The sequence below is a fragment of the Ornithinibacillus liuyingii genome (genome assembly GCF_055550225.1).
This window is the reverse complement of the sequence record NZ_JBPWOS010000007.1, coordinates 173,015-230,685: the sequence shown is the minus strand read 5'-3', so window position 1 is coordinate 230,685 and position 57,671 is coordinate 173,015. Positions and strand designations below refer to the sequence as shown.

Here is a 57,671-nt window from a genome sequence, read left to right as displayed (position 1 = left end):
AAAAGGGAATAAAGAGCAATATGTATATTTCAGTGAACAAGCAAGCATAGATTTAAAGGAAGATTTAACTGTTCGGAAAGATAAATACCTGGTTGGCAAAAAGTACAAAGCTCTATTCATTGCAGCAACGATGGGACCAAAAGGCACCACAAGAAGACTAACGGGACGGTCTATTGAAAAATATGCAAAAGCTTTTGGTAAACCAGCCTTATCCGTTCATAATTTTATCTAGTTTACATAATACTTATTATGGGAAGTTATTAAGAAATCACTAAAACTCATCTCATAAATAAAGTATACTCATGATAGTGAGACAAAATTAAAAAAACGCTATTTTACATATTAAATTTTATTTTATAACACGCTTAAAATTATTTAACCATACAATGTGTTTTATCTAAAAATCGTTTGGCTATCGAATTATTCTAATGGGTACGCCGGCCAATCATTCTACTTAGACTAAATAACACTTGTCTAAATCTGTATCTATAGCTCATAATTACTGTTACATAATATTTAAAGTTTATTTTGTGGCTTTACTCGATTAAATATTTTAATATGTTAGTTTCTAATGCTCACATTATATACTTTGATAACTTGTCCATTTCTAAACTTATACATTTCCATGCATCAATTCGTAGATCATGCCGTTAAATTCGACGACCAAAGCCATTTTTTTCTTAATCCCTAGTGATATTTTCACAAATAATATCTTTTGCTTCTATTTCTTCTAACAACACAATAACTCCGGCTTGCTTAATTTACACAATAATCCCTTTTTATCCATTGTCATGGTTCTAGATCACTCCTTCACTGCTTAAATGTTCTTTAATTGAGCAAAAAATATGACAAATATAATATATTTATAACAATATTACACCCATTTTCTACCATCTAACCGCACATAATTGTTATTATGTGCGGTTAGAATGAAATTACAGTATAATAAGGTCATCGATTATCTATCAAAGGAGTGACATACACTGAAAATAGCCGAAAATATTACTACAGATCAAAAACAAGAAATTCTTTCGTACTATGATGAAGAGTTAGAAATATTCCAAACTTACTTAGAGGATTTAGGATATTCCGATTTTACGATCCACTCTTACTTTTATGATGTAAAGCTATTCCTGGAGTATATAAATCTTGGTAAAAGCGAATGTGTTGGGCTGAACATCGTATCTAAAAGAGATATAGCATCGTTTTTAAGAAAGCAGCATCAAAACGCAGCAAAATCTAGCCGAAATAGACGGTTAATGACCCTTCGTACTTTTTTAAAATCCCTAGTGAAGGCAGAATATCTATCATATAATCCGGCTTTAGAAGTAGATATGGCCAAACAAGAAAATGGTCGCCTGCCTACATATCTAAGTGACAAAGAGCTAGAACAATTTCTTTTATCCATTGCACCAGGACAATATCACATCCGAAATAGATGTATTCTTATGTTAATGAGTTTGGCTGGATTACGAGTAGTAGAAGTTTATAATCTAAACTTATCGGATTTAATTCGTGATGAAGACGAACCTGGTATCGAGGTATTGGGAAAGGGAAACAAAACACGTTATATCCCCCTCCCCATTCCATTGTATCAACTGTTGTTAGAATACGAGAAAATGTATCGAGGAGTTCCGAAGCCCGATCATGCAAATGCCTTTTTTCTTTCAAAGCGTGGAACTCGTATTTCCAGAAGGAGAATTCAAGAAATAACGGAAGAAACCTTTGAACGGTTAACCCAACAACCAGGCTTTCATTATTTAAAGCAAAAGAAATTATCTTCTCATAAATTACGGCATTCTTTTGGAACCGGGATGGTTCGTGAAGGTATAGATTTAGTGACAATTCAGCAACTGATGGGGCATACCAATCTTAATACAACTCAGATTTATACGCATGTTAACAATGAACAGAAGAAAAGAGCGATGAAGAACAAAGATGTATCCCGATTCTTTCATTAAAACACTCGAAAACCTCTAATTACTTATGTTTTTCAGTGCATAAAAACAGTCGTAAAACCTTGATATTATTGGGTTTTGGGACTGTTTTTTTTAATTCCACTTCGTTCTCAGGGGAATTTACTTTGTATTTATGTACAACCACCCAGATAATTCTCTTAGAATTCTCTTCTTACAGCATACGATTTTTTACAAACTTAATGAATGATTTTATAAGTTTACATAAATAAATTATGGTTAACTATAGTGATGATCAACAATTTATTTATCACCTCTTGAAATTCCAAAAGCAATGTTCGTATAAAATGACACTCGTGATTTTTTGCAAATATTAATTTATACTATGCTCTATACTATTTTCTACTTATTGATATATTTCCGAATTAAACAAACCACTTTCCCCATACACTTCTACAGCATGCATGCCATATACGAGCCCATTATTCCTTCCTTTCTATTTAATTAGTAAACAAAAATGGTAATTATTATAGTAAACTATAAATAGATTGCTAGATTCTTCAAGCGAGGTGGAAGTGCGTGCTACATAAAAAAAAACCTATTTTATCCATACTTCTATTGATTCTGATAATAACCGCTTGCTCGAACCATTCCGTAAACCAATCAAATAAAGTTGATCTCACCGTATCAGCTGCAGTCAGTCTGAAAGATGCTCTAGAAGATATTAAACAATTATACGAGGATGAAAATCCTCATGTGAATATTCGATTTAACTTTGGTGGATCAGGATCCTTACAGCAACAAATTGCGCAAGGTGCTCCTGCTGATATCTTTTTTTCAGCGGCAGAGGATAAATTTAATAGTCTAGTTGAAGATGGATTCATTAAGAAGGAAGATAGTACCCAATTGCTGAAAAATGAGCTCGTACTAGTTGCTCCGATTGAACATAATGGAAGTTCCGAATTTGAGGACTTACTTCAAGATGATGTACAGCGTATTTCAATCGGTACACCAGATACGGTTCCAGCTGGTAAATATGCTAAAGAAGCACTTGAATTTTACAATCTATGGAGTGATCTTCAATCCAAGTTTGTTTATGCGAAGGATGTTAGACAAGTACTAGCTTATGTAGAAACCGGTAATGTAGAAGCTGGTATCGTATATAAAACAGATGCATTGCTGTCTGAGAAAGTGGCCATTATCGCTACCGCAGACCCATCATCGCATTCACCTATTTCCTATCCAGTCGGGATTATTCACGATACGAAGAACTATGAAGCTGCTAGAGATTTCTATCAATATTTACAAAACCAAAATTCATTAGAGGTATTCGAACATTATGGATTCATTACTCACTAGTTTAGTATCAGAAGAATTTCTAAATCCGATATGGTTGTCTCTAAAAGTTGCTACAATCTCTGGTATTCTGGTCATTCTAATCGGTACGTTAATCGGACGACTTTTCGCTAGAATATCTTTTAAAGGAAAAGCAATAATCGAAACTATCATGATGTTACCAATCGTCCTCCCTCCTACTGTTGTTGGATTTTTTCTTATTGTCGTATTTGGAAGAAATAGTTTTATTGGTAAAATAATGGAATGGTTATTTCATCAACCTATTATGTTTACTTGGTACGCTGCTGTTGTTGCAGCTTCAATCGTTGCCTTTCCACTCATGTATCAATCAGCAAAATCAGCCTTCCAAGGTGTGGATAAAGATATTGAAGCTGCGGCTAGGTTGGATGGTGCAAGTGAATGCAAGCTATTATTATTTGTTTCGATTCCTCTGGCATCAAAGGTGCTCATCACTGGATGCATATTAAGTTTCGCACGTGCATTAGGTGAATTCGGCGCTACCTTAATGTTCGCGGGGAATATACCCGGTGTAACCCAAACTATACCTACCGCAATCTATGTTGCAATGGAGTCTGGTAACCTTACGTTGGCATGGCTATGGGTTTTTTCGATAGTTTTACTATCATTTATCATGTTGCTATTTGTGCGAGTTAGAGAAGAATAAAAATAAGCCATACAGCGAACTAGAAGCTGTACGGCTTATTTTTGTTCGAGCAACTATCTTTATCCTACTCCAAATCAATTCGTTCTAATGGCCGCTTCGCTGGTCCCTCTACTACCTCACCAGTGTAAGAAAATCTAGAACCATGACATGGACAATCCCAGGTTCTTTCTCCAGAATTCCACTCTACTTCACACCCCATATGGGTACATGTCGTATCCACACAATGGTATTTATCTTCTGGATCCTTATAGACACCTGCCCTTTTTCCATTGATTCGTGTAACGGTGGCGTCATCCTTGGAAAGTGATTTAATACTATTATCCGTAAACTCTAACTTTCCTTTAATTAAATGCTTGGCTACATCGGCATTAATTCGCGCAAACTTACGTAAGGAAGGGTCTGTTTGGAATCGAGAAGGTGAGAATAATTCAGTATATGGATTTTCATGACCTAAAATCTTGTCCGAGATAATTTTAGCGGCCAGAATACCATTTGACATTCCCCATTTCCGAAATCCTGTAGCAACGAAAATCTTATCTTCTTCCTCCGAAATTCTACCTATATATGGAAGTTTATCTAGTGTTGTTAAATCTTGTGCGGACCAGCGATATAAAATTTCTTCCACACCGATATGGGCTTCTGCAAAATCCTGTAATGCTTTGTAATGTTCGATTGTGGACTTACCTTGACCTGTTTTATGATTATCCCCTATAACAAGCCAAGCTTCCTCACCATTTATCGTAATAGATCGTAGAGAACGAGTAGGCTCCTCAGCTGTAATATACATTCCACCAGGATAGTTCTTCTTCGATTTAATTGCTAAAACATATGCTCTCTCTGCATACATTCTAGCAGGGTAGAAACCTTGCCCATCATAAAATGGAAAATGGGAAGCGACAAATATATTCCCACAAATAACTCGATGTCCCTCTCTCGTAATGATTGCGGGATGCTTATTATACTCTACATCAACTGCAGTAGTATTCTCAAAAATTTGTGCACCATGTTTTACCGCTTCTTTAGCCAGTACACTTAAGAATTTCAATGGGTGGAATTGCGCTTGATTTTTCATTATCAATGCTAATTTATGCTGCACCTTTAGCGGTATCGAATCCGTTAATTCACTATCAATCCCTAATGTATCATACGCTTTTTTCTCCGTTTCTAGCTGATTAACATAGTCATCCGAATTTGTATAAATAATCGCATCCTGTTCTTCCAAGTCACAATTAATGTCCAATTCCTTCGCTGTAGCTTCTACAAATTCTTTCGCTTCCATTTGTGCTTCATAATATAATTTCGCCTTTTCTTCCCCAAAATGTTGGATAAACTCATCATAAATGAGGCCATGTTGGGCTGTGATTTTTGCAGTAGTATGCCCGGTAGTTCCATTTAAAATTCTACCTGCATCAAGTAGAGCTACCGTTACATTTTGCTTAGCAAGTAAATAAGCTGTCGTTATACCAACAATGCCTCCCCCTACAATTCCAACATCGACTTTCATACCTTCTACTAATTTCGGATAATTTGGTATATCTATTTCCCGCCAAAATGGCTCTGGAAACTGAGGTAATTCTTTTGATTGCGCCATGTATAAACCACTCCTTCTTACCATGCATGATTTAGTTTGATATGTCATAATGAAAATATCTATAATCAGTATCCCCAATAATCGATGGATTTATATGGTATTCTTGTTAAATCAAGGAGGATTAAGATGAATGTTCATATTATCGTTAGTGGACGCGTTCAAGGTGTTGGATTTCGGTTTGCAGCAAAACAGAAGGCTATTGACTATGATTTAAAGGGATGGGTGAGAAATCTAGAAGATGGTAGAGTCGAATTGGAAATCGAAGGTACAAAAGCACATACCACAGCTTATATAAAACAATTAAAAGAAGGCTTTCATCCATTGATACGAATTGATGATGTACAAGTAACTGTAAATGAAACGCATCAACACTATAAAGCATTTGATATAAAATAAGAAACCGCTATTCCAAACGGATAGCGGTTTTACAATTAACGATCTTCAAAAAATTTACGATTTAATAGGATATATTCACTTTCCTCTTCTGGAACTTCATCTTCCATATAGATAGCTTCTACTGGACAAACTGCTTCACAAGCTCCACAATCAATACAAATATCTGGATCAATAAAAAACATATCTTTGCCTTCTTCTATACAATCAACAGGACAAACTTCAACACATTCCCCTGCTTTTTCTGTTTTACAAGGCGACGTAATAACAAATGCCATGTAAGAACCTCCTTTTACAAAATATAAACCTCAATAAATGCCATATTATAGTAATTATACTACAGAAGTTCAATTTTTTGTTCAAGCAATTACTAATAGAATCACCTTTTTCATTTTTTTCATACGATTTCTTTAGGGAGAGGTAATAAGGAGATAGATGTACAAGACGGACTATTATATCTTTCATGTCCTACTTCCTTTAAATACGCAAGCAGATCCAAATGTCACATTCACTCAACTTCTGATTAGTCTTACAATATGGCTAGATTTATCAGTTGTATTTATAATAAAAAAGAAGCTTACTGCAAGAGTAAGCTTCTTCCCCTTTATGAATTAAGAATTAATAAATTCAATAAACGTATCAATTTTGCTATCCAAAAATTCGATAGTTGTTTGATCAGTTAACATATCCGTCTCTACATCTACTTTTTGTCCTGCTAAATTGATTAACACTTCATTTCCTCCTGGTGGAAGTATTCTTGCTTGAATACCTGTAGAGGATAAAATATCTCGTAAATGAAGTTGTGCCCGAATTGTTCCAAGTACTCCTTGTGAAGCCCCTAGAGGAAATACAGGTTTATTTACTAATACTTTTTCCACACGTGAAGCCCAATCTAGAGCATTCTTTAATACCCCTGGAATCGACCAATTATACTCAGGCGTTACAATGATTACAGCATCAGCATTCGCTATCTCTCTTTTAAAGTCCTTCACTACTTGTGGGGGATTATTTTCGTCATCCTGATTATAAAATGGTAGTATATCAATATTTAAAATCTGCATATCAAATTTATCTTTGTAACGATCCTGCATGAATTTCGCAATTTTCATGTTCAATGACTCTTTTCGAATACTTCCTACTAACGTAACAACGTTCATTTTATTACCTCCATTAGTTGTGATTCCATTCCTGATTGTATTAAACTACTTATGTAGGAATGGCAGCAATTCTGCCATTATCGTACAGACTCTATTAAATTTCTTTAAAGTAATCTTTACGAAATCCTGCAATACGATTACTATCATCAAAAATGAAATAGAACTCTTCTGTCTCGTTTTTGACATCGTATACTTTTCCAGGTGTTAACTTATTATCTACAATGAATTTCTTTGCGTTAGCATGTACACATTCTATTTGTTTGATTGTTGGGTTATTCTCCCATTTTAGATGCATCATAAGTCATTTTCCTCCTTCAGTTAACATAATGCAATTATGGTAAACTCAGTTTTCTAATTAAATAATTTCAATAAATGTCCATATCCTTCTTCTTCCATCTTCTCTTTCGGAACGAAGCGCATTGCAGCAGAGTTCATACAATAACGCAATCCTCCATGTTCGGTAGGCCCATCTTCAAATACATGTCCCAAATGAGAATCAGCAGTTTTACTGCGAATTTCAGTTCGAATCATTCCATGTGACGTATCGAGTTCCTCTACGATTTCATAGCTATCGATTGGCTTCGTAAAGCTTGGCCAACCACATCCGGCATCATATTGGTCTCTTGAAGAAAATAACGGTTTACCGGAAATAATATCTACATATATTCCCTCTTCTTGATTATCCCAATACTCATTTTCAAACGGACGCTCAGTCCCTTTTTCTTGTGTGACGTGATATTGAAGTGGCGTAAGCTTTTCCTTTAGGTTAGATTTATCTATTTTCCACGTATTCTTTAGAAAATCCTCTCTGCCAGAGCCTTTTTTATACAGCCGGTAATGGAAGGACTGCTTCTTATAGTAATCTTGGTGACTTTCTTCTGCTTCATAAAAAGGCTTGGCAGGAAGAATCTTCGTAACGATAGGTTTGGAGAACTTACCGCTTTCAGCTAATGCTTGCTTCGATTTCTCCGCCATTTTTTTTTGTTCATCATTGTGATAGAAAATCGCAGTCTGATAAGATTCTCCTCGATCATTAAATTGGCCTCCAGGATCGGTTGGATCAATTTGTTGCCAAAAAGTCTGGAGTAATTGTTCATATGGCATTATTTCTGGATCAAAGGTAATTTGTACCGCTTCTACATGTCCAGTAGTATTGGAACAAACTTGTTCATAGGTTGGATATTCAACATGTCCTCCCGTATATCCTGAAACAACCCGTTTAATTCCAGGACGAGTGTCAAAAGGTTCTACCATACACCAAAAGCATCCACCTGCAAAAGTGGCTTTTTCAAATTGAACTGTCATATTTACTACCTCCATAAACTGCTACTATAATTCATTTTTTCCTTTTTTCATCGAAAAATCAAGTTTACTGCCTTATTAGATAAATAATTTTGGTGTGGATTGCCCTTCTCTCGATCGTCTTACAGGAGACTCCTCGTCAATGGTATTAGTAGTAATAGACTCCTGTTCTAGACTTTCAAGCTCATTACTTTCTTCTGCTGCATCCGAACTTTCCATCGAGTTAAATGCTTTCATCATCCGATACATAGCAGGCAAATTTCGAACAAGTGGTCCATATTGTTTTACTAATGGTGTAGCAGTATCTACTACACGTAATACTTGCTGCACACCATTTAATGTCTTCGATAAACCCTCTACGCCCCTAGAAGCCATTTGGCCAACGTTCTGTGTTTGCCCAACATTTGGCCCACTCCTACCTAAAAATTGCTGAACTAAGCCTGCTAACGGGTTATTTCTTGGTGGCATTTGACGATAACCAGAGTTCGGAAATGGAAAATCGTTTCTAGGGAAATTGCCTCTTGATTGTCTCTGCGGTGGGAATACCATATTGCCATCCCTCATTTCAATAGTTGTATCTAGTTCATTGTACGTACTGAATCGTAAAGCGTGTAGGCAAACAATATGAATAATAAAAAAAGAGCCTGTATTTCCCGGGGAACCGCAGGAAACTACATGTATCATGCGATATAGAGCGATTCTTGACGAAAGAGCGCATTTTTTGAATAGGATCCGGTTAATTTCCAAAACGGAAAGCTAATTTAGACCCTCTATGAGAAGGCTCGATAACTAGTTTCGTATGAATTTCACTCTTTAGAGCTGGTACATGAGAAATAATTCCGAGTAATCGATTGCTTTCTTGGAGATCCTTTAAGCAGTCAATTGCTTGTTGTAGGGAAATCTCATCTAACGTGCCAAATCCTTCATCGATAAATAATGTATCAAGTTGAACACCACCAGCATGGGCTTGGACGACATCTGCTAATCCTAGTGCTAAGCTTAGTGCCGCTTTAAATCCTTCCCCACCTGATAAGGTTTTGACTGATCGTGTAATCCCAGTATGATGATCCATGACTTCTAAGTCGAGCCCACTCTGTGCACCTCGCTTCGCCACTTCCCCACTTCGGACTAGTTGATAGCGATGATCTGTCATACGATCCAATCGCACATTTGCTTGTAGTAAAATTTCATCTAAGAAAGAAGCTAATACGTACCGTTCAAAAGATAAACGTAAGGCATTATTTCCACTCGATAAATCTGCTAATGATCCGACTATATAATAATCGGTTTCTAACTCCTTATTATTTTGCATAATAGTCTTTAGTCGTTGTCTACTTTCCTCATCATGCTTTTGTTTTGATTGAATGGTTAATAATCTTTCCTGCATTTGTTGTAGCTCTTCCTTACATAGATTAGCCTCTGCTTCCAACGCTTCTAAATTTACTCTTTCTACCTTTTCTAGCTGTTCGTTTAGTTCCTCTAATCGAAATTGAATTCTCTTTACTGTTGCTTCGTATGTCTCTATTTCTGTCTCTAGTTGTTTTTGTTGTTCAAGTGATAATTTTACTTTATGGTATTCTTCTATATTCGCGAATCCATTTTCGGCAATTGCAGTAAGAAACTTCTGCTTTTGCAGTTGATAGCTATCGTTTGTTTCTTGTTCAAATCCTTGAACTTGTTCTAAAACGGTCGTTTGTTTTTGTCGTAGCTCATTTATTTTCTCATAAGAAGACTTTAATTGCTCCCATTCGACCATCATTTGTTCATACTGTTTTTCTTTCTCGATTACGAGGTTAGTAAATGTTGTCGGATCTTCCACTTCGGTTGGTAATTGTTTTGCTAATGCTTCCGCTTTTGCAGAGGTTTTTAGTAATTCATCATTAAGCTCTTGCACATGTTTGGATATTAAATCAAACGTTTGTTTTAATTCTGTTTCTTTATTCTGATAGGTGACTTTTTTGTCTTGGATACTTTTTATTTCCTTTAGTTTAGTGGTTATTCCTTCTAATTTTCGTTTGATACTGTCTACCTCATTCGTTACATTGGCTTCCACAGTTTGAACTTGTTCATTCGTGAAGCCAGGGAAAATCGTTTCTAATTCAGCTTGTAGCTTATCAACGAAAGAACGCTGTGTTTGCCCATTCGTTTTATGGTTAACAAAATCCTGTTGCACAGCATCAAACTCTAGCTCCTGCTTCTGGATTAATGCTTTTAATTCTTCTAGTTCTTCCATGTTATGTTCGAATGTATCTTGTACAGCTTTATTCGGATGATGTGTAGACCCACAAACCGGACAAGGTTCACCTGGTACTAACTCATGGGCAAGCCATCCAGCAAATTGCTCATTTTGAGCTAGTAGTAGCTTATCGTACTTGTCCTTTAAATGCTTAATATGCTCTTGTTTTTCTTGATATTTTCGCTTAGCGGTTGCATATTGTTGCCTTAAACCAATTAGCTTGTGACTTTCTATTTGATATTCCGTTAATTTTTTCTTCCTATCCTCTTGTTCTATTAACGCATCTCTTGTTTCATAATACGCTTTAGTTAATGTCGTCTCTTCTGCTAATTGTGTTTCTAACTCTTTCATTTTAGCTTCTAATTTTTGTAAGTTTATTTGCGTTTGCGTTAGTTGATCATTGGCTTGGGTTTTCTTCTGCTCCAGCTCATCCATTGTCTTCGTTAATTCAAGATAAGTATTCACAAGCTGCAGCTGTTCTTTGCCACGTTTAATTTCTTCTTTTAATGTTTCGCGTTCCGATTCCTTACTTATCGCCACTTCATATTTCTGTTTCACGCTCTCATACTCTTTATTTAGCTGAGCTAGATTGGCTTCTTGCTCCTGTAGACGTTTAGCTTGTCTTTGCCACTCTACCTGTCGTGAAGCGGCTTGTTCTTCAAGTGGGACAAGTTGCTGAGCGGTTCTAGCAAGGTGAAGCCTTGCTTTCTGTTCTGCCATTGAAGATTTCTGCTGATCAAGCCGATGCTGTTGTACTAAGAGGGCTTGTTGTTCCTTAAACTTCTCTTCAATGATACTCGCTTTTCTGAGCTTATCCTCTACAAGTTTTAACTTTTCCCGCTGCTTCCCTATTGCTTCGTTTTGCTCAGTCGCTCTATTCTCTGTTTCTTCAATTTCTAGACGGAGTTTATCTAGTTTAACCTCATTAGTATCCGACTCTTCTATTTCAACATGTTGCCAGTCAATTTTAGATAGTTCATATTCCATATCCGCTTCTAGCTTTTTCATTTGAGTTTCTAATTCTTTCGCTTGAATTTTTAATTCATCCGTCATTTTTTCATAAAAATGGGTACGGAATATCTTCTGAAGAATGGCTTCACGTTCTCTACTATTTTCTGAGATGAGCTTACGAAATTCTCCTTGAGGAATTAGTACCATTTTACGAAATTGCTCATAATCAAATCCAAGCTTCTCTTCAATTGTTTCATTGACATCCTTAATACGAGAGGATAGCAATTGTTTTTCTCCATTGACAATCTCATACAGGATTGCCTTAGCTGGCTCTTCGGTGTAACCATCGCCACGTTCTTTTTTCTTTTGTTGCTTAGGATTACGTATAATCTCATACACGCGGTTATTTAGGGCAAATTGGAATACTACTTCAGTAGGCTCATCTATTGCTGCAAAATGGCTGCGTAGCGAGTCTTGGTCACGATCAGAGCCACTTGCTCTCCCATATAAAGCATAACAAATCGCATCAAACACAGTTGTCTTTCCAGCACCAGTGGGGCCAGTTATTAGAAAAATAGATTCATCACCTAACAACTCAAAGTCAATAACTTGCTTTTCTAAATAGGGACCGAAAGCAGTCACACTTAGCTTGATTGCACGCATTTTATTCCCCTCTTTCCTTTGCCATTACAGTCGAAATCGTACTTTCGATATACGCCATTCGTTTCTCATCGATCGCTTCACCAGTAATCTCTTCATAAAAGGAAGCAAATAGCTCTGTATGAGATTGTGTTTGCTTTTGGCGAATTTGTTGTAAATCTAGTAAGCTCTTGGTTGTAGAAAATCCAACCCGCTCTAATCGTAAAATATTCGGATACACTTTCCTTAGCTTGTACATCGGATCCATTATCTGTCCCTTGTCGAGAAGGCGGATGTGCAAGTAATCCTCATTGTTTTCTAGTGGATTGGTAAGAAGATCCTCAAAATATCCTTCCACAATACGCATATCATGCTTCGGTACTAACGGAATAGCTTTTAACTCACACGTTCCATCAGCGTCTAGTTCAATAATGGTGACAGACTTCTTATGAGTAGCTTCAGAAAAGGAGTATTTTAAAATCGAACCACTATACCTTACCTCATCTCGCTTAATACGCTGTGGTTGATGCAAATGTCCTAACGCAACATAAACAAAGTCTTGAAACAAATTCGCATCAACATATGGAGTTCCACCAATCATCGATAATCGCTCCTCTGATTCAGACTCCATTCCCCCAGCTACAAAAGCATGTCCTACAAATAGGTGACGTTCCTTCATGTCATGATGCTCTCTAATATAGTTCGTTACGGCTTCCATTGCTGTTTGATGGGAATGAATCGTATCATCGTTAAATAGTTCCCTAGCCTCGGCAGGCTCAATGTATGGAACTAAATGAAAGTAAACAGGACCATGCTCGTCTTCTATAACAACAGGCTCAAGACTTCTACTTAGCCTGGTTTCAATATAAAGCCCTTGTGAGCGGAATAATTCCGTGCCAAATTCTAAACGTTCTGGACTATCATGATTACCAGAAATCGCTAATACTGGGATCTTTATGTCTGTTACAAGGGTTGTTAATACGCGATTTAATAAATCTACAGCTTCCTTTGGTGGAATAGCTCTATCATACAAATCGCCTGCAATTACTAACACATCCGGGTTCTCTGTTCGAATGATGTCTACTAACTGATCAAGAATATACGCTTGTTCCTCTGTCATATGAACGCTATTCACAATCTTTCCAAGATGCCAATCAGCGGTGTGTACTATTTTCATACTACTTTCCCCCTTGTGATTTCTTCTTCTATTTTATCATGTTTCGTTACTCTACAGTATATTGCTTTCTTGATAAACAAACAAATGTTCGTATATAATAAGGATGAGGTGATAAAATCGTGAATGATAGAGGATCCATCAAATGGACTTCATTAATGCTCCCTGAGCATGTAGAACTCCTAAAATCTATATGGAGTGAGGATAAACGTATCCAACGGCCTCTACTAGATGAGCAGGAGCTTGAGCTAATAAACAATCAAATGATCGAGGCGTATCAGGACAATCAGCTTATTACATTAACGTATTACCAAAGCGGGAAAATGTTAGCGATTAGTGGGACGATTCAAAGGTTCGATCAACTAAAGCAAAAGGTTCTCTTGAAGAATCTAAACGAAGAAATACTAGCTATTCCATTTAACGATATATATCGTATTCAATCATAGTAATGGGTCTGTCTAATCGACAGACCCTAGTTTAATCTTTTTCTTTTATTACATATATTTCCCACAGCGAGTCAAATACAGATATCGCATTGGTGAATGGACTATTCCATTCTAAATACTCGCTAATTTCGTCATAGTTATCAGAGTGCCTCGGAAAATTATGATCCTGAAACATCCAATCTGCCAGTTTACTTTCCTCATCTGGCTTCTTTTTTCCACGATAGCTCATCATAAAATGATAGAACGAGCGCATATAAAACACCTCAAAAATATAAATTAGCCTTCCATAAATTCACGATGCTTCTTCTCTTTCTTTCTATATACCGTAGTAGAAAGGTAAATACTGATTTCATATAATAGAAAGAACGGAATTGCAACGATTAATGGTAAAATAAAGTCTGGTGGTGTAACCATCGCAGCAACGATAATCAAAATAAAATAAGCATATTTTCTCATTTTTCGCATCGCGTTTGGCGATAAAATGCCAATACTAGTTAAAAACATCGCAATAATTGGTATTTCAAAAATAATAGCAAATGGTAAAGTAATGCGAAAGACGAACTTAAAATACTTTTCTACCGTAAACATTTCATTAAACATACCATCATTTAGTGATAATAAGAATGGTAATATTAAATTGATAAACATGATATAACCAACAACTAGTCCACCAACAAACAGCAGGAAAATGACCGGGATATACGCTAAGGATGCTCTTCTTTCTTTAGGCGTAAGCCCTGGCTTAATAAACAACCAAATCTGCAAAGCTAATATTGGAAGAGTAGCAGCTAATGCAACGATTCCAGCCATAGTAAATTGCACCCAAAACACTTCTCCTAAACCAATTACTGCTAGTTTAAAGTCAATATGACTCTCAAAAAATCCATAAATATCTCTAACATATACAAAACCTATAATAAAAAACGCAACAAAGAAGAGAGCAGTTACCACTAACCTATTTCTAAGCTCCGCTAGATGACCAGTAAAATTCATTTCTTTCTCTTTATTCTTACGCGCCATACAAAACACCCCAAGAGTTCAAATGCTGTATCAAATTTCATTATACTAATACTTGTTATAAAAGCTTGTCTATATACGGTATACTAGGAATCCTCACCATGATCTGGCAAGAAAGAGATCACAACAGAAAAGAAGATGCAAGGTTATCCACCTTACACCTTTAGTTAGTCATTTTTAATCGTTGTATTTACTTCGTTAACCGGCTTTTCTTGCTTGTTATCCTCTGAAACAATGTCCTTTGCAGCATTGCGAAACTCGCGTAATGAACTACCAAAAGCCTTTCCGATTTCAGGTAGTTTCGACGGACCAAAGATGACTAATGCAACAATAAGAATTAATATTAAACCAGGTACACCGATACCACTCATTGCTGTTCACTCCAAGTAATTTATTTATTATCCTTACCTTGCGTAAGATCTTTTGCATCCTTAATTTCTTCCGTTACATCTTCCGTTAAATCCTTTGCAGATTTCTTGAACTCCTTTAACGTTTGACCAGCGGCCTTTCCGATTTCAGGTAGTTTTTTTGGACCAAAAATAACTAAAGCAATGATTAGGATTAAAATTAAACCTGGAATTCCAATAGGACCCATATTGACACCTTCTTCTATCAAAATTAGTTTCATTATAGTTTAAAACACTTACAAAATATATGTATCAAAAGAAACGCTCACAAAACGTTCATAAAACAAAGATGGTTACATCATTATAACCACCTTTATTTTATCAGTTAACAGTAGAATAAACAACCACCAAGCAAATTAACGGATTCGATCATACTGAATAAAGTAATAATCATACGGATTCTTCTCATCCTTTATCCCTTTAACAGTAGAGGTTTCTCTCCACATATCAGATGAAAAGGTCGGAAAATAAACATCTCCTTCAAATTCCTCATCAATTAAAGTCACATACATACGGTCTGCATATGGAAGGATGTCTTTAAATAAAGCACCGCCACCAATGACAAATAACTCTTCATTAGGATTCTGTTCCTTCATTTCGATAATCGTGTCCATATCGTGAATTAATTCTACACCTTCAGGAAGTGTTATATTGTTTCTGCTTAACACAATATTTCTCCGGTTCGGTAGTGCTCGTCCAATCGAATCGAACGTCTTTCTTCCCATGATAATCGTATGGCCCGTCGTTGTTTCCTTGAAAAATTTCAAATCATTCGGTAGATGCCAAGGTAAATCATTATTGGAACCAATGACACGATTACGATCCATTGCAAATAATAGTGATAACAAGTAAATTCCTCCTTACACCGCAATAGGCGCTTTAATGGTAGGATGTGGGTCATAGCCAATTATTTCAAAATCGCTAAGTTCAAAATCAAAGATTGACGCTTTTTCTTGGTTCAATCTAAGCTTTGGCATTGCTTTCATCTCTCGAGTTAATTGTAGTTTTACTTGTTCTACATGATTCCCATAAATATGAGCATCTCCCAGTGTATGGACAAACTCCCCAACTTCAAGACCTGTTTCATGTGCAATAAGATGGGTTAATAATGCATAACTAGCGATATTAAACGGCACTCCTAAAAATACATCTGCACTGCGTTGGTAGAGTTGACAAGATAGCTTACCATCCGCTACATAGAATTGAAATAGCGTATGACAAGGCGGTAATGCCATATTTGGAACCTCTTCCGGATTCCAAGCAGATACCATATGTCTACGAGAATTTGGATTCGTACGAATGGCTTCAATTACCTCTTGTAGCTGATCAATCGTTTCATTTTGTGATGTTTTCCAAGCTCTCCATTGCTTTCCGTATACAGAACCAAGGTCACCATATTTTTCTGCGAATTGGTCATCTTCTAATACTTTTTGCTTAAAATATTCCATTTGTTCTTCATAAACTTCATTGAATGCAGGATCTACCTGACTGCGATTCCCAAAATCGGTCATATCAGGGCCAATATACTCATCACTTTCTACCCATTTTTTAAAAGCCCATTCATTCCAGATGTTGTTATTATTTTCTAATAAATAACGGATATTAGTATCCCCTTTAATAAACCATAATAATTCACTTGCAACTAAACGAAACGGAACTCTTTTCGTCGTTAGTAGTGGAAAACCTTCTTGTAAATCAAATCGCATTTGGTGACCAAATACGGAATATGTACCAGTATTGGTTCGGTCATCTCGTTTTGTACCATTAGTTAATATATGCTGACATAAGTCTAGATAAGCTTGTTCTCCTGTTATCATTACGAGCTCCCCCATATCTTCTTCATTTTTTTATATTGTACCATAATAATCTTGTAACATAATCGTAATTCATATTTTCTATATATTTGCAATAAAACTAGTTAACAAGAGTCCAATCGAAAGGGGTATTAACGCATGTTAAATGGTACGGTTGAAAATTTAGCCAAGAATACATTGTTATACAGCTTTGTTCTGAGTCAACCATTTGCCCTTTACGCAGGAGCCTATCCTATTATTGGAAATAAAACATTATTAGAAGCGAATCAATTAGAATATGGTGATCACGGAGAAGCAGTTCGTATTTTACAGTATAAATTAAATGAGCTATCGTATTATGACGATAAAGTTGATGGAGATTTAGGCATTCTAACCGAGCATGCTATTAAAAAATTTCAACGGGATCACAATATTACGATTACCGGTCAAGCAGATAAGGAAACGATTATTGCGCTTATTGAAGTAGATATTGAACGACATATTAAAAGGCTAGAAAAATTATCAGATAAAGTATACCCAGGTCTTCACAGTGAGGATGTTAAAATTATTCAGGAATCCTTACAGTACTTCGGTTATTATGAAGGTGAAATTGATGGAATGTATGGCCCGTTAACTAAACAGGCTATCGAAATTGCAGAAGAAAAACATGATATTGATTTTCTTGATGAAGCACCGCAAGAATCCCTTCAAACAATGTATAACCAAGAAAGACAACAAGCAACAATTAGCAATTCTAGTACAGAAGCAGAAACAAAGTCCAACACAAAGGTAAAAAATGTTACAGCGCCAGCAAATTATACTAGTATAATCCAAGCGGCTCAGGATCATATCGGAACTCCTTATGTTTGGGGTGGTAGTTCACCTGGTGGGTTTGATTGTAGTGGCTTTTTACAATATATTTATAGCGTAAATGGTGTCACTATTCCGAGAACAGTAAGTGACATTTGGAACTTTGCCACTCCGGTAAATTCACTATCAGTTGGAGATATCGTTTTCTTTGAGACATATAAACCAGGCCCGTCTCATGCTGGAATTTATATAGGGAATAATCAATTTATCCATGCCAGTTTAGAAGGTGTGGAAGTGAGTAATATGGACGAATCCTATTGGCAAACCCGATACTTAGGTGCGAAGCGGATTGATGGCTAAGCATTAATGAAGGAGAGCGGTATTCGCTCTCCTTCATTACAATTTTATTGATACGATTACTTCCCGTTTATCCCCATTCTTCGAGAAATTGTTCGATAAAGGCTTCAACAAATGCATGTCTTTCCTCAGCTAGTTTTTTAGCCGCATCTGTATGTAACGTATCCTTTAGATGTAAAATTTTATCATAAAAATGCTGTAATGATGTATCCTGCTTTTCTACATCATGATACATTAGCCTTCCCTTCGCCCCTCCATATGCAAACGTTCTTGCAATACCAATTGCACCAATGGCATCTATTCGATCAGCGTCTTGAATGATTTTTCCTTCTATGGACGATGGTATTTTCCCTTTACTGAAAGATATGTTTTCTATTGCTTGATGAATGGCTTGAATATCCTCCTTAGAAACCTGTATAGAAGTCAAGAATTTGTCCATATCGTTAAGGGCTCTTGCAGGGGCATCGAACAATTTATGATCTCCAACATCATGAAGCCAAGCACCTGATACACAGATAAAAGTGTTCGCATTCTCTTGTTTTGCAATTTGACTTGCAAGTCTTGCTACCCGTTTTAAATGAAAAAAGTCATGTCCGGTTGAATCTTTGCCAAAAAGTTTTTGACAATATGCTTGAATCGCTAAAATTTGTTCGTTTTGGTTCATTAAAATAGCCCTACAATCTTACCATCTTCTGTTACATCCATCTTTAAGGCGGCTGGTTTCTTTGGAAGTCCTGGCATCGTCATAATATCACCGGTTAATGCGACAATAAATCCAGCTCCGATAGAAGGGCGGAACTCTCTTATCGTAATTGTAAAGCCCGTTGGTCGTCCAAGTAATGCAGGGTTATCCGACAATGAATACTGTGTTTTTGCCATACAAACCGGTAAGTTCCCCCAGCCTTGCTTTTCAAAGAAAGCAAGCTGTTTTTTGGCTTTGGATGAAAATTCTACGCCATCCGCACCATATACGGTTTTAGCGATTTTAATGATTTTCGTATCTAATGCATCCTCTAGCTCATAAACATGCTTAAACTGTTTTTCTTTTGATTCAATCGTTTGGACAACTTTTTCAGCGAGTTCTATTCCACCTTCTCCTCCCTGAGCCCATACATTTGTCAATGCTACTTCATAGTTGCTTTCCTCACACCATGCTTTAATATATTCCACTTCATTCGTTGTGTCTGTTGGAAATTGATTAATAGCAATCACAAATGGTAAGCCAAAGTACTGGATCGTTTCAATATGCTTTTGAAGGTTTTCCATACCAGCCTTCAGTGCGTCAATATTTTCTACTGTAAGCTCATCCTTTGGCACACCACCATGCATTTTTAAAGCCCGCACTGTCGCAACAATGACTACTGCATCGGTTTCAATATTTCCAGCTCTGGTCTTAATGTCAAGGAACTTTTCCGCTCCTAAATCTGCACCAAATCCCGCTTCTGTTACTACATATTCTCCTAATTTCGCTGCTGTCTTTGTAGCAATAATACTATTACATCCGTGTGCAATATTAGCAAAAGGGCCACCATGTATGATGGCTGGTGTATTTTCGATTGTTTGGACTAAATTAGGCTTAATCGCATCCTTCAAAAGGAGTGTTAAAGCACCCTCTACCTTCAAATCTCGAGCATAAACGGGCTCTTCTTCGTAGGTATAGCCAATAACAATATTAGAAATTCGGTTCTTTAGGTCCTGTAAATCGTTAGACAAACATAGGATTGCCATAATCTCTGAAGCAACCGTAATATTGAAGCCATCCTCTCTAGGAACTCCTCGTAACGGTCCACCAAGACCGACTACAATTTGTCTTAAAGCGCGGTCATTCATGTCCATAACCCGTTTAAATTCAATTCTTCTTGGGTCAATATTTAATTCATTCCCCTGATGAATATGGTTATCAATCATAGCTGCTAAAGCATTATTAGCACTTGTAATAGCATGTAAGTCACCGGTGAAATGCAAATTTATATCTTCCATTGGAAGTACTTGGGAGTATCCACCACCAGCTGCGCCACCTTTAATTCCCATTACCGGACCAAGTGAAGGCTCTCGTAGTGCAATGACAGTCTTTTTTCCAATCTTATTCAATGCTTGTCCAAGACCTACAGTAACTGTGGATTTCCCTTCTCCCGCTGGTGTCGGACTAATGGCAGTTACTAAAATCACTTTCCCATTCGGTTTATCAGCTAATTTAGCCAAAAGCCGATCGGATAATTTAGCCTTTGTATGGCCATAGGGTTCATAATCTTCATCGGATAAATTAAGTTCTTCAGCAATCTTATGTATCGGCTTTAACGTAGCTTCTTGTGCGATTTCTATATCGGACTTCATTTTCATTCTTCTTATCTCCTTTTAACATTTTTTGCTGACCAGAAAAAAATAAAATAATACATATTTCAGCTAATAAACAACATACTATAATTATACAATGAATGTCAGTTAAATAACAGACAGATTGGATTATTCCGTATTATATACCAATTTGCAACTTGACTGACATATCAAAATAAGCTATATTTATCACAAGCAATGAAGATTTATGGATCATTAAAAGTGGTAGCTTCGAACGGAAGAAGTGGGTTGATATGATCCAGTCTTTCTTTAAGAGCTGCCTTTTTTGATACTCATTTTTCTGATTTGTATTATCACGATTACGTGAAGGTTTTAGGAGGATTATTTACATGGAAAACGGAGTAGTAAAATGGTTTAATGCAGAAAAAGGCTATGGTTTCATTTCTGTTGAAGGTGGGAACGATGTATTCGTTCACTATTCAGCTATCCAAGGTGAAGGCTTTAAGACACTAGAAGAAGGCCAAGAAGTTTCCTTCGAGATCGTTGAAGGTGAACGTGGTCCACAAGCAGCTAACGTAGTTAAAAAATAAAAAAACCTATATAATGAAGAACGGTAATCAAAGTTGATTACCGTTTTTTTATAGCTTTGGTATCGAAGTTAATGCTTTCTCCTCTGCTGGAATTCGAATCCTTAATAACAACACATGGAGTATTGGGAATACAATTGCACTTAGATACGCACCAAATAACATCGGAATCACAAAGAGTTCAACAGCTACAATAACGTAATTCGGATGCTTTATATATTTATAAGGACCCTTTTTAATTAAGGCCACTCTAGGCATAACAATGATTTTAGTGTTCCAAAATCGCCCAAGAGAGTAGATGCACCAAAACCTAGCCAACTGTGCCAATAAAAATACGAAAAAATAGAAATAACTAAAGACAACCTCCTGATTAACCAATTTCATCGATGTTTCTAAAAAGACGCTTATAAAAAACAGAATATGTAAATAAATAAACCATTTGTAATGTGCACTTCCTGTTTCGATTCCCCCTCTTGCCTTCATCCATTTCTCATTTTGTTTAGCAATAACTAATTCTACTAATCGTTGTCCAATAATAAATAAAATTAACATCCACATCCATAATGCCATTATTCATCCCACTCCAGTAATAATATTTCAGAACTAAAACCAGGCCCTAATGCACAGACAATGCCTTTATTTCCAGGTACCATATCCTGCTGTAACCATTCTCGTAAAACATAGAGCACCGTGGAGGAGGACATATTGCCATGATCTTCTAGTATCTTATACGTATATTTAAGTCTCTCTTTCGGAATATGTAATGCGTTTATCATGGCTTCGATTACCTTCTTTCCTCCAGGATGTGCGATAACACTATGAATATCCTCTACCTGTAAACCCGTATCCTGTAAAAACATTTCCATATGGGGCTTCCAAACGGTGTTAACTAGTGTAGGAATACTCTTTGAGAAAATAACTTCAAATCCTGTATTGACTACCTTCCACCCCATTACATCTGTAGAATTCTTCGCGGTATACGAGCTATAAGATTGAATAACCGGTAAGGGCTTATTCAGCTTATTGCGAAACGGAGACTTTTCTCCAATGAGTAATACAGCACTAATCCCATCTCCAAATAAAGCTGTTCCAACTAAATTACTTTTCTTATTATCTGTTTTTTGAAATGTAAGACTACACAGCTCACAAGTGACTAGCATAGCGACTTTACTTGGATTGGCCTTCAGCCAATTAAACACTCTAGATAATCCAATCGCTCCACCAGCACACCCTAATCCCCAAAGAGGCATTCGGTCTACATTAGGCCGAAATGGACGTTTGTTCATCAAATAGGCATCCACAGAAGGAGTAGAAACACCGGTACTAGATACAAATGAAAGTAAGTCAATATCCTCATAGGATATTGCCTCTGTCAGATTAGCACGCTGTAAGCAATCATCCATTGCTTGAGTAGCATAATCAATCGAATATTGCTGGTACAAGCCATTACGTTCTTCAAAGCTGTGATCCGTTAAAAACCAATCCTCCTCTACTACAAATTGTCTAGATTGGATCGAAGCATTATCAAATACTGGTAAAAGTCTCGTTACTTCCCTTTCTGAGTACTGAAAAATCTTCTGTACTAAATCTTTTACTTGATTTTGAGCTATTTCATATTTTGGTATAGCTCTCCCAACAGAACAAATAATTGTCATGGTCTCACCTTTTAAAAAGCCATTTTTGAAGTTAGTTTGTTACGCTTTTCATAATTTATTACTTATTTTTACATATTTCTGCCACATTTCATTTCGTTCTCTTCTTATAAAACGCAGTAATACCAAGGATTCCAAGGCACTATTGAACAAAAGATGAACGTTAGCTGATTGGCATTTTCTGTATTGGAAATTTGTGTATGATGAAGGTGTAATAACTAACAAATCAAAAGGGAGGATCTCTTATGCGAAATCAAGAAACAAAAAAAGCATCTGAGAAAGAAAAGCCCGAACTAAAAGGTACCTTCATTTCAGTAATGCTATTAGGTGTATTTATCATCATCAGTTGGATTGGTGCATTTGCGTTATTTATTTCGAGGTAACTAAGAAAAGGAGTGTGAATGAGGATGCATTTGCATAAGTATGAAAAAATCTGGTTAACATTTGGAATTGGTTCCCTAATTGTATTCTTAAGCGTGCTAGGTTATGGCGCATTCTGGCAAGGAACACATCCACAAAGTCATGGCGTTACAATCGACCCAAACAATATTGAGTCAAATGAAGCCTTTAAACCAGAAAACTTAGGGTTAACACAGGTAGACGATGATAAGTATATCGTAAACATTGCTGCTAGTGCCTTCTATTATGACATGGGAAAGGATGAGGAAGGAAATTCGGTGAAACACATCCGGATTCCTAAAGGATCAACGGTTCTATTCCAGGTAGCAACAAAAGATGTTGTTCACGGTTTTAATGTTGCTGGCACAAATGTAAACATGATGGTTGAACCAGGTTATGTAAGTAGTCTCGAAACCGTTATGAACAAACCTGGTACGTATACCATTGTATGTAACGAGTATTGTGGAATTGGGCATCATCTAATGTATGCCACCTTGGAGGTGTATGAATAATGCAGTTAGCAAGAAAAGTAATCGATAAACAAACTTCCGCTCTGGCATTACCTATATCTAAACCTGAATCAAGACTTTATATGTCGTTTCTATCTATTGCATTTATCTCATTATTTATAGGTGGACTAATGGGCTTACTACAAGTTTTCGTACGTACAGGAAAATTCACCTTACCATTTGGGATTGACTATTATCAAGTTCTTACCGTACATGGTGTCATTTTAGGGCTAGTCTTAACCACCTACTTTATTATAGGGTTTCATTTTTCCTTAATGGGAAAAACAGTAGGTATTTCAGATAAACAACGTAAGATTGCATGGATTGCCTTTTGGATTATGGTAATCGGTACGATTCTAACAGCTACCATGATTCTGCTTGGTGAAGCAAGTGTACTCTATACATTCTATGCACCACTTCGAGCACATCCGGTATTCTATATTGGGCTTGCATTAGTTGTTGTTGGTAGCTGGATAGCTGGATTTGTCAACTGGCATCAATTAGCTGTTTGGAAAAAAGCACATCCAGGTGAAAAATCACCACTTCTTGCCTTTATGGTTACCATCAATACCATTCTATGGTTTATTGCTTCATTAGGTGTTGCTGTAGCAGTACTCATTCAGTTTATCCCATGGTCTCTTGGATTTGCAGAAACCATTAATGTGTTGGTAAGCAGAACATTATTTTGGTATTTTGGTCATCCATTAGTCTATTTCTGGTTACTGCCTGCATATATGGCTTGGTATGCTATTATTCCTAAAATCATCGGTGGTAAATTATTTAGTGATTCATTAGCTAGAATGTCATTTGTATTATTCCTATTCTTCTCGATCCCAGTTGGATTTCACCATCAGTTAACAGAACCTGGTATAGATCCAACATGGAAGTTCATTCAAGTGGTATTAACCTTTATGGTTGTCATTCCAAGTTTAATGACCGCGTTTTCCATGTTTGCAACATTCGAAATTACTGGTCGTCGTAAAGGTGCAAAAGGATTATTTGGCTGGTTAAAAAAGTTACCTTGGAAAGATGTCCGTTTCCTAGCTCCATTTATTGGAATGGTAGCCTTTATTCCTGGTGGCGCTGGCGGAATTATAAACGCATCACACCAAATGAACGCAGTAGTACACAATACGATTTGGGTAACAGGTCACTTCCATTTGACTGTTGCTACAACCGTAATGCTAACTTTCTTTGGAATTAGCTATTGGTTAATACCGCATCTAAGAGGTCGTAAACTAACACCGAAGATTAATCGTTTAGGTATCATTCAAGCTATTGTCTGGGCTGTTGGTATGTCCATCATGTCTGGTGCCATGCATATACAGGGACTATTAGGTGGACCTAGACGCTCCTCTTACTCTGAGTATGCTGGCGGTGACCAGGTAACAGAATGGATTGGATACCAAATGGCTCAAGCTATTGGTGGAACAATCTTGTTTGTCGGTATTCTTTTAATGGTTTACATTTTTATCAAACTAACTTTCTTTGCTCCAAAGGGTGAAGAAGAATTTCCAATTGCTGAAGAGGAAGAAAATGCTGAAGCTACACCTGCTTACTTTGAAAATTGGAAATTATGGATTGGTATTACCGTAGTATTAATTCTTGCAGCATATACGATACCTTTTATTGATATTATACAACATTCACCAGCAGGATCTGTACCATTTGATTTTCCAATAGGGCGATAAATTCTATCCAGTAATGAACTGGTAGCCTTAATAAAAGAATTCTGTATCTAGATGATACGGAATTCTTTTATTAAGAAGCATATGATTAGTGAAAAACAATCTGATTTACTTGATTAGTAGGCTAATTCTGTAACAGCTATTGCTTTTTCCATAGTCTTGCCATGTCTTACTCTAACAAAGATACCGACTACCAAAATTACTTATAGCTTATAAATTTCACGATATTTGCTTGTTAAATAGTTTATTAGATAGTCTGGATTTAATCCCTCTCCAGTAACATCTTTTAAGATATCTAGTGGTTTTTTCATTTTACCATACTGATGGATATTCTCAGTAAGCCACTTACGGATTGGAGCAAAATCTCCTGATTTAATAACCTCATCTATCTGAATCGATTCACTCATTTTATCCTTAAATTGTGCTGCATACATATACCCTAATGCATACGATGGGAAATAACCGAAGTCTCCACCTGCCCAGTGAATGTCTTGCAGTACTCCTTCTTTATCTGTTGGTGGTTCAACTCCTAGGTACTCCACCATTTTCTCATTCCATAATTGCGGTAAGTCTTTTACCTCAATCTCTCCGTTAATTAATGCTTTTTCTAATTCATATCGTATCATAATATGAAGTGGGTATGTTAATTCATCAGCCTCTATTCGAATTAAAGATGGTTTGACTTCATTAACCGCTTGATAAAAATCATGTAAATCTACTTGTGCAAAATGCTGTGGTGCGTACTTTTTAAATACGTCATAATGGGATTCCCAGAACACATTATTTCTGCCTAAAAAGTTTTCCCAGAATAAGGACTGTGATTCATGAATACCCATCGAAGTTCCAGACGCAAGTGGGGTACCTTCTAATCGTTTATCAATATTTTGCTCATATAATGCATGTCCTGCTTCATGAATAATTCCAAAAACAGCCATACGGAAATCCTGTTCATCATATCGAGTAGTAATTCGAACATCATTTAAGTTGATAGTAATTTCAAAAGGATGAATCGTATCGTCTAATCGACCAGCATCAAAATCGTACCCCATACGATTTAAAATTTCTACAGAAAATGCTTCTTGAGCTTGTTTAGGAAAATGTGCCGTTAATAAATCAGTATTAGGCTTGACGGAACTTTGCTGTATCTTTTGAAGTAGCTTCGAAAGTGATTTGCGCACTTTTGGAAATACCTCATCTAACGTTTTCACTGTTACACCTGGTTCATAATTATTTAATAAAGCATCATAAATATTTTCTTTATAGCCCCAGTAATTCGCAAACTTGATGTTATATGCTACTAGCTTCTCTAAGTACGGTTGAAATAAAGAGAAATCAGCTTTATTTCTCGCCTCTTGCCATACTGCTTCCGATTTGGATTGAAGCATAACATACTCTCTATACTCATCTTCTGGTATTTTTCGATTCTTCTCATAGGTATCGAGGCACTCGAGTACTGACTTTTGAATTATTTCATCTTCCGTATTATCCTTTAATGCGTCAATGAAAGCCTTCATTTTATCAGAAACTTGCATTTGATGTATTTTTTGTGATAGATAGCCTACTACTTCTGAGCGCTGCTCCACACCTTTTTTTGGGATCTTCGTACGTAAATCCCATTGGATTAATGTTACCGCCTCACGCATTGCGTTAATTTCTTTCAGATAATCCTTAAATTCCTTTTCCATTTCCGAAATAGTTGCCATTATACTTCCCCCTTTACTTTTTTCCCGAAGTATTGATAGTAATCGGTCTTAATAAATCCATTAAATAGCTTTCTTTTTTTAGTAGCTTTTGTTCCGTAATGCTTTTCAAATGATTCAAGAGCTGTTAAAACATATACACTCCAGGATGGATGATTCTTCATAATATTCCCCAAATCCTTATACATCTTTTGTACTGCTTCCTGATCACCAATACGTTGACCATAAGGTGGATTGGCGATAATATAACCATTTTCATTACGGATAGTTAAGTCACTTACTTGCATTTGTTTCCAGGTTACTAATTCACCTAAGCCTGCTTCTAAACTGTTCGCCTTCGAAATCTCAATCATTTTATGATCGATATCACTTCCGATGATGTCTAGCTTTTGATCATAGTTGGCTAAATCTTCTGCTTCCTGAAAGGCTTCATCCCAATACTTATTGCGAATAAATTCCCATTCCTCCGCAGCAAATTCTCTATTAAATCCTGGGGCAATATTTTGACCAATCAAAGCTGCTTCAATAGGTATCGTTCCAGATCCACAAAAAGGATCAATTAACGGGAATTCCGGACGCCAGTTTGTAAGTAAAACCAATGCAGCTGCCATTGTTTCTTTTAATGGTGCTTCCCCTTGTCCAACACGATACCCTCTTTTATGTAATCCTACTCCGGATGTATCAATCGTTAATAACGCCATATCCTTTAATAACGATACTTCTACTTTATACATTGCACCTGTTTCTGGCATTTTGGATGCCATTCCATACTTTCGTTTTAAACGCTCTGCAATAGCTTTTTTCACTATCTTCTGACAATCTGGAACACTATAGAGTGTTGATTTAACCGATTTACCGGATACAGGGAATTGACCTTCCTCACTTATATACTCTTCCCAGGCCAGTGCCTTCGTACCTTCAAAAAGTTCATCAAACGTAGTCGCTTTGAATTCACCTACAACTAACTTGACCCTATCAGCCGTTCTAAGCCAAAGATTACACCTTGGAATGGCTGAGATTGGAGCTTCAAAAATCACTTTCCCATTATCCACTTCTACCTCATAACCAAGCTTCCGTACTTCTTCTGCTACTACCGATTCTAGTCCCATAGCAGCTGTTGCGATTAATTTAATATGCTTTGCCATTTACAAAATCCCTTCATTGTTGGAGTGAACGTAACGTTAGTTTACCACACATTTACTATATAAATAAAATAACCTCTCCGCAGTATGCAGAAAGGTTATTGGAATAATCATATGTAAGACCATTGAATACTCGATAAGCCATGTTCTGTACCATTGTACTCCAAACGGTGGTCAGCCTCGTACTCCGGTTGTAATCATCTATCTACAGGAATTACCTGTCCCTCGTTCGGTTCATTTCCCTAATAAAGGATGCCCCTACCATAATTTGGGTTGCTCACTCGTGGGGTTTACCTCGTTCCACCTAAAGTGTTTCCACTTTAGCTCCGTCACTGTGGCACTTTCAAGGCTATCATTCCATATCTTGCGACTTAGGAACTTCACCTGCCGTTAGTCTTTAAAGACTACCTTGACTTATGAATTCGTCAAGCACGAACACTACAAACATCGCAGTTTGTGTGAGCATGGACTTTCCTCTGCACAAACGTGCAGCGATTACATGAGTATTCAATTTATCGCTAAAATTTATCTTACCATATTCCGAAACTTATTTCACTGGTAATTATTGGATTTATGAATCAGCGTTTGCGTACTTACTACCAAATACAGCTTTTTCTAAATTAGAAAGACGTTTTAATACATCATAATTAACTTGTTGAGGGACTGGATTAGTCGATCTTGTTCTTACTTGTCCTTCACTATTTTTTTTCAATCGTTGGATTTCTTGTTTTAGGCGATCTATTTCCTGACCAAATGCCTCATAATCTTGAATAACAACGTCTAGAAATTCATCTACTTCTTCTTGGTTATATCCGCGCATTGCTGTTTTGAAATCTTTTTCAAGAATATCTTTTCCACTTAATTGAACACGATTTTGCATGGCTTCTTCACCCCATCTAATGTAATCATCTAAATTTATTAGTATCAACTATTAACTGTAAAACAAGTTATTTTACTATATGTATATCGTTCGTATTTTATTATAGCAAAAAAGTAAGAAGCAGGACAATCCGCTTCTTACTTTAATTTACCACAAGTTCCGCTATTTTTCAGTACAAAATACCGGTATTTATTGTCATGTTACTATGTATTATTTTTCCATATCTGTTTTTTGGAAGGAGAATGGAAGTAATTCATCCACCTTAACTGTCATCGTATTGTCATGTAGATTAGTTAGGTGTACCTTCATCTCTCCAGCAAAAAATTCACTCATCACTTGGCGACATGAACCGCATGGCGGTACCGGTCTTTCCGTATCGGCAACAACAGCCATCTCAACAAATTCAGTTTCTCCTTCAGAAATTGCCTTGAATATTGCAACTCTTTCAGCACATAAAGAAACTGGGTATGCTGCGTTTTCAATATTACATCCAGTATATATTTTTCCTGACTTCGTTAAAAGCGCAGCACCAACAGAAAAATTCGAATATGGGACATATGCCCTTTCTCTAATTTCAATTGCTTTTTCTATCAGTTCATTTTTAGACATTACCTTTCCCCCTCTCGGTGTGTGGAAGCTAATTATATTAAAAGTTGTCAGAATTGTAAAGATAAAGGCAGTTAGTCCAAAGCTCGTATCAATTGATCCAATACGTATAGGACAGACTGGTGTAATTCCATATATCGCCTACGTCGAACATCCACATAGTAACTATGCATTAATAATAGTTCCATATTTTCTCGTGTGGATACAATTTGATTTGGGTGTACACTTATCTTACTCGCTTTGATCACTTCTAATGCAAGTGCTTCCCATTTCTCTAAAAGCACGTATACAGGCAAAGTCTTCTCCCGTACCATTTCAAAATAAACTTTATCCTTCCTGTCTTCTGGAGGATCTGTTTGTTCAAATATATCTTTCAGTTTCACTAATTCTTGTTTAAGTTGATTTGTATACTCAATTAATCGCATGGTTACGCCTCTATTCATCCGTTCTTACCTATACCATATCATGTTTAGCAAATTTAGGCATTAAACCAAGCTTATCATATTAAATCGATACAATAATTCATTGTTTTAGTAACGAATGGATTGTCAGTTTAACCTGTTCATATTCATATAGTTGTTCTTCATAATGTTGCTCTATTGAGTTATTTACGCTTATAGTTAAACGTTGCTCTACCTTTCGCGTAATATCCCCAAGTTGTAACAATGCTGTCTCAAAATCTTTTCGGCAAGCGCCACTAACTTCTGTAACTTTCACTAGTGCTAGTCCCATTATTATCACCTCACGAATTTAGTCTCTTACCTTTACTATTCGTTAAGATTAAGCTGACTCCTTCCTGTTCGACAAAACTAGAAGTAATCGTACAAAACTAGTGAGGATACTCATTTTTTTTCATTAATTAGACAAACTATTAGTAAAGGAGGTTATCTGATGAAAGACAACCATAAAAACAAACAAAAAGAAAATGAGAATGGGAAATCATTAAAAACTGGTGATAAGAAATTAAACGGCCCTAATCGCCCATCAACATAACATTAGAAGATTTAGTTATCTTTTTTGAACGAGGCTGGGACAAAAGTCTTTATAATTGAACAAAAATCGAACCTATCTTAGCTAGAGAAAAGATGCCGATTCGGAAATATAATTCATTTCCGCGGCAGCTGCCTTAGCCCTCTCAGAGCAAAAGCTCATCAGTCTCATCTAGGCCTTTCTTCCCGCAGGAGTCTCCATATATTTCCTGCGCTAAGATAGTGTATTGATTTGCTTTTTTAGTCTAACTTATTGTATTGTTCCAGCCTCATTCGCATTATCGTACTATGCTGATTGTTCTATCAATTAATTGACCATTCCTTATTTCAAAATGCGCATCACCATATTTGGTAAGCTCCAAATCATGGGTTACGAGTATAATGGTAACGACATTTTGGTGAATTTCTTGTAGGATTTCTATAATTTGATCACGTTTTTCTATATCTAGGTTCCCCGTAGGCTCGTCACATAAAATTAACTGAGGATTATTAATAAGTGCTCTAGCGATAGCTGTTCGTTGCTGTTCCCCACCAGATAATTGAGAAGGCATATGATTTTTCCTATGAAGCATTCCTACCATGTCTAGCAGTTTTTCAGCTTTTTCTTCCGCGACTTTTCTAGGTTCGTAAGGCAAAAGCGGAATCATTACATTGGTTTGGACATCAAATTGCTCAAACAATTGAAAGTCCTGAAAGATATATCCAACAGAATTTCTACGAAAACTTCTTCGTTCCTCTTCATTTGCCTTTATTGCATCCAGATGTCCAAGTACAACTTGTCCATTATCAGCTTGCTCGATTGCTGATAATAGACGTAATAAGGTAGTTTTACCAGAACCAGAAGGGCCAGTTATGTTTAACCATGTACCTGATTCAATGGAAAAATCAATGTTATTCAATACTTGAATTAATTCTGTACCTTTTTGATAGGACTTACTGACATTTTGAAGTTTAATTTGCAATCTTTTCTCCTCCTTCAATTACTTGGTGTAACGAATACATCGAACAACCTAGCGCCACAGCAAAGACAAGAAGGAATCCTGCTATTCCTAGCAAAACCGTATCAAATGATACATCCGTCATAGACCATGTGATGAATAGACTGACTACCCAACCGAATGCGGTAGTTAAACCTGCCCATAAGAAAACTTCTTTCACAAAATAGGTTCTTGTGGCACTTTTCCCCCACCCTAAAAATAAAAACAATTGAATTTCTTTTTTTCTTTTTTTCCACATGCGCCTTAGAGATTGATACACTGTTATTACAGTAAGAATATACAGCAGTACAACAATTACAATAAATAAACCTTCAATCTCCCCGTGGATATAGGAGCCAAGTCTTGTTTGAGTAGTACTCTCCACATTTTGTATTAAGAAGAACGGAAGGAAACACGTTAAAATCGTTGACAGAAATAGTTGTATACAGGAGGCTACTAATCTATATTGGTAAAAATGTATATTTTGGATTGCTATATTCCTTCCTTGTCTTTTAATCAGTCTTGGTTTCCTCTTAATAGAGTGTTCCGCTATTACAAGCAAAACAACAAAGATACAACTCACGCCAATAGAAAATATAAAAGGCAACCAGTTATCAGCCCTGATGCCAAATAGGCTAAACCCTATTAAGACAATAAAGATAGGTGTACCTAACATCCATATCCATTCTTTATAACGAATTCGACCAATAACTTTTTCAGACCAACCAAGCTTGGCAAGTAATTGTTCATCTTTTTGCCTATCAGAAAGTAGGTTAAAGAAAGTAAATCCAACAAAGGTTATGGCAACAATCCCATATAGTACTGTTAACATTATTTGGAGTGTATTCCAGCTAGATATGACTGTATCTGCTGCCCCAAGTGTTGTAAATGGTTGTACTACCTTGCCAATTCCTTCTACATCTACCGTAATATCTTGTAAAGACGCTCCAGCTACAATGTCAACGGTAAAGCCTTTATTTTCCCACTCATTTGCAACGTCTCTAATAATTGCGGCAGCTGATTTGTCATAACCTTCTAGCTCTGCAATCTTTACCCGAATAGCGTCAATTGGTGCATTCCCCTTAATTTTTTCTGCCCAATCGATAGATATTAATCCATGGGCAGGGGTAGTAATGAAGCTACCAGGAACAGCTGAGGGGTGAAGTTTAATATCTCGATTAGAAGCTAAATAGGGCATTTCTCGACCGTAAATTCCGAGTGGAGAAGAAGCTAAATCCTCCGTGTTTTCTTGTATCGAAAAAAATCCAACATTATAAAACTCGAATGCTTCATCTCTATTTAACGGTTCTCTAGAAATTTCATCAAGTTCAAAAAACTCAATCTCCTGAATTTCTCGATATGTAGGAACATGATATACATCATCTATACCTGTCTGTTTAACTTCAAGGTTCTTTTTATCTATCAATTCATACTGAATCGGTTCTAGTTGATAACCAATATTTTGGCTTAAACTTTGATGAGCACCCCCTAACATGTTCTCTCCTGTTCCATCATCAGGTGCTAGCTTCATATTTTCATCAACATAAAGTAGGAGGTTCTCAAAGGGTGAAGGACCGTCTTCAGGTTTAAATGTATAGACTAATTCATTGTGAAGTCTTTTTTTACTTATAAATTCATCTACTACTCTATGATAAATATCAGGTTGTTCTATCATTCCTTGAATTGGATTTTCATTTATGAAACGACTGTTCCATTCCATTATTTCACTTTCTGTTGGTTCTTCTAAGTCATCGATTGTTAATTTAATTGTACTGGGGACTGGAACATCCTTTAAACTCAAAATTGGGATTGCCAAGTCTTGATCATCAACATAATGTCCAAATATATTCTCAACTGGCTTATTCAATAAACCTAAATCATGATGTGTTAATTTCTCTTCTTCTACTGCATCGACGGCTACCACTTGATGATAGGAAGTAGGAAAATAAAAGGTCGCGATTTCTTCTATGAAGAAATTATCACCTACTTCGAATGAGGAAGGGTATTGTACTCTAGGGGAATCAAAGTTACCTTGGAAATCATACATGAATGTATCTTCTTTTGATTTATATGAATTTACCCCATCACTAGTATAATAGTCTACCTCATAATATTGAAGATTTTCTCGTTCTATCATCCACGTACGTTTTCTAGCTGTGAAAAGTCCTATGGAAGCTACAGGGGCGGCAACCTCAACTTGTGGATGGTTTTTAATTTCCTCCCATTCTTCGATTGTGATACCCCCATCACCAACACCAAGATAATTCTCTTCAATAATATTCAATTGCTTTTCAACTTCTGTTTGCTTTCCGCCTGGGCGTATTAGAATATCATAGGATCCTCTTGAAAAATTTGTTATATCCCTTTTTACCTGCTCATTAGCTTCAGAAAGTATAGATAACGTGTAAGAAACAGTGACTATAATAATTATAAGCACTGTTATGATAATAAAAATGAAACGCTTGTTGATAAGGTTTACTTTTTTCATTTATAAGCTATCCTTGCAGTTCCATAAAACCATGGGCTTGGTCCATAATCAACATTTGAAGCTTGAGCAGAGGTTGTATATACACGATATGAGTTTGTTCTCCATATATTAGTAAACTTTTTACTGTAGCTGCCATAACCCTCTTTTTTGGTTCCATTACCAAAATCAATTTTAAAATAGCTAGATCCGGAATAATTAGTATTTACAGTTAGTGTATATTCTTTATAAGCAATACCGTCAAAGTTTGCGGGACTTAAATTTACAGTAGTTTGGACTTGTATTAAATCAGGATCTAAATTAGGATCAATCATTTCTGCAGCAGATATTTCAACGTCATTAAACATAAAAACTTAACCAAGTGCCAATAAAGATACTAACAACATTTTTTTCATTAGAAAAACCTCCTGTTTTTGGAATTATAACTATTCACATTTAGAAGATCTTTGTTGCGTACTCTAATTATACTTTAAGTTTATAGCTATAAAATTCTTAAAGTAATTTAATAAACTATTTCCCCCTTTATGGATAATATTATACTTAGTAAAATAAGAGTTTTCAATAAATTCCCAAATAAATCAATTTTTACTAAAAGCAGATGATTCATGAGGATTATTTTATTAAATACAAGCAAAATACATGAAAATTATCCTTAAATAAGCAAATGATTATTGTTAAGTAAATGTGTTAAACTTTTTTATAATATTTTGTAAAGACTATTTAGTTAATACTAGAATAGATCTTTAATTGTTACACACCATAGTATAAATAGTTGAAAGAAAAGTGAGTAATATGGAGACTATAAAATACAGTATGTAAGATTATAACACGCTGAACAACTAATACATAAAAAAACAAGGGTACATATAAACGAAGCTACGACACTATAAAATTTGTAGGTTGTCCAACCTAATAATACTTTACTAGCGCCGAAAAAGAGCGAGGTCTATGTTATTCGGTATTTATAAGATAAACTATTGTCTCAGCACCTTCTTTTCACAAAGTTATGCATGAAAAACGCATAATTGAAATGCTATCCTACCATAACTATCTAAATATCCAGAAAAATTTGTCATGTTGTTCTTTCTTGCATCAAGGATTTTAAATGATAGTAACCATAAAAAACCTTTCGTTTTAAATAAAATGAGCCTCCTATTTCCTTAGGTTCAACTGCTACTGGTTCAAACCACTTCTTTTTAGTGCCCCCTAAATAAAACCAATCCCGACGAATACTATCTTGGTGATCGATTATAGGATAGACAAGTCTTAACATTGGACTCTTTGGAAGTGAAATGTCGTAGAGACTTTCATAATCTCTTCTTGAGCCAGTATGTTCGACCGTTACTATAAAATCCATCAAGCCAGAATAAACTTCAGGATGGAATATTTGTGAGGCTAGCTTTTTACCGAGTGTGATTCGATTGGTTACATTAGTAAACCCGTGAACATAACATCCATACAGACTTCCTCCTCTAGTAGGAAGTAAGACAGCATTAAGCATTAAATTATTTTGTAGCCAATATGGAAGACGGAAGAATACGCTTCTTTTAAAATACGGCTGCGTAATAACGGGACGTTGTATAACGTTTTGCTCATTTATTATAAGTGCCAGCATCAATCGTTCTTTATTGTTTGTTTTTCTAAATATTTCCCATTCATGAATCATAAAATCAGACACATGAAGTTCCTTTAAGATATCTACTAATGAATGCCCATGCTTAAATAACTCATAAGCTAATAATTGTGGGTAAGCATCGGAAAAAATCAGCCAATTTGCCCGTTCATAGGTCATGAATAAGTTTTGCAATTCCTTATTTCCAAGCATGTTTTTATACGGTGGTAAATATAAATCAGTCATATTCCATCCAGCATTTCTCGATACAATACTAGCAACTAATGCCCATTTTACTTCTGGATGTTTCAAGTAAAACTCTTGGTATGCTTTTGTACGTGATATGTTGTCTAGATTATGCTTATTCGTTCTATTTATTATATAATAGAGGTACTCCCGTTTTTTCATATATATGCCCTGCCCTATATGTGATATTTTGATCTATTTTTAACTTTAAAGTTACAATGCAGGAGTTTTTCTGATATGATACTGTTTATGCTAGGGGGGAAAGCCGTGAATTATCCAAATGGAAAACGGTCACTATCCAATATAAAAAGTAAAACGACGAATCAAACATTCTCAAATAGAGGTATGACACTGGAAGAGGATATTAACCAAACGAATCAATATTATTTGGACATGGATCTTGCTATCATTCACAAGAAACCCACACCCATTCAAATCGTAAAAGTTAACTATCCTAAGCGTAGTGCAGCTGTCATTACTGAAGCGTATTTCAAGCAAGCATCAACAACTGATTATAACGGATTATACCGAAATCATTACGTAGACTTTGAGGCAAAAGAAACGAAAAATAAACATTCATTTCCGCTAGCCAATGTGCATGAACATCAGATTCATCATATGGAATCAATTATTAAACACGGCGGCATATGTTTTATGATTATCCGATTTGCACATCACGATGAAACATATCTGTTAGAAGCAAAAGAATTATTAGCCTTTTGGTATGAAAAGGAAGCCGATGGTAGAAAATCAATACCATACACGCAAATTAAGCAAAGAGGACACTTCATTCCTTTTAAATACCAAACTAGAGTTGATTACCTTTCGATTATTGATCAACTTTATTTTTAGATTGGAGGTAGTGAGAAATGGCAGAAAATAGCCAAACTCGCACTGCGCGAAGAAAACAAAAAAAATCAAAAAAGAAACCATTATGGAAAAAGATATTATTAGCATTACTTATTATTTTTCTTGCAATCGGCATAGGTGTAGCTGGTTTATTTACTTATTATATTGCCACAGCACCAGAAATTGATGCATCAAAATTATCAGATCCACTTTCTTCAAAGGTCTATGATATGAATGGTGAAATCATCGCCGATCTTGGAGAATATAAACGGACAAAAATCTCGTATGACGACTTACCTGATATACTAATCGATGCCGTGACCGCGACTGAGGATGCTAGATTTTTTGATCATTCTGGGATCGACTTAAGAAGGATTGGTGGTGCTATTATAGCAAACATCCGCCACGGATTTGGTTCTGAAGGTGCAAGTACCATTACACAGCAAGTAGTAGAAAAATCTTTCTTAACACCAGATAAAGAAATCAAACTTAAAGTACAAGAACAATGGCTCGCCTTACAGCTAGAAAAAGATTATTCGAAAGAACAGATTTTAGAGATGTATTTAAATAAAATCTATTATGGATCTGGTGCTTATGGTGTGGCTAAAGCTGCCGAAACTTATTTTGGAAAAACCGATTTACATGAGCTAACCGTAGCAGAAGCAGCTATTTTAGCAGGGCTACCGCAAAGACCGTCTGCTTATGATCCATTTAAAAATCCGGATCTAACGAAAGAAAGAATGGAAACTGTACTAAAACTAATGGTTCGTCATGACAAAATAACACAAGAAGAAGCTGACGAAGCAATGAAAGTGGATATCCCTTCCCTACTAGTTGAAAAGAAAGAAGTATCGAATCCATACGATGCCTTCCTTCAGCAAGTAGAAAAAGAAGTACACGAAAAATTAGATGGTGCCGATATTTATTCTGATGGTCTACAAATTCACACCACCTTAGATAAGAACGCTCAAGACTATGTAGATCTATTATTATCAGATTCAGAAAATAATCCAGTTGCCTTCCCTAACGAGGACTTACATGCTGGACTAGTGTTACTTGATACAAAAACGGGAGCAATTCGTGCAATTGGTGGGGACCGCAATTATCAGAATGGCTGGAACTATGCAATTCAAGGTGGTAGCCAAGCTGGTTCTACCTTTAAGCCTATCGTAGCTTATGGCCCAGCCATTGAATACAATAAAATGTCTACTTATCATCAAATTAATGATGATAAGCCATACGAAATTGCAGGAACGGACCAAGCAATCCGAAATTGGAACAGAGCATATCAAGGCTGGATGACCGCTCGATATGCTTTACAAGAATCACTCAATGTTCCAGCAGTAAAAGTATTAGAAGAAGTTGGCTATGATAACTCGCAAAAATTTGCTAATAACCTGGGGATTGAATTTGCAAATGGTCGCCCACAATTAACGGATGCAATTGGTGGCGCCGATACCAATGTTAACCCACTACAATTAGCAGGAGCTTACCAAGCATTTGGTAATGAAGGTATACGATACGAGCCTTTTGCCGTTTCGAAAGTAGTGTACCCAGATGATCGAACAATTAACCTAGCGCCAGAACCAGAAGTTGCCATGTCTGATTATACAGCTTATATGATCTCTGACATGCTAAAAACTGCCTTAGCACAAGGTTCTTCTGGTGGACCGGCTCGAATTTCAGGTTTACCTATTGCAGCTAAAACAGGTACTACCAACTTAAAAGATGTGGAAGGTACAAAGGACTCATGGATTGCAGGTTACACTACGAACTATACAACTGCAATATGGGTCGGATATGACGAGTCTAACCGCACAATGAATGATGAAAAATGGGTAGCACATAATCTATTTAAACAGCTTATGACAAAAGTACACGAGAATGTTGAGACAGCTGATTTTGTAAAACCTGATTCGGTCGTAGAAGTAAAAGTAGAAAAAGGATCAAATCCTGCTGCCCTACCTAGTGAATATACACCTAGCTCTGAAATTGTTACGGAGTTATTTGTGAAGGGTACAGAGCCTAAAAAGACATCCGAGCGATTTGATATGCTTGATCCAGTTAAAGGATTAAAAGCGGAATACAAAGAAGATAATAATTCTATTTTAGTCACTTGGAATTATGATTCTGATGAAGAAGTTAACTTTGAAGTCTCAGCTAGTGTAAACGGTGGAGACATGCAAGTCCTCTCCTCTACGGAAGAGAAACAATTAGAAATCAGCCAAGTAACACCTGGTGCTGAATATACGATTCAAGTTGTAGTAAAAAGTAAAGATAATGACCAAATTCGCAGTGAACCACAATCTGTTAAGATTCAGCTAGATAATGAGGAAGAAGAGGAAGAGAATACTCCTATCAATGCTGTAAGTGGTCTTACTGCTGTATATGATCCAGCAACATCCATTATCGATGTAAATTGGGGCTATGATGGACCACCCGCTGCTTTCGAAGTTGTAGTGGAAGGCGCACAAGGTGGTACCCAGATGGTAGAATCTAAAGGAATTGAAATTAGTGGAAACTTTACTCCTGGTCAAGTTTACACCATACATGTAACAGCGATTGGCCAAAGAGGAGCTAATGAAGGATCCCGAGGGGAAACCCGTAGTACTTCTGTTGAAATTCCTGGAAATGATGATACTAATCCAGATCCAGAAGATGAAGCAGATGAAGCATCTAACCCTAATTCTGACAATCAGGGCGATGAAGACAATGGAGAAGAATAGTTGATTTAACTAAAAAAGCTGTCACAGTTTATCGTGACAGCTTTTTTAAATTGATTCTCGCTTTTTCATTCTCTTTTGGCCTTCTCTACATACTTCTAATAAGGGACATTCTGGACAATTCGGATTTTTCGCCTTGCAATGGTAACGTCCAAAAAAGATTAACCGATGATGGGTAACACTCCATTCATCCTTCGGTACCTTTTTCATTAACGTTTCCTCTACTTCAATGACGGAATCCTTCCAGCGGCAGATACCTAATCGTTTGGAAACCCGCTCTACATGTGTGTCTACAGCAATAGCCGGTTCACCAAAGGCAACAGATGCAACGACATTAGCCGTTTTTCGACCAACCCCTGCTAATTTTACTAGCTCATCTTTTGACCTTGGTACTTCCCCACTATATTCCTCAAGTAATACAGTGCAAAGCTTCTGAATGTTTTTTGCCTTATTACGATACAATCCGATAGACCGGATGTCATGCTGTAGTTCTTCAAGTGGTACGGCTAAATAATCCTCAGGTGTTTTATACTTTTGAAACAGATCCTTTGTAACTTTGTTTACTAGTGCATCTGTACATTGCGCTGATAATAAGACTGCTATTACAAGCTCAAATGGATTACTATGGGTTAACTCACATTCTGCATCTGGAAACATCTTACCTATTTCGTCTAAACAGAATCGAATTTGTTTCTTGTTTAACATTAGTCCTCTCCCTCTAGCCAATTATAATAAAATGATGTATCTCTTTTTGAATTATTTACATTACTTTGTTTGGTGGTCTGATTATCATGGAATCGCTTGGAGGCCTGACGAGCTTGTTCAACGGTATGAATCCCTTTCTTTTGCCATTCTCTAAGAATTCGGTCCATATATTTAAAGTTTAACTTAGCCATCAACACAGACTCTCGAAGTGCAGCCTTAATCAATGCTGGTGAGATCTTGTCCTCATCCAACCAAACATTAATCGTCTCTATTTCAAATGGTGAAAGTGGCCTACCAAATTCCTGTTCAAACAAAATAAATAATGTGCCATCATCATTGTCTTTCTTCTCTTCCTTTACAGGCTGGTATAATTTTTCCCATAATGGCTCAAGTGAATAGGATTCGCTTAACTGATTTTGACTGTTCTCTGAACGCTCAATCTTCAAGAGATTCCGTTGAATTAGCTTGCGGAGAATCTTCGAGCATTCATTATCGTCCACAGTCAAATAATCCGATATTTCATGTATAGTAGGAAAATCGTTGCCCTGTAAAATAAATCGATGGATGTGTAATATAACGGTTAAATCGGTCTCATTAAGCCCTAACGTTTTATAAGAGAGCAATAATTCACTCGGTATGCTTATTTGATTATTCATAATATCTTGAATCAACATGTTTTTTTTCATATAGTGCACCTCATATTAAGTATAGCATGAATTGGATGTACATATAAATGTGGCTGTCCCTAATTGGAACAGCCACATTTAGTTTTTTATGGGTACAAACGATTTAACAATCTTGGGAATGGAATTGTTTCACGAACATGCTCTACTCCTGAAAGCCAAGCAACCGTACGCTCTAAACCTAAACCGAATCCAGAGTGTGGTACACTTCCGTATTGTCTTAATTCCAAGTACCATTTGTAAGCTGGCCCTGTTAAACCATGGTCTTCATAACGTTTTTTCATTAGCTCTAAATCATCAATTCGCTGCGATCCACCTATAATTTCACCGTATCCTTCTGGAGCAATTAAATCTGCGCAAAGAACAACTTCCTCACGATTTGGATCTGGTTTCATATAAAATGCTTTAATTTCTGCTGGATAATTCGTAATAAATACAGGTTTATCAAAGCTTTCTGCAATTGCAGTCTCATGAGGTGCACCGAAATCCTCACCCCACTCAATATCTGTAAAGCCCTTTTCCTTTAATAATGCAATCGCATCATCATAAGAAATCCGTGGGAATGGAGCTTTAACTTTTTCAAGCTTCGAAGTATCTCTCTCAAGAATATCTAACTCTAATTTACAGTTTTGCAATACAGATTGAACGATATGGCTAACATAATTTTCTTGGATTACTAGGCTTTCTTCATGGTCTACAAATGCCATTTCTGGTTCAATCATCCAGAATTCAATCAAATGACGACGAGTTTTAGACTTCTCTGCACGGAAAGTTGGTCCGAATGAGAATACTTTTCCAAAGGCCATTGCTGCAGCTTCCATATATAATTGTCCACTTTGAGATAGGTATGCATCTTCATCAAAGTATTTGGTATGGAATAATTCCGTTGTTCCCTCTGCAGAGGATCCTGTTAAGATTGGCGGGTCAATCTTGATATATCCGTTATCATTAAAGAATTCATATGTAGAACGAATAATTTCATTTCTTATTTTCATTACAGCATGTTGTCTTTTAGATCGTAACCATAGATGGCGATGATCCATTAAAAATTCTGTTCCATGCTCTTTCGGTGTGATAGGATAATCAACAGACTCATGAATTAATTCAATATCCGAAACTTGCATTTCATAACCAAATGGGGAGCGAGTATCTTCTACAATAGTACCAGTAACATAAATAGAAGATTCCTGTGTTAAGCTTTTTGCAAGCTGAAATGTTTCTTCACTAACATCACTTTTGGCAACAACAGCTTGCATAAAGCCTGTGCCATCACGTAATTGTAAGAATGCAATTTTACCACTAGAGCGCTTATTAGCAAGCCATGCTCCGATTGTTACTGATTTCCCCTCATGTTTGGGTACTTGTGCGATTGTTGTTTTCAACGAAATAACCTCCATTAGTAAAAAATTTGCTTCGTCATGTGAATATCTATTATTGATGTTTTTCTACAAATCGTTTAATTCGATGAGCAGCTTCAATTAATTGCTCTATTTCGATTGCATAAGATAAACGCATGTAATTAGGTGCTCCAAAGCCTGAACCAGGTACTACAGCAACCTTTTCCTCTTCCAGTAATGCTGTTACCCAGTCATCCACAGAATCAAAGCCATTTAATTTAGCAGACCCGGATACATTTGGAAATAAATAGAATGCTCCCTGAGGCTTTTTACAGGTCACACCAGGAATAGTAACGATTAAATCATATAACGCATCGAGTCTTTCTGCAAACACTTTACGCATTTCAATAGTTGGATCCTCTTTTGCTTGATATGCTGCTAACGAAGCATATTGTGTAATTGAAGTTGGATTAGATGTTGAATGCGATGCTAAATTAGTCATTGCCTTTATAATTACTTCTGGACCTGCAGCATAGCCGATTCTCCATCCAGTCATCGCATGTGATTTCGATAGGCCATTAATCACGATGGTCTGCGCTTTTAATGCAGAAGAAAGTTGTGCAATAGATACATGCTTATCTTCTGTGTAGATTAATTTTTCATAAATTTCATCAGAAATGATAACAATATTATGCTTTAAGCAGATTTCTCCTAACGCTTTTAGCTCATCTTCACTATACATCATCCCTGTTGGATTACTAGGAGAATTTATAATGACGGCTTTTGCACGATCCGATATTGCTGCTTCCAATTGTTCTGGTGTAATTTTAAAATCATTTTCTTCCAAGCCATCTACAATAACGGGTTTCCCGCCAGCTAGTTTAATTTGTTCTGGATAGCTTACCCAGTACGGCGCTGGAACAATTACTTCATCACCTTCATTTAAAATCACTTGAAAAAGCGTATATAAAGCATGCTTAGCACCTGAAGTTACAATGATCTCATTCATTTGATAATCAAGCTCGTTATCCTGTTTTAACTTCTTCATAATAGCTTGCTTTAATTCATTAATACCACCAGCAGGTGTGTACTTCGTCATGCCTTGATCCATTGCATCTTTTGCAGCTTGAATAATATATGCTGGTGTATTAAAATCTGGTTCACCTGCACCAAGTCCTATAACGTCAAAACCATTATTTTTTAATTCCCTCGCCTTTCCTGTAATAGCTAGGGTTGACGATGGGGTTAATGTTTTTACTCTGTTTGCAATCTCCATTTTGCAATTCCCTCACTTAATCGAACATTTTTTTAAAGCGAAATTCTTCATACTTTGAGCCATCAAACATAGACACATAATCCATCACATATCGTCCCGCTTCATCGTAGTAGGTAATCTCCCATAATGGATTATGATCGGTAATTGCCGGAACAATTTTAATGAACACACAATTTGTACATGTTTGTTGCCAACTTTGACGAATGGATTCAACTGGAATAATCTCATCCTCATTAATGGTGGTTAATTTATCCTCTTCATCATCAGGAACAAACACCATTAAACTTCCATTATCTTCAGTAGTACCAGTGACGATATAATGGAGTGTATCCCCGTGGTATCGCATCGTTTCCACTACTTCTATTACTTCTGTTTCCTCGATTACTCGTTTTTCAGCATTTTCAAACCCATTCGTTTTACTTTTTTCTATATTGTTATATAAAACCGATAAAAAGATAAGAATAGCAACAACAACAATGATCAATGCGAATATAACCCATTTTGTCCAGGAGGGGGCATTTATATTATTTCTTCGCATACGTTACCTACGTTTGTTACTACCTTCAAATTTCTAATACTTGGCTGATTCCTTTTGTTTCTTCCCATATCATTTACCCTCCAAATTCCTATACCTATCAAATTGCTTCTATTCTTATCAATTATTACTAATCATAGTTGCTTATATGCTGCTAATACTATAATTACGTTGAACTTAAATAAGATGAAACACATCCATTATACCAAGCATTTCCCGATTTTTGTTTTGATTTTATTTATTTCAACCAAAAAACTTCTAAACTCCATACCATCTCATTGAACTGATGCACCCCGCATCAGTTTTTTTATGTCAAAACAGTATTACAGAATGAAGAACAACGTGATACCATACCGTATTGAAAATTAATGGTTAAAACCATTCTCTTGCTTTTTTCATTAACTCGGTTGTTGAATCAAAGGCAATCGGTACTTTTGGAATGGATTCTGTGAAATACTTTCCATAAGACGATCTAATCATTCTCGCATCACACACAAATACAATCCCTCTATCATTATTAGAACGAATAAGCCTTCCGAACCCTTGTCTAAAACGGATAACGGCATTTGGAAGTGCTAAATCATAAAATGCATTTCCACCAGTTTTCTTCATATCTTGCGCTTTTGCCTCATATACAGGGTGATTAGGAGGTTGAAATGGCAATCTTACTATCATTAAACACGATAGATCATCACCTGGAATATCGACACCCTCCCAAAATGAACTTGTTCCTAGTAGGATTGATTGATCAAATGTTTGGAAGTTCTTTTTTAATCTTTCTCTACTACCACTTGAAATACCTTGGGCAATGAGTACAAACTTTTCATTTTCCATGGATTCTTTAATTAAATAATACGATTTTTTAAGCATATCATACGATGTGAATAGTACCAGCATCCTACCACTGGTGATTTCTGCAAGGGATAGGATAGCCTCACAAGTTGCCATAACAAAATCGTCCGAATTACTATAATTCCACTCTGGAAAATCGTTCGGTACCATCACACGTACTTGATCTTCATAAGAAAAAGGTGAGGGTAATTTTTTCGAATAAAGCCGATTATTTGGTATTCCTAGCCGTTTTTGAATGAAACTAAACGAATTTTTCATCGTTAAAGTAGCACTGGTTAAAATAACACTTTCTTTTACAGCAAAAAATTGTTCTTGAAGCACAGAGGATACATTAACTGGTTCACTATATAAATAAACCGCATTTTTAGCACCATATGCTTCAATTTCTATCCATTTCACGGCAACAGAATCATTATCAAGTAAGAATAATTGTTCTATCCCATCAATAAAGGATTGAAGTAATTCAATACGATGCTCTGTTTCATCCTTTGCTTCTTTATCAGTCAATTGTTGGCTTATGATAGTAAGGTAATGGATTAAATCCCGAATGTAAAAGATAACCCTTGTAGCCATCTCTATAATTGGATTCCATCTCGCTTCTTTCTCTTTTCTTTCTTCATACCGATACTGAATTCGGCCGACATCACTTAAGACCTTCTTCGTTCCCTCTAGGTGTAACACATATTGAAATATTGAACGGAATAAATCGTCTAATTCATACTTGGTTAAGCTTACCAAATCATTCCAGCGTTCAGAGGAAACGGCTTCTTTGATCTGTACATGATTAGTGGCAAGCTTATCTATCCATTTCCCTTCTCCAAAGGTTCCGATTTGGTTGATTACATGTTGCATATTAACATAATCAAGCTTTAAACCATAGTGTTTTGAAGCGGTCTCCTCTAAGTGATGTGCCTCATCAATGATAACTTTATCGTATTTTGGTAAAAACTGATACTCATTAAATATATCGGTACATAATAATGCATGATTCGTAATAATAATATCTGCTAATTGTGCTTTTCTCCGTGCTTTCTGGTAGTAGGAATATTTAAACCATGGTGAAGAAGGATCCGCTTGTCCTTCCGTATCAGCAGAGATTCGTCTATAAAATAGTTGGCCATGGGAAGGCAAGTGTAATTCATCTATATCACCTGTTTCGGTTTCCAATAACCAGACGAGAATCATTGCTTTCGTTAAGGCAATATCATAATTATCCTGCTCAGCGGAATACAATTCATGAATGAATTTTTCAATACTAAGATAATGCTGCTTTCCTTTTAATAACGCCACTTTAAATGGAAATGATATTAGCTTTTTTACTAAAGGAATTTCTTTTTCTAATAGCTGTGATTGAAGCTGTGTCGTATACGTACTAATTACGATTTTTTTATTTGTTTTTACCGCTTCATAAATAGCTGGTATCAAATATGCTAATGACTTTCCTGTACCGGTCTCCGCTTCAATTAGAGCGTGTTTTTTTCCCTGGAATGAATCATAAATGTCCTCAGACATGATTCGTTGTCCATCTCGTTTTTCGTACTGTTTAATCGCTGATTCCATCGAACCGTTCTCTTCATAGATAGAATCTAAATACTCGCCATAGGAAGTCGCGATCATTACCTTTTCACGCTTCTTAGGGGTATTATTAAGAAAAGCAAGTCCCTTATAACTAATATAATCCGTTTCCTCAGTCTCAAAGGCAACTAGTTCCATTTGTTTGTTTAGAATGTCATATAAATCGGACTTTAATGATTTTTCGATTTTTAAAAGATGCTGTAATGTTTCATATGGTAAGGTAGATATCTTTTCCTTTAAGATAAGGAAAAGCTTTGCTGTTACATAAGCATCTGATAAGGCACGATGAGGATTATCATGTTTAATCTTTAAATAATCCGCCAACTGCCCTAACTTAAAGCCAGGTGCCTGTGGAAACAGTATTCTAGTTAATTCCACCGTATCCAGTACAGGATTTCGTAATCTAGGTTTACCAATAGACGTTAGTTCTGAATTTAAGAATCCCATATCAAATGGAACATTATGAGCGATTAGGTAGCTGTTTTCTAGTAAGGTCGTTATCGTATCCGCCATTTCTGTAAAAGATGGTGCATCTTTTACATCTTCATCTTTAATTCCCGTTAACTTCGTAATAAAGGGTGGTATCGATTTTTCTGGGTACAACATCGTTGAAAATTCATCCGTAATTCGATCATCTTCTATTACAACGATACCCACTTCGATAATTTTATCTTGGTTTGCACTAGAATTTCCTGTTGTTTCTAAATCCAAGACAACAAATCGATTCATTCCCTCACCACCTTTATGTGTCATTTAATATAATGTACTTCATTGTATCGTTTAAACTTTATTCCTTTTTTTCTTCATCACAAGTTGAAGAGGTATCTCAGGTTAAAAGGATAACCTACCTAAGAGACACCTCCCCTACCATTCCTTATGTATTACCAAACCAATCAATTTCTCCGGAATATACCTTCTTAATCGTGCCATCCTCATACTTCGCTAATAATGCCCCGTCCTCGGCAATTCCTGTTAATACTGCTCTTTGAACATCATGAAACGTCTTAATGCTAGTAACCTCTCCGATTCGATAACCATAGCTTTCCCACTTTTCCTTAATTACCGAAAATCCTTTATCGAGGAAATCTTCATACGTCTTTTCGAAGTATAGTAAGATTTGTTGAATTAATTCTGTCATATTCCATGACTTACCAGTTTCTATCTTTAAAGATGTTGCTTTCGATTGAATATCTTCAGCAAGGTCATCCGGTTCGTGATTCACATTAATTCCGATTCCAATAACCACATATTGGATACGGTCTTGTTCTGCTTGCATCTCCGTTAGAATACCTGAAGTTTTTTTATCCTGTAATAAAATATCATTTGGCCATTTAATTTTTGGATTAAGCTTCAATTCTTTCTTCAATACGTCGGCTAATACGGTTGCCGTGAGTAAGGTCAATTGAGGAGCTAAATATGGTGGGATAGATGGCCTTAGAATAATACTCATCCATATCCCTTTGTTCTTCGAGCTATACCATGCACGGCTTAATCTTCCCTTACCAGCAGTTTGTTCATCTGCAATAACGACTGTCCCATGATCTGCATGATTCGTAGCCAAATCATGCGCAATATGCTGGGTAGAGGTAGTGGATTCCTTATGAATAATTGATTTGCCTAACCAGTTTGTGTTTAATCCCCATTGTACGGTATTTTCACTTACTTTATTTGGTGATTGAAGAATTCGATAGCCTCTGTTTCGAATCCCCTCGATAACATAGCCATCTTTTTCTAATTCCTTAATATGCTTCCAAATTGCACTGCGAGAAATTTGGAGCTGATTTGAAATCTCTTGTCCAGATATATAGCTATCCTGGTTACTGGATAATAAATTAATTATTTTTGCTCGGGTGGATTCCATTTTAGCCAATCCTTTAATATCATATTGTTGTTTTGTAATTCTCCTAGAACAACTAACCTTTCTAGTTTTACCAGTTTGTCCTGAATCCAGGGTCCTTTTGGAACAGCAGGAAATAATTTTATTATATCATTTCCATTGATATTTAGGTCTTTTTTTGATGTAAGGTTTAATTGTTTTTTTAATCTGTAAAGTTCGTCCTTGTCTATCTTAGTTGGGAACATAATCTCCGTAATTCGATAGAACGCGTTGTAATAATCTGGTAGGAGTTGATATACTAACCAATTATCCAAGCCGTTAGCTTTATAATAATCAACTGCTTGGTTCAATTGGAAGGCTTCTCTTAGAATTTTATTAGAACATTTCCATTCCTTGCCAATAATTCTTATGTCTAATTCAGGCTCCATCTGATGAATGAGACAGAGCACTTCAGCTAATGTATGCAATGGTTGAATAATAGGGACAAGCTTGGCAATTAGATGATAATCTTTCAGAACTGGAAGCTCTTGGTCTATCCTTAATTCTACCATATAGGATAGTGCGGTCTTGACATCCTTACCAGCAAATAATTTCTGTAACTCCACGGTTATCCGCTCAACAGCAAGTCCCGTTATCGATTGCCTCGTAGCCATAATTGCTTTTAAAGTGTTTTCTTCTATTTGGAATCCTAGTTGACTGGAAAAGCGAATTGCTCGTAGAATCCGAAGCGGATCTTCTTGAAATCGATCATGGCCATTGCCCACAGCTCGAATTAATGCTTTCTCAATATCTTCTCGACCATGAAACAGATCAATTATATAACCATGCTTGTTCATGGCAAGGGCATTAATGGTAAAGTCTCTTCTCGCTAAATCCTCGTCAATCTTATCAATAAATTGTACAGAATCAGGATGGCGCTGGTCTGAGTACTCTCCTTCCACTCGAAAGGTAGTTACCTCATACGAAATACCACGATGTCTTACGATGACTGTTCCATGCTGAATTCCTACAGGGATTACTTCATCAAAAATAGCCTGCACCTCAAAAGGCTTTGCAGAGGTTGTAATATCAACATCACCAATTGGTCGTTTTAATAAAAAATCTCTAACACAGCCACCAACAAAAAATGCCTGGTGACCTGCTTCTTCTATCGTTTCAATAATAGCTAACGCTTCTCGAAAAGGCTCTGTTAGTTCCTTCATTATTCCTAAACACCTCTATTTACTAATTCGATAATAATTTATGATATAAGTCCATGTACTGGTTTAATATAATAGATGAATGGAAATGATTCCGAACACGTTCAAGAGCTGTTTCAGAAAAACGCTTTAGTAATGACTCATCAGTTAGTAACTGCTTGGCATAGTAAGCTGCTGTTTCGACGTCGCCTAATTCCACAATATATCCTGTTTCATCGTGAACAATAACCTCTGGTATCCCACCAACATTCGTACCAATACAAGCTACTTCGCAAGCCATTGCTTCTAATAATACTAATCCAAAACTTTCTTTTTCTGAAAGTAATAAATTCAAATCTGCTATCGATAATAAATCACTTATATTTTTTTGTTTGCCTAGGAATAACACATCATCCTGAATACCTAATCTAGTCACCAGATTAAATGTATTAGTATATTCCGGACCATCTCCGACTAGCAGTAACTTCGCTTTCATACCATCTCTTATTCGCTTAAATGTGTTGACAGTATCCTCTAGGCGCTTTACTTTTCGAAAGTTTGAAATATGTATAATTACCTTATCATCTTCCTGTATACCATATTGTGCCTTAATTTCTTCTAAATCTCGCTTATAGTACTCTTCCTCGTTAACAAAATTGTAAATCACGGAAATTTCTTTATCTGTTTCGATCATATGTTTTGTCTGATTAGCTAAATCCTTGGATACTGCTGTTACAGCATCAGAATTTTCAATTCCATATTTAATCATCCGCTTAAATGTATTATCAATCCCTAATACCGTTATATCTGTTCCATGTAATGTTGTAACTATTTTCACATCACGTTTAGCCATGTCCCGTGCTAAAATAGCACACACTGCATGTGGCATGGCATAATGAACGTGTAGAATATCTAGTTCTTCACGATCAATCACTTCAGCCATTTTGGTAGCTAAAGCCAAGTCATATGGAGGATATTGAAATACTGGATAATGACCAACTTCTACCTCATGATAATAAATATTGGGAATTACTCGGTTTAAACGAAAAGGTAGACTAGACGTTATAAAATGTATTTCATGCCCCTGCTCGGCAAGGAGCATCCCTAATTCTGTAGCTATCACACCTGATCCACCCACTGATGGATAACAGGTTATTCCTATTTTTTTCATCTTCAATATTCCTTTTTCCCTTTCATTATCTTTCTCCAGTCAAGACTACCATGCTCTAATCCATGTATAAATATTTCAGCCGAACTTATGTTCGTTGCAAGTGGAATTTGATGTACATCACAAAGCCTTATAAGTGCACTTACATCTGGTTCATGAGGCTGAGCGGTTAAAGGATCACGGAAGAATATAACCATATCCATCTCATTATTCGCAATCATGGCTCCAATTTGTTGATCGCCACCTAATGGCCCAGATAGAAAACGATGAATGGCTAAGCCCGTTTCCTCGGTAATTAACTTTCCAGTAGTCCCTGTTGCAAATAATTGATGCTTTTCTAACACGTGTTTGTAAGCTAAAGCAAAATTAATAATGGTTTGTTTCTTCTTATCATGAGCTATTAATGCAATATTCATAAACTACCTCCATTTATTAATCCAAATCTAGGACATTTTCCAAACCATAGACTAGTTCGTCAATGTGAAACACCTGATTTACGGATAATTTAATTCCTTCCATAAAGGACTTTCTATTCATTGAATCATGTTTAATCGTTAATGTTTGGCCCTCTCCTCCAAAAATAACCTCCTGGTGTGCGACGAGCCCTGGTAACCGTAAACTATGTATGTGGATGCCATCATCCTGTGCTCCTCTTGCCCCTTTCAGTACCTCTACTTCATCAGGGTGGCCTTGTGCTTTACTCTCACGTACCGTTTTTATCATTTCAGCAGTTTTTATTGCTGTTCCAGATGGCGCATCAACCTTTTGATTATGATGTTTTTCGATAATTTCGATGTCTGGAAAATATCTCGCTGCTATTTTGGAAAAATGCATCATAAGTATAGCTCCTATTGCAAAGTTGGGCGCGATAATTATGCCAGTTTTATTCTCTTTTGCTACTAGTTTCATCTCTACTAGCTGCTCGTTGGTAAATCCAGTCGTACCCACTACACAGCGTATATTTTGCTGTAAAGCGATAAGAATATGATGATAGCTTGCTTCAGCAACCGTAAGATCTATTAATACATCTACTTCCGTTGCATAGAAGCACTCCTCTGGATTTTGATATACCGGAATAGCCTTCTCAGCTAGTGATGATATAGAAGATGCTTTATGATCAATGCAAGCAACTAGATTAAAGCTTGGCTCTGCTAATACCATTTGTACTGCCTCAGACCCCATACGCCCACGAGGACCAGCAATAACTATATTTTTCCTCATTCTCGCCCCTCCTGTTGCAATTCCTTCTTCGTCCATCTATCCTTATCTCTCGTTTCGAATTTCGTCATCGATCGGTTAAAAGCGTCCGACAGGTCAATATCTAATGAATTAGCCATACATGCAATAACGAATAAGATGTCACCTAATTCATCTTCCACTGTATTTTCTTTCTCAGTAGATTTCTTCGGCTTCTCCCCGTAATAATGATTCATTTCCCGAGCGAGTTCTCCTACCTCTTCCGTTAATCTAGCCATTAAAGCTAAAGGTGAAAAATAACCCTCTTTAAATTGACTAATGTATTGATCAACTCTTTTTTGCATTTCTTTTGTAGTAATATCTGAAGTACGAATAATAATCTGCCCCTTTTCGAGTAGCATTTTCTTTAATGTTAGCGAATCCGATAGTTTTTGACAAATTATTTAGCACGGGAAAGCATTGTTCTAACCATTTAAATTGATTATAATAGAAAAAGTGTTCTATCGTATCATTTTATAAATGGAGGTGCAACAATGATTTTCGGCTTAAAAATTAAAAATATCCTTTTCATCTTAATTGGTGCTGCTATTTTTTCTTTTGGAATCGTTCACTTTAATATGCAGCATAACCTTGGTGAAGGTGGTTTTACTGGTATTACCTTAATCTTATATTTCGCTTTCAAATGGGATCCAGCTATTACGAATATCGTTCTGAACATTCCAATCCTCCTTATTGGTTGGAAATTTCTCGGTCGAAATACACTTTTTTACACAATCATTGGGACTTTATCTGTTTCTTTATTCTTAAGCATTTTCCAGCTTTATGAATATGAAATTCATTTAGAACAAGATATGTTTCTTGTTGCGTTATTTGCCGGTGTATTTATCGGAGTAGGACTAGGAATTGTATTTCGATATGGAGGAACTACTGGTGGTGTAGATATTATTGCAAGAATTGTACATAAATATATAGGTTGGAGCATGGGGAAAACCATGTTTATTTTTGACTTTGTCGTAATCGTTACCTCCATTTTTACCATTCTTGAACTTGACCAAGGAATGTATACATTAGTTGCTGTATATGTAGGTGCACGAGTCATTGATTTCATACAGGAAGGTGCCTACTCAGCTCGCGGAGCAACTATTATCTCCTCTAAGAGTGATGTGATTGCAAAGAAAATCATGAACGATATGGACCGTGGCGTAACCGTTCTAGATGGACGTGGAAGCTTCACAGGAGAAAAAAGAGATGTATTATATTGTGTTGTCGGTAGGAATGAAATTGTAAAATTAAAGAGCATTATTAATGCAATTGATCCGCAAGCCTTCGTTGCAGTCGGCACTGTCCACGATGTCTTGGGGGAAGGATTCACATTAGACGAAAACAAAAATCCAATTAATGATTAAGTGAATCTAGTTGTATAACGAAGATATAATTGGATATTACTCTGTGGCATTACACAGTGAAAAACCTGTGATAACGGAAAAACCAATAGAGGGGAGAGCATGATGTACACGCTCCCCCCTGCAAAAAGTCTTTCCTTTTACAAAAAGCAAACAATTTATAATAAAAATCCGTACGAATGTGAACTCTAATGATAGTCAACATGGTCCGGATTTTTTAATTTTATTCCCTATATTTGTCTAATGAATTGTTTAATCTTGGTTACTTGCTACAATCATTAAAATAAAACGGATTAATTCCGCAACTGCTACTAATGCAGCAGCTACATATGTCATAGCAGCAGCATTTAATACCTTCTTCGTATCACGTTCCTCATTATTTCGAATGACACCAGTAGATACTAACTGCGCCATTGCTCGATTAGAGGCATCGAATTCCACCGGTAATGTTACTAATTGGAATAACACCGCAGCAGCAAAGAAAACAACCCCAATCACGGCAAGCTCTGTCATACCAATTATAAAACCTGCAATGATTAAAAATATTGATATATTAGAGCCAAAGTTTGCTACCGGTACTAAAGCACTTCTAAATCGTAAAAATGCATAGGATTCTGCATCCTGAATGGCATGTCCTACTTCGTGAGCAGCAACAGCAGATGAAGCCATGGATTGTCCGTGATAAATACCACTTGAAAGAAAAACAGCTTTTTTCCTTGGGTCATAATGATCTGTTAGTGTTCCTTTTGTCTCATGAATTTCAACATCATAAAGTCCATTATCATTGAGAATTTTACGTGCCACTTGAGCACCTGTCATCATAGATGATGTAGCTACTTTAGAGTATTTATTATACGTACTTTTTACCTTTGATTGTGCCCAAAGTGGGATAATCATAAGAAGTACTATATAGATTAAATAGGTTCCAAGAGTCATGGTACATTCCTCCATTATGTTAATGTGTCTCTATAGTCAATTTTAGTCAAATAGTCAGATTTAGTCAATTAATTTGTCGTTATCTCTATGCTGCTTATCCTTCTTCTCACCATGATATTTTCTCCAACTAACATAAGATAATGTACATACTATAGATCCGCCAACAATTAGCAGTAACCAATAAAAGGGCAAAAGATTATCCTCTCTCTTTTCTTCTTTCATGTTGGCAAGTATAACATCACTCCAAAGCAATTCCATCAGAATAAAAAAAACTATCCCTATGATAATCCAAATCAAGATTTTTATAGATCGTTTCTTTTTCATAGAGATCACCCTTTTCAATGAGTATCTCTATAAATGTATGACATTCCATTAGCTGTTATAACTTACAGGCTTGGCTTATCTTTAATGGTTAACTTGTAAGCAATCCATATGGATACAATACTGAGCCAAAATGTAAAATAGCCTATTTTATCCATATACGCGGTTAGTGTAGAATAAATTGGCATCATTCCAAATACATAGTCAATTACATCATTATGTAAAGTCCAAATAGCTGCAATGACAATATGTATGAGCCTTATTTTGTAATAGGGAGCATATAGTAATCCTTGGATTGCCATGGCTGCATGAGATACCATTAACATATAACCACTAGGAGCTAATTCCCCATTTAGCCACAACGTTAATACGTTCATCACAACAGCCCAGATTCCATATTTAAACAAAGTGATAATAGCCAAAGCTTCAATCAAAGGAAAATGCTTTCTAAAAATAAAAAACAACAAAAATATCGTAAAGAATAGGCTTGCAGTCGGACTATCTGGTACAAATATAAGGAAAATTGTTGGTGTAATTGCTAGCTGAGAGCGATACCAATAAAACCCATAGATTGTGCCAATTAAATTAATGATAAATAATAGAACAAGGAAGCGCTTATCTAGCAATATCGCTTTTAACATGTAAATATACTTCTCCTCCTTAAAAAATGAAAAGCACCTTTACCATGTTGGCAAAGGTGCTTTTCTAACATTGATTATTCTGCCGCCTGCTCATTGACTGAAATTATAAAATCAACCAATTGTTCAAGCTCTTCTTCCGTACCAGTAAACATATTAGCAGGCATGCTACCAATACCTTCTTTTGCAATAGTAGCAATTTCTTCTGCAGTATGTTCAGTACCAATAAGCGCTGGTGCTGCAGAACTACCTTGTAATGCATCACCATGACACTGTAAACAGCTCGTTTCATAAGCAGCAAAGCCCTCATGTGACGTATCTATTTCAACTTCAGTTGGTGGAATTGGTTTATTCATTTCTGCACGCTCTTCCCAATTAACATGAGATGCAGAAGTATATGTTAACCATACTACAGATACTAAAGCAAGTAACATCATAATAACAGCTATTGGCCGTTGATGTGGTCTACGTCCAGGACCATTATCTAAGAATGGTGCTAGAAGGAGCGCTCCGAATGCAAGACCAGGTAACCCAATCATACCAAGTAATACATACGGTCCACTAGCGAATTCATATTTAAGTAATTCATACAAGAACAAGAAGTACCAGTCTGGTAAAGGTATATATGCTGCATTCGTTGGATCAGCCATTCCTTCTAGTGGAGATGGATGTGCTAATGTAAGACATAAAAATCCAACTAAAAATACTGCACCTACTAACCACTCTTTTAATAAGAAGTTGGGCCAAAAAGCTTCTGTTCTTCCAGGATACTCAGAATAATCTTTAGGTATTTGTGATGCTTTACGCTCTGCCGGTACACGAGAATCTCCGACAAATTTCATTCCTTTTCCCTTATGCATAGCCTTCCCCTCCTTTTTATAGTGGTCCAGAAATACCTTGTCTACGGATTAAGATAAAGTGAGCTCCCATAAGCGCAAATAATGCAGCTGGTAGGAAGAATACATGAATCGCAAAGAAACGAGTCAATGTTTGAGCTCCTACAATTTCTTCATCACCCGCAAGTAATGCTTTTAGATCGCCACCTATGAGTGGTACTTGTTCGGCCATCTCTAATCCTACTTGTGTAGCAAAGTATGCTTTGTTATCCCAAGGTAATAGATATCCTGTGAATCCTAAACCTAGCATAACAAAGAAGATAAGTACCCCTACCATCCAGTTTAATTCACGAGGTTTTTTATATGCTCCTTGGAAGAACACCCTTAAAGTATGTAATAAAAGCATTACGATAACGACACTAGCACCCCAGTGGTGCATGCCACGTACAATTTGACCATGTGCAACTTCAGTTTGTAAGTAATATACAGATCTCCAAGCGTTTTCAATATCTGGTACGTAATACATCGTTAAGAACATACCTGATAAAATTTGAATAACAACCACGAAGAATGTTAAACCACCAAAACAATATACAAATGCAGAAAAATGATGGGCAGGGTTAACATGTTCTGGTACTTCATGGTCTGCAATATCCCGCCAGATTGGCGTAATATCAATACGCTCATCGATCCAGTCATAAATCTTTTGTAGCATAAATAATTACGCCTCCTTTCTAGATATTGCTTTACCTAAGTATAGCATTCCATTTTCCACTTTTTGTTCATACAAAGGTAATGGCGCTGTCGGTGGTGTTCCTGGAACGTTCACACCATCCTTGGTGTAGCGACCATCATGACATGGGCAAAAGAATTGGTCCGGAAAACTTTCATTTCCCTCCCATGATACAACACAGCCTAGGTGTGTACATATTGGGGAAAGTGCTACAATGTTTCCGCTATCATCTTTATAAACCCACGCAGTTCTTGTTGGTTGTGACTCATACCATCCATCTACTTGTTCAATTTGCCAATCGACACGTTGAGGTGTTGTTGTAATATCTTCAACAGCAAGACCGACGTTTACATAGTCACCATCACTTGGTGGCTGTAAAACTGGGTCAATCGCCATTCTGAGCATAGGTGCAAGCAAACCAGCAGCCATAAATCCTCCAACACCTGTTAGTGTATAATTCAGAAATTGACGACGGGACACTTGTTGCTTTTCTTCGCTCATGATTTTCCCCCCTCTTCACAATAATCACGGACAATAATTTTAATCATATTACTAGGACATTATCATGATAGCGCAAACTTACTGCTCGGTCAATACATATCCATCTATGTTCTGAAAGATTTCATAATTTTATTACGTTTACCAATAACTGCGTATAAGATCGATGACATCTGGAACTTGTCCCCTAATTAGTTGCAGCATATTAGCGGAATTTGTCTCATCAACCTGAACTCCAGGAACCCATAAGAGATTAGCCTCTAAATTTTTTTCATAACGCTTCCAACTAGCATCAAAGGTTAAGATGAACACATGCTCAAACGGTTGTTTCTTAATTTCTTCACACCACTCATTTAGTCGCTTCGCTTCTTGTTCCTTATTACCAAATTCTAAATAATAATAGTTAGGAATTAAA

At 36.4% G+C, this 57,671-nt stretch carries 61 protein-coding genes, 1 other RNA gene and 2 pseudogenes (2 of these 64 running past the window's edge); 16 read left to right on the top strand and 48 right to left on the bottom strand.

Going from position 1 to position 57,671, the window contains the following annotated elements:
• From ACSKT4_RS11715 to modB, 5 genes and pseudogenes are all read left to right on the top strand, one after another.
• Positions 1-220, top strand: a pseudogene (locus tag ACSKT4_RS11715) (tyrosine-type recombinase/integrase); its annotated part reaches 110 nt to the left of the window's first position; the annotation flags it as partial.
• Between the two features lie 763 nt (positions 221-983).
• A pseudogene (locus ACSKT4_RS11710) lies at positions 984-1,283 on the top strand (site-specific integrase); the annotation flags it as partial.
• A gap of 6 nt (positions 1,284-1,289) precedes the next feature.
• The gene (locus ACSKT4_RS11705) at positions 1,290-1,961 is read left to right on the top strand and encodes a tyrosine-type recombinase/integrase (protein ID WP_186869723.1); all 672 of its coding nucleotides are present in this window, start codon (positions 1,290-1,292) and stop codon (positions 1,959-1,961) included.
• Between the two features lie 534 nt (positions 1,962-2,495).
• Positions 2,496-3,275 carry a molybdate ABC transporter substrate-binding protein gene (gene modA / locus ACSKT4_RS11700; RefSeq protein ID WP_186869724.1) on the top strand — a complete coding sequence of 260 codons (780 nt, stop codon included), beginning with the start codon at positions 2,496-2,498 and terminating at the stop codon, positions 3,273-3,275.
• On the top strand, positions 3,256-3,936 hold the full coding sequence (gene modB / locus ACSKT4_RS11695) for a molybdate ABC transporter permease subunit (RefSeq protein ID WP_186869725.1): 681 nt from the start codon (positions 3,256-3,258) through the stop codon (positions 3,934-3,936). Before modA ends, modB begins: the two co-directional genes overlap by 20 nt.
• Positions 3,937-4,000: 64 nt before the next feature.
• Here modB and ACSKT4_RS11690 read toward each other — a convergent pair whose 3' ends face one another.
• Positions 4,001-5,527, bottom strand: a complete 1,527-nt coding sequence (locus ACSKT4_RS11690) for an FAD-dependent oxidoreductase (protein WP_186869726.1) — start codon at positions 5,525-5,527, stop codon at positions 4,001-4,003.
• Positions 5,528-5,653: 126 nt separating this feature from the next.
• Here ACSKT4_RS11690 and ACSKT4_RS11685 point away from each other — a divergent pair, with 126 nt between their 5' ends.
• On the top strand, positions 5,654-5,923 hold the full coding sequence (locus tag ACSKT4_RS11685; protein WP_186869727.1) for an acylphosphatase: 270 nt from the start codon (positions 5,654-5,656) through the stop codon (positions 5,921-5,923).
• Positions 5,924-5,958: 35 nt separating this feature from the next.
• On the opposite strand, the gene ACSKT4_RS11680 is transcribed toward ACSKT4_RS11685, so the two are convergent.
• The 7 genes from ACSKT4_RS11680 to ACSKT4_RS11650 form a co-directional block, all read right to left on the bottom strand.
• Complete coding sequence (locus tag ACSKT4_RS11680; RefSeq protein ID WP_186869728.1) at positions 5,959-6,198, bottom strand: DUF362 domain-containing protein; 240 nt, start codon at positions 6,196-6,198, stop codon at positions 5,959-5,961.
• A 333-nt stretch (positions 6,199-6,531) separates the two neighbouring features.
• The gene (locus tag ACSKT4_RS11675) at positions 6,532-7,077 is read right to left on the bottom strand and encodes an NADPH-dependent FMN reductase (RefSeq protein WP_186869729.1); all 546 of its coding nucleotides are present in this window, start codon (positions 7,075-7,077) and stop codon (positions 6,532-6,534) included.
• Between the two features lie 94 nt (positions 7,078-7,171).
• Positions 7,172-7,375: a DUF6501 family protein gene (locus ACSKT4_RS11670; RefSeq protein WP_186869730.1), complete on the bottom strand. Its 204-nt coding sequence runs from the start codon at positions 7,373-7,375 to the stop codon at positions 7,172-7,174.
• Between the two features lie 53 nt (positions 7,376-7,428).
• On the bottom strand, positions 7,429-8,382 hold the full coding sequence (gene msrB / locus ACSKT4_RS11665) for a peptide-methionine (R)-S-oxide reductase MsrB (protein WP_186869731.1): 954 nt from the start codon (positions 8,380-8,382) through the stop codon (positions 7,429-7,431).
• Between the two features lie 75 nt (positions 8,383-8,457).
• Positions 8,458-8,943, bottom strand: coding sequence for a VrrA/YqfQ family protein (gene vrrA, locus ACSKT4_RS11660; RefSeq protein ID WP_186869732.1), 486 nt, complete (start codon positions 8,941-8,943; stop codon positions 8,458-8,460).
• A 172-nt stretch (positions 8,944-9,115) separates the two neighbouring features.
• Complete coding sequence (locus ACSKT4_RS11655; RefSeq protein ID WP_186869733.1) at positions 9,116-12,229, bottom strand: AAA family ATPase; 3,114 nt, start codon at positions 12,227-12,229, stop codon at positions 9,116-9,118.
• Between the two features lies 1 nt (position 12,230).
• Complete coding sequence (locus ACSKT4_RS11650) at positions 12,231-13,382, bottom strand: exonuclease SbcCD subunit D (protein ID WP_186869734.1); 1,152 nt, start codon at positions 13,380-13,382, stop codon at positions 12,231-12,233.
• 119 nt (positions 13,383-13,501) lie between these two features.
• Between ACSKT4_RS11650 and ACSKT4_RS11645 the strand changes: the two genes are divergently transcribed.
• A complete protein-coding gene (locus ACSKT4_RS11645; RefSeq protein ID WP_186869735.1) occupies positions 13,502-13,825 on the top strand; it encodes a YolD-like family protein in 324 nt (107 codons plus the stop codon).
• A 31-nt stretch (positions 13,826-13,856) separates the two neighbouring features.
• On the opposite strand, the gene ACSKT4_RS11640 is transcribed toward ACSKT4_RS11645, so the two are convergent.
• From ACSKT4_RS11640 to ACSKT4_RS11615, 6 genes are all read right to left on the bottom strand, one after another.
• Positions 13,857-14,078 (bottom strand): YozE family protein, encoded by a 222-nt coding sequence (locus ACSKT4_RS11640; RefSeq protein WP_186869736.1) that lies wholly within the window; start codon positions 14,076-14,078, stop codon positions 13,857-13,859.
• A 23-nt stretch (positions 14,079-14,101) separates the two neighbouring features.
• Positions 14,102-14,845, bottom strand: coding sequence for a twin-arginine translocase subunit TatC (tatC, locus tag ACSKT4_RS11635; RefSeq protein ID WP_186869737.1), 744 nt, complete (start codon positions 14,843-14,845; stop codon positions 14,102-14,104).
• Between the two features lie 164 nt (positions 14,846-15,009).
• Positions 15,010-15,213: a twin-arginine translocase TatA/TatE family subunit gene (locus ACSKT4_RS11630; protein ID WP_186869738.1), complete on the bottom strand. Its 204-nt coding sequence runs from the start codon at positions 15,211-15,213 to the stop codon at positions 15,010-15,012.
• Positions 15,214-15,233: 20 nt separating this feature from the next.
• Positions 15,234-15,470 carry a twin-arginine translocase TatA/TatE family subunit gene (tatA, locus tag ACSKT4_RS11625; RefSeq protein ID WP_281413767.1) on the bottom strand — a complete coding sequence of 79 codons (237 nt, stop codon included), beginning with the start codon at positions 15,468-15,470 and terminating at the stop codon, positions 15,234-15,236.
• A gap of 135 nt (positions 15,471-15,605) precedes the next feature.
• The gene (locus tag ACSKT4_RS11620) at positions 15,606-16,097 is read right to left on the bottom strand and encodes a dihydrofolate reductase (protein WP_186869739.1); all 492 of its coding nucleotides are present in this window, start codon (positions 16,095-16,097) and stop codon (positions 15,606-15,608) included.
• 12 nt (positions 16,098-16,109) lie between these two features.
• On the bottom strand, positions 16,110-17,066 hold the full coding sequence (locus ACSKT4_RS11615; protein ID WP_186869740.1) for a thymidylate synthase: 957 nt from the start codon (positions 17,064-17,066) through the stop codon (positions 16,110-16,112).
• 135 nt (positions 17,067-17,201) lie between these two features.
• Here ACSKT4_RS11615 and ACSKT4_RS11610 point away from each other — a divergent pair, with 135 nt between their 5' ends.
• Positions 17,202-18,212 (top strand): C40 family peptidase, encoded by a 1,011-nt coding sequence (locus tag ACSKT4_RS11610; RefSeq protein WP_186869741.1) that lies wholly within the window; start codon positions 17,202-17,204, stop codon positions 18,210-18,212.
• Positions 18,213-18,279: 67 nt separating this feature from the next.
• Here ACSKT4_RS11610 and ACSKT4_RS11605 read toward each other — a convergent pair whose 3' ends face one another.
• Both ACSKT4_RS11605 and ACSKT4_RS11600 read right to left on the bottom strand, forming a co-directional pair.
• Positions 18,280-18,873 (bottom strand): HD domain-containing protein, encoded by a 594-nt coding sequence (locus ACSKT4_RS11605; RefSeq protein ID WP_186869742.1) that lies wholly within the window; start codon positions 18,871-18,873, stop codon positions 18,280-18,282.
• Entirely contained in the window at positions 18,873-20,543 is a 1,671-nt protein-coding gene (locus ACSKT4_RS11600) for a formate--tetrahydrofolate ligase (protein WP_186869957.1), read from the bottom strand. The genes ACSKT4_RS11605 and ACSKT4_RS11600 overlap by 1 nt, the downstream gene beginning before the upstream one ends.
• Before the next feature lie 350 nt (positions 20,544-20,893).
• Here ACSKT4_RS11600 and ACSKT4_RS11595 point away from each other — a divergent pair, with 350 nt between their 5' ends.
• Positions 20,894-21,094, top strand: a complete 201-nt coding sequence (locus tag ACSKT4_RS11595) for a cold-shock protein (RefSeq protein ID WP_186869743.1) — start codon at positions 20,894-20,896, stop codon at positions 21,092-21,094.
• A 48-nt stretch (positions 21,095-21,142) separates the two neighbouring features.
• On the opposite strand, the gene ACSKT4_RS11590 is transcribed toward ACSKT4_RS11595, so the two are convergent.
• Positions 21,143-21,661 (bottom strand): isoprenylcysteine carboxyl methyltransferase family protein, encoded by a 519-nt coding sequence (locus ACSKT4_RS11590; protein WP_186869744.1) that lies wholly within the window; start codon positions 21,659-21,661, stop codon positions 21,143-21,145.
• Positions 21,661-22,746: a type III polyketide synthase gene (locus ACSKT4_RS11585; RefSeq protein ID WP_465823428.1), complete on the bottom strand. Its 1,086-nt coding sequence runs from the start codon at positions 22,744-22,746 to the stop codon at positions 21,661-21,663. The genes ACSKT4_RS11590 and ACSKT4_RS11585 overlap by 1 nt, the downstream gene beginning before the upstream one ends.
• Positions 22,747-22,988: 242 nt before the next feature.
• Here ACSKT4_RS11585 and ACSKT4_RS11580 point away from each other — a divergent pair, with 242 nt between their 5' ends.
• The 3 genes from ACSKT4_RS11580 to ACSKT4_RS11570 all read left to right on the top strand — a co-directional run bounded on the left by ACSKT4_RS11580 (position 22,989) and on the right by ACSKT4_RS11570 (position 25,342).
• Positions 22,989-23,126, top strand: coding sequence for a cytochrome c oxidase subunit 2A (locus tag ACSKT4_RS11580; protein ID WP_186869746.1), 138 nt, complete (start codon positions 22,989-22,991; stop codon positions 23,124-23,126).
• A gap of 24 nt (positions 23,127-23,150) precedes the next feature.
• Entirely contained in the window at positions 23,151-23,654 is a 504-nt protein-coding gene (locus ACSKT4_RS11575; RefSeq protein ID WP_465823427.1) for a cytochrome c oxidase subunit II, read from the top strand.
• 80 nt (positions 23,655-23,734) lie between these two features.
• Positions 23,735-25,342 (top strand): b(o/a)3-type cytochrome-c oxidase subunit 1, encoded by a 1,608-nt coding sequence (locus ACSKT4_RS11570; protein WP_246521386.1) that lies wholly within the window; start codon positions 23,735-23,737, stop codon positions 25,340-25,342.
• A 200-nt stretch (positions 25,343-25,542) separates the two neighbouring features.
• Here ACSKT4_RS11570 and ACSKT4_RS11565 read toward each other — a convergent pair whose 3' ends face one another.
• From ACSKT4_RS11565 to ACSKT4_RS11535, 7 genes are all read right to left on the bottom strand, one after another.
• Complete coding sequence (locus ACSKT4_RS11565; RefSeq protein ID WP_465823426.1) at positions 25,543-27,042, bottom strand: carboxypeptidase M32; 1,500 nt, start codon at positions 27,040-27,042, stop codon at positions 25,543-25,545.
• Positions 27,042-28,184, bottom strand: a complete 1,143-nt coding sequence (locus tag ACSKT4_RS11560) for a THUMP domain-containing class I SAM-dependent RNA methyltransferase (RefSeq protein ID WP_465823425.1) — start codon at positions 28,182-28,184, stop codon at positions 27,042-27,044. The genes ACSKT4_RS11565 and ACSKT4_RS11560 overlap by 1 nt, the downstream gene beginning before the upstream one ends.
• 129 nt (positions 28,185-28,313) lie before the next feature.
• An RNA gene (gene rnpB, locus ACSKT4_RS11555) (RNase P RNA component class B) lies at positions 28,314-28,688 on the bottom strand.
• Between the two features lie 64 nt (positions 28,689-28,752).
• On the bottom strand, positions 28,753-29,061 hold the full coding sequence (gene gpsB / locus ACSKT4_RS11550; protein ID WP_186869751.1) for a cell division regulator GpsB: 309 nt from the start codon (positions 29,059-29,061) through the stop codon (positions 28,753-28,755).
• Between the two features lie 210 nt (positions 29,062-29,271).
• A complete protein-coding gene (locus ACSKT4_RS11545; RefSeq protein ID WP_186869752.1) occupies positions 29,272-29,670 on the bottom strand; it encodes a cytidine deaminase in 399 nt (132 codons plus the stop codon).
• A 71-nt stretch (positions 29,671-29,741) separates the two neighbouring features.
• Positions 29,742-30,092 (bottom strand): DUF1798 family protein, encoded by a 351-nt coding sequence (locus tag ACSKT4_RS11540; RefSeq protein ID WP_186869753.1) that lies wholly within the window; start codon positions 30,090-30,092, stop codon positions 29,742-29,744.
• 97 nt (positions 30,093-30,189) lie between these two features.
• On the bottom strand, positions 30,190-30,399 hold the full coding sequence (locus tag ACSKT4_RS11535) for a hypothetical protein (protein WP_186869754.1): 210 nt from the start codon (positions 30,397-30,399) through the stop codon (positions 30,190-30,192).
• Between the two features lie 159 nt (positions 30,400-30,558).
• Between ACSKT4_RS11535 and ACSKT4_RS11530 the strand changes: the two genes are divergently transcribed.
• The gene (locus tag ACSKT4_RS11530) at positions 30,559-30,660 is read left to right on the top strand and encodes a spore protein (RefSeq protein ID WP_222619021.1); all 102 of its coding nucleotides are present in this window, start codon (positions 30,559-30,561) and stop codon (positions 30,658-30,660) included.
• A 274-nt stretch (positions 30,661-30,934) separates the two neighbouring features.
• On the opposite strand, the gene ACSKT4_RS11525 is transcribed toward ACSKT4_RS11530, so the two are convergent.
• From ACSKT4_RS11525 to ACSKT4_RS11510, 4 genes are all read right to left on the bottom strand, one after another.
• Positions 30,935-31,618, bottom strand: coding sequence for an ABC transporter ATP-binding protein (locus ACSKT4_RS11525; protein ID WP_186869755.1), 684 nt, complete (start codon positions 31,616-31,618; stop codon positions 30,935-30,937).
• The gene (locus tag ACSKT4_RS11520; protein ID WP_465823422.1) at positions 31,608-34,121 is read right to left on the bottom strand and encodes an ABC transporter permease; all 2,514 of its coding nucleotides are present in this window, start codon (positions 34,119-34,121) and stop codon (positions 31,608-31,610) included. The genes ACSKT4_RS11525 and ACSKT4_RS11520 overlap by 11 nt, the downstream gene beginning before the upstream one ends.
• The gene (locus ACSKT4_RS11515; RefSeq protein ID WP_465823421.1) at positions 34,118-34,465 is read right to left on the bottom strand and encodes a hypothetical protein; all 348 of its coding nucleotides are present in this window, start codon (positions 34,463-34,465) and stop codon (positions 34,118-34,120) included. The genes ACSKT4_RS11520 and ACSKT4_RS11515 overlap by 4 nt, the downstream gene beginning before the upstream one ends.
• Before the next feature lie 725 nt (positions 34,466-35,190).
• Positions 35,191-36,138, bottom strand: coding sequence for a DUF2515 family protein (locus tag ACSKT4_RS11510; RefSeq protein WP_186869758.1), 948 nt, complete (start codon positions 36,136-36,138; stop codon positions 35,191-35,193).
• A 105-nt stretch (positions 36,139-36,243) separates the two neighbouring features.
• Between ACSKT4_RS11510 and recU the strand changes: the two genes are divergently transcribed.
• Together recU and ACSKT4_RS11500 are read left to right on the top strand one after the other, a co-directional pair.
• On the top strand, positions 36,244-36,828 hold the full coding sequence (recU, locus tag ACSKT4_RS11505) for a Holliday junction resolvase RecU (RefSeq protein WP_186869759.1): 585 nt from the start codon (positions 36,244-36,246) through the stop codon (positions 36,826-36,828).
• 17 nt (positions 36,829-36,845) lie between these two features.
• Positions 36,846-39,551, top strand: coding sequence for a transglycosylase domain-containing protein (locus ACSKT4_RS11500; RefSeq protein ID WP_465823419.1), 2,706 nt, complete (start codon positions 36,846-36,848; stop codon positions 39,549-39,551).
• 45 nt (positions 39,552-39,596) lie between these two features.
• Here the strand turns inward: ACSKT4_RS11500 and nth are convergent, their stop codons facing one another.
• The 12 genes from nth to ACSKT4_RS11440 all read right to left on the bottom strand — a co-directional run bounded on the left by nth (position 39,597) and on the right by ACSKT4_RS11440 (position 52,292).
• Positions 39,597-40,253: an endonuclease III gene (nth, locus tag ACSKT4_RS11495; protein ID WP_186869761.1), complete on the bottom strand. Its 657-nt coding sequence runs from the start codon at positions 40,251-40,253 to the stop codon at positions 39,597-39,599.
• Complete coding sequence (locus ACSKT4_RS11490; RefSeq protein WP_186869762.1) at positions 40,253-40,939, bottom strand: DnaD domain-containing protein; 687 nt, start codon at positions 40,937-40,939, stop codon at positions 40,253-40,255. Before ACSKT4_RS11490 ends, nth begins: the two co-directional genes overlap by 1 nt.
• Positions 40,940-41,025: 86 nt before the next feature.
• Entirely contained in the window at positions 41,026-42,318 is a 1,293-nt protein-coding gene (asnS, locus tag ACSKT4_RS11485; protein WP_186869763.1) for an asparagine--tRNA ligase, read from the bottom strand.
• A 49-nt stretch (positions 42,319-42,367) separates the two neighbouring features.
• A complete protein-coding gene (locus ACSKT4_RS11480; RefSeq protein ID WP_465823417.1) occupies positions 42,368-43,549 on the bottom strand; it encodes a pyridoxal phosphate-dependent aminotransferase in 1,182 nt (393 codons plus the stop codon).
• 16 nt (positions 43,550-43,565) lie between these two features.
• A complete protein-coding gene (locus tag ACSKT4_RS11475; RefSeq protein WP_186869765.1) occupies positions 43,566-44,087 on the bottom strand; it encodes a cell wall elongation regulator TseB-like domain-containing protein in 522 nt (173 codons plus the stop codon).
• 369 nt (positions 44,088-44,456) lie between these two features.
• A complete protein-coding gene (gene dinG, locus ACSKT4_RS11470) occupies positions 44,457-47,240 on the bottom strand; it encodes an ATP-dependent DNA helicase DinG (protein ID WP_186869766.1) in 2,784 nt (927 codons plus the stop codon).
• Positions 47,241-47,385: 145 nt separating this feature from the next.
• A complete protein-coding gene (locus tag ACSKT4_RS11465) occupies positions 47,386-48,372 on the bottom strand; it encodes a biotin--[acetyl-CoA-carboxylase] ligase (RefSeq protein ID WP_186869767.1) in 987 nt (328 codons plus the stop codon).
• Positions 48,348-49,550 (bottom strand): CCA tRNA nucleotidyltransferase, encoded by a 1,203-nt coding sequence (locus ACSKT4_RS11460; protein WP_186869768.1) that lies wholly within the window; start codon positions 49,548-49,550, stop codon positions 48,348-48,350. The genes ACSKT4_RS11465 and ACSKT4_RS11460 overlap by 25 nt, the downstream gene beginning before the upstream one ends.
• Before the next feature lie 22 nt (positions 49,551-49,572).
• Positions 49,573-50,697, bottom strand: a complete 1,125-nt coding sequence (bshA, locus tag ACSKT4_RS11455) for an N-acetyl-alpha-D-glucosaminyl L-malate synthase BshA (RefSeq protein ID WP_186869769.1) — start codon at positions 50,695-50,697, stop codon at positions 49,573-49,575.
• Positions 50,698-50,699: 2 nt separating this feature from the next.
• Positions 50,700-51,110 carry a methylglyoxal synthase gene (mgsA, locus tag ACSKT4_RS11450; RefSeq protein WP_186869770.1) on the bottom strand — a complete coding sequence of 137 codons (411 nt, stop codon included), beginning with the start codon at positions 51,108-51,110 and terminating at the stop codon, positions 50,700-50,702.
• 16 nt (positions 51,111-51,126) lie between these two features.
• Positions 51,127-51,915: a 4-hydroxy-tetrahydrodipicolinate reductase gene (gene dapB, locus ACSKT4_RS11445; RefSeq protein ID WP_186869771.1), complete on the bottom strand. Its 789-nt coding sequence runs from the start codon at positions 51,913-51,915 to the stop codon at positions 51,127-51,129.
• Complete coding sequence (locus tag ACSKT4_RS11440) at positions 51,912-52,292, bottom strand: nucleotide pyrophosphohydrolase (RefSeq protein ID WP_186869772.1); 381 nt, start codon at positions 52,290-52,292, stop codon at positions 51,912-51,914. The genes dapB and ACSKT4_RS11440 overlap by 4 nt, the downstream gene beginning before the upstream one ends.
• A 132-nt stretch (positions 52,293-52,424) precedes the next feature.
• Here ACSKT4_RS11440 and ACSKT4_RS11435 point away from each other — a divergent pair, with 132 nt between their 5' ends.
• Positions 52,425-53,297, top strand: a complete 873-nt coding sequence (locus ACSKT4_RS11435) for a YitT family protein (RefSeq protein ID WP_211741345.1) — start codon at positions 52,425-52,427, stop codon at positions 53,295-53,297.
• Positions 53,298-53,546: 249 nt separating this feature from the next.
• On the opposite strand, the gene ACSKT4_RS11430 is transcribed toward ACSKT4_RS11435, so the two are convergent.
• From ACSKT4_RS11430 to ACSKT4_RS11400, 7 genes are all read right to left on the bottom strand, one after another.
• Positions 53,547-54,230 carry a zinc metallopeptidase gene (locus tag ACSKT4_RS11430; RefSeq protein ID WP_186869774.1) on the bottom strand — a complete coding sequence of 228 codons (684 nt, stop codon included), beginning with the start codon at positions 54,228-54,230 and terminating at the stop codon, positions 53,547-53,549.
• A gap of 60 nt (positions 54,231-54,290) precedes the next feature.
• A complete protein-coding gene (locus ACSKT4_RS11425; protein ID WP_186869775.1) occupies positions 54,291-54,488 on the bottom strand; it encodes a sporulation protein YpjB in 198 nt (65 codons plus the stop codon).
• A 128-nt stretch (positions 54,489-54,616) separates the two neighbouring features.
• A complete protein-coding gene (gene lhaT, locus ACSKT4_RS11420; RefSeq protein ID WP_186869776.1) occupies positions 54,617-55,192 on the bottom strand; it encodes a lipoprotein heptaprenylglyceryl N-acetyltransferase LhaT in 576 nt (191 codons plus the stop codon).
• 74 nt (positions 55,193-55,266) lie between these two features.
• A complete protein-coding gene (locus tag ACSKT4_RS11415; RefSeq protein ID WP_186869777.1) occupies positions 55,267-56,049 on the bottom strand; it encodes a menaquinol-cytochrome c reductase cytochrome b/c subunit in 783 nt (260 codons plus the stop codon).
• Positions 56,050-56,065: 16 nt separating this feature from the next.
• Positions 56,066-56,740 (bottom strand): menaquinol-cytochrome c reductase cytochrome b subunit, encoded by a 675-nt coding sequence (gene qcrB, locus ACSKT4_RS11410; RefSeq protein WP_186869778.1) that lies wholly within the window; start codon positions 56,738-56,740, stop codon positions 56,066-56,068.
• A gap of 6 nt (positions 56,741-56,746) precedes the next feature.
• Positions 56,747-57,259 (bottom strand): QcrA and Rieske domain-containing protein, encoded by a 513-nt coding sequence (locus ACSKT4_RS11405; protein WP_186869779.1) that lies wholly within the window; start codon positions 57,257-57,259, stop codon positions 56,747-56,749.
• Between the two features lie 138 nt (positions 57,260-57,397).
• On the bottom strand, positions 57,398-57,671 hold the 3' portion of the coding sequence (locus ACSKT4_RS11400) for a DUF2487 family protein (RefSeq protein ID WP_186869780.1). The gene runs 185 nt beyond the window's last position; 274 of the gene's 459 nt are visible here — the last part of the coding sequence; its start codon lies beyond the right edge, outside the window — the gene reads right to left on this strand; its stop codon occupies positions 57,398-57,400.

Coding starts and splice junctions, on each gene's coding strand:
- modB (WP_186869725.1), top strand. CDS start 3,256: ATGGATTCATTACTCACTAGTTTAGTATCAGAAGAATTTCTAAATCCG.
- ACSKT4_RS11690 (WP_186869726.1), bottom strand. CDS start 5,527: ATGGCGCAATCAAAAGAATTACCTCAGTTTCCAGAGCCATTTTGGCGG.
- ACSKT4_RS11685 (WP_186869727.1), top strand. CDS start 5,654: ATGAATGTTCATATTATCGTTAGTGGACGCGTTCAAGGTGTTGGATTT.
- ACSKT4_RS11680 (WP_186869728.1), bottom strand. CDS start 6,198: ATGGCATTTGTTATTACGTCGCCTTGTAAAACAGAAAAAGCAGGGGAA.
- ACSKT4_RS11675 (WP_186869729.1), bottom strand. CDS start 7,077: ATGAACGTTGTTACGTTAGTAGGAAGTATTCGAAAAGAGTCATTGAAC.
- ACSKT4_RS11670 (WP_186869730.1), bottom strand. CDS start 7,375: ATGATGCATCTAAAATGGGAGAATAACCCAACAATCAAACAAATAGAA.
- msrB (WP_186869731.1), bottom strand. CDS start 8,382: ATGACAGTTCAATTTGAAAAAGCCACTTTTGCAGGTGGATGCTTTTGG.
- vrrA (WP_186869732.1), bottom strand. CDS start 8,943: ATGAGGGATGGCAATATGGTATTCCCACCGCAGAGACAATCAAGAGGC.
- ACSKT4_RS11655 (WP_186869733.1), bottom strand. CDS start 12,229: ATGCGTGCAATCAAGCTAAGTGTGACTGCTTTCGGTCCCTATTTAGAA.
- ACSKT4_RS11650 (WP_186869734.1), bottom strand. CDS start 13,382: ATGAAAATAGTACACACCGCTGATTGGCATCTTGGAAAGATTGTGAAT.
- ACSKT4_RS11640 (WP_186869736.1), bottom strand. CDS start 14,078: ATGCGCTCGTTCTATCATTTTATGATGAGCTATCGTGGAAAAAAGAAG.
- tatC (WP_186869737.1), bottom strand. CDS start 14,845: ATGGCGCGTAAGAATAAAGAGAAAGAAATGAATTTTACTGGTCATCTA.
- ACSKT4_RS11630 (WP_186869738.1), bottom strand. CDS start 15,213: ATGAGTGGTATCGGTGTACCTGGTTTAATATTAATTCTTATTGTTGCA.
- tatA (WP_281413767.1), bottom strand. CDS start 15,470: ATGAAACTAATTTTGATAGAAGAAGGTGTCAATATGGGTCCTATTGGA.
- ACSKT4_RS11615 (WP_186869740.1), bottom strand. CDS start 17,066: ATGATAACAGGAGAACAAGCTTATCTAGACTTATGTCAGCATATATTA.
- ACSKT4_RS11610 (WP_186869741.1), top strand. CDS start 17,202: ATGTTAAATGGTACGGTTGAAAATTTAGCCAAGAATACATTGTTATAC.
- ACSKT4_RS11605 (WP_186869742.1), bottom strand. CDS start 18,873: ATGAACCAAAACGAACAAATTTTAGCGATTCAAGCATATTGTCAAAAA.
- ACSKT4_RS11600 (WP_186869957.1), bottom strand. CDS start 20,543: ATGAAGTCCGATATAGAAATCGCACAAGAAGCTACGTTAAAGCCGATA.
- ACSKT4_RS11595 (WP_186869743.1), top strand. CDS start 20,894: ATGGAAAACGGAGTAGTAAAATGGTTTAATGCAGAAAAAGGCTATGGT.
- ACSKT4_RS11590 (WP_186869744.1), bottom strand. CDS start 21,661: ATGGCATTATGGATGTGGATGTTAATTTTATTTATTATTGGACAACGA.
- ACSKT4_RS11585 (WP_465823428.1), bottom strand. CDS start 22,746: ATGACAATTATTTGTTCTGTTGGGAGAGCTATACCAAAATATGAAATA.
- ACSKT4_RS11580 (WP_186869746.1), top strand. CDS start 22,989: ATGCGAAATCAAGAAACAAAAAAAGCATCTGAGAAAGAAAAGCCCGAA.
- ACSKT4_RS11575 (WP_465823427.1), top strand. CDS start 23,151: ATGCATTTGCATAAGTATGAAAAAATCTGGTTAACATTTGGAATTGGT.
- ACSKT4_RS11570 (WP_246521386.1), top strand. CDS start 23,735: ATGTCGTTTCTATCTATTGCATTTATCTCATTATTTATAGGTGGACTA.
- ACSKT4_RS11565 (WP_465823426.1), bottom strand. CDS start 27,042: ATGGCAACTATTTCGGAAATGGAAAAGGAATTTAAGGATTATCTGAAA.
- ACSKT4_RS11560 (WP_465823425.1), bottom strand. CDS start 28,184: ATGGCAAAGCATATTAAATTAATCGCAACAGCTGCTATGGGACTAGAA.
- gpsB (WP_186869751.1), bottom strand. CDS start 29,061: ATGCAAAATCGTGTTCAATTAAGTGGAAAAGATATTCTTGAAAAAGAT.
- ACSKT4_RS11545 (WP_186869752.1), bottom strand. CDS start 29,670: ATGTCTAAAAATGAACTGATAGAAAAAGCAATTGAAATTAGAGAAAGG.
- ACSKT4_RS11540 (WP_186869753.1), bottom strand. CDS start 30,092: ATGCGATTAATTGAGTATACAAATCAACTTAAACAAGAATTAGTGAAA.
- ACSKT4_RS11535 (WP_186869754.1), bottom strand. CDS start 30,399: ATGGGACTAGCACTAGTGAAAGTTACAGAAGTTAGTGGCGCTTGCCGA.
- ACSKT4_RS11530 (WP_222619021.1), top strand. CDS start 30,559: ATGAAAGACAACCATAAAAACAAACAAAAAGAAAATGAGAATGGGAAA.
- ACSKT4_RS11520 (WP_465823422.1), bottom strand. CDS start 34,121: ATGAAAAAAGTAAACCTTATCAACAAGCGTTTCATTTTTATTATCATA.
- ACSKT4_RS11515 (WP_465823421.1), bottom strand. CDS start 34,465: ATGTTTAATGACGTTGAAATATCTGCTGCAGAAATGATTGATCCTAAT.
- ACSKT4_RS11510 (WP_186869758.1), bottom strand. CDS start 36,138: ATGAAAAAACGGGAGTACCTCTATTATATAATAAATAGAACGAATAAG.
- ACSKT4_RS11500 (WP_465823419.1), top strand. CDS start 36,846: ATGGCAGAAAATAGCCAAACTCGCACTGCGCGAAGAAAACAAAAAAAA.
- nth (WP_186869761.1), bottom strand. CDS start 40,253: ATGTTAAACAAGAAACAAATTCGATTCTGTTTAGACGAAATAGGTAAG.
- ACSKT4_RS11490 (WP_186869762.1), bottom strand. CDS start 40,939: ATGAAAAAAAACATGTTGATTCAAGATATTATGAATAATCAAATAAGC.
- ACSKT4_RS11480 (WP_465823417.1), bottom strand. CDS start 43,549: ATGGAGATTGCAAACAGAGTAAAAACATTAACCCCATCGTCAACCCTA.
- ACSKT4_RS11475 (WP_186869765.1), bottom strand. CDS start 44,087: ATGCGAAGAAATAATATAAATGCCCCCTCCTGGACAAAATGGGTTATA.
- dinG (WP_186869766.1), bottom strand. CDS start 47,240: ATGAATCGATTTGTTGTCTTGGATTTAGAAACAACAGGAAATTCTAGT.
- ACSKT4_RS11465 (WP_186869767.1), bottom strand. CDS start 48,372: ATGGAATCCACCCGAGCAAAAATAATTAATTTATTATCCAGTAACCAG.
- ACSKT4_RS11460 (WP_186869768.1), bottom strand. CDS start 49,550: ATGAAGGAACTAACAGAGCCTTTTCGAGAAGCGTTAGCTATTATTGAA.
- bshA (WP_186869769.1), bottom strand. CDS start 50,697: ATGAAAAAAATAGGAATAACCTGTTATCCATCAGTGGGTGGATCAGGT.
- mgsA (WP_186869770.1), bottom strand. CDS start 51,110: ATGAATATTGCATTAATAGCTCATGATAAGAAGAAACAAACCATTATT.
- dapB (WP_186869771.1), bottom strand. CDS start 51,915: ATGAGGAAAAATATAGTTATTGCTGGTCCTCGTGGGCGTATGGGGTCT.
- ACSKT4_RS11440 (WP_186869772.1), bottom strand. CDS start 52,292: ATGCTACTCGAAAAGGGGCAGATTATTATTCGTACTTCAGATATTACT.
- ACSKT4_RS11435 (WP_211741345.1), top strand. CDS start 52,425: ATGATTTTCGGCTTAAAAATTAAAAATATCCTTTTCATCTTAATTGGT.
- ACSKT4_RS11430 (WP_186869774.1), bottom strand. CDS start 54,230: ATGACTCTTGGAACCTATTTAATCTATATAGTACTTCTTATGATTATC.
- ACSKT4_RS11425 (WP_186869775.1), bottom strand. CDS start 54,488: ATGGAATTGCTTTGGAGTGATGTTATACTTGCCAACATGAAAGAAGAA.
- lhaT (WP_186869776.1), bottom strand. CDS start 55,192: ATGTTAAAAGCGATATTGCTAGATAAGCGCTTCCTTGTTCTATTATTT.
- ACSKT4_RS11415 (WP_186869777.1), bottom strand. CDS start 56,049: ATGCATAAGGGAAAAGGAATGAAATTTGTCGGAGATTCTCGTGTACCG.
- qcrB (WP_186869778.1), bottom strand. CDS start 56,740: ATGCTACAAAAGATTTATGACTGGATCGATGAGCGTATTGATATTACG.
- ACSKT4_RS11405 (WP_186869779.1), bottom strand. CDS start 57,259: ATGAGCGAAGAAAAGCAACAAGTGTCCCGTCGTCAATTTCTGAATTAT.